Origin of the sequence: Brevundimonas basaltis, assembly GCF_014202075.1 — a bacterium.
In the GTDB taxonomy this organism is placed as follows: Bacteria; Pseudomonadota; Alphaproteobacteria; order Caulobacterales; family Caulobacteraceae; genus Brevundimonas; species Brevundimonas basaltis.
This window is the reverse complement of sequence record NZ_JACHFZ010000002.1, coordinates 440481-496217: the sequence shown is the minus strand read 5'-3', so window position 1 is coordinate 496217 and position 55737 is coordinate 440481. Positions and strand designations below refer to the sequence as shown.

Below are 55737 nucleotides of genomic sequence, written 5' to 3'. Positions count from 1 at the left end.
GCCGCCACAGCGGCACTCCAGGACGAACCCCGTCACAGTGTCGTCGTACCAGTCCGTCTTTTTCTTGCCGACCTCGCAGCCGGCATTGGCGACGAAGGCGGGGGTCAGGTGAGCTTTAGGCATGGTGATTTCCTTCAGGTTTTATGATCGGCGGGCGAGCGCCGTCAGGCCGCCGGGAAGGCGGTCGGTTGGGGTGGGGTCGGCTGGAGCGGGTCAGGCCCGCGTTGCCCCAGAGTTGGCCGCAGGGGCCACGCGTCGGGGGCGGGGATGGTCGGGCCATGGGGGACCCGAAGCGGGCGTCAGGGGGCCGCTTTTGGCGCTACTGGCGTCCGTGGCGGGGCCGCGGAAAACGGGCGAAACAGGTGACCTCTTTCACCCGTTTTTTGCGGGGCCGGTCCGGCGGCGATGGATCGCCGAGCCTTCGGAAACTGCTCAGTCACCGAGAACCCGCCAAGTATTGCGCTGAGAGTTCGGGCCTGACTCGATTCTGAAGCCATTGGCCCAGCAGCCTCGGTGACGCTTGAGGTACCAGCCGAACCTCTTCGTGTTGACGGCAGAGCCATCCATCACTCCGATCTCGTCCAGCGCGTCGGCAAACTTGGCATCTCTGGCGGGATAGGGGACCACCTCACGCACCATCATGGGTTCGTCGCCAAAGAGCCTGAACCAGTGCCTCAAGAACTCGGCGAGCGCATCTTGATCGGTATCGTTCTGAACCTGTTCGATCAGGCTGGTCGCCGGATCAGGCTCACCCAGCCATATGAGCGACTGCCGGCAGGCCATCGACCAGTCTTCATAACTTCCAATCGGAGGGACGTCCTCGACGGGGCGGCCGGCCAGACGGTGGGCTTCGATGATGGTCAGCGCTGCCTGGACGATGTGCTCCCGGCGCTCCCGGATATGGGCGACAGGGTTGAACGAGTACCGCTGCAGCGTGGGCGTCTGGGTCCTCGGAGCGAGGCGGATGGATACTACGCGACGACGCATATCCTGGCCCGGTTCTACGTTGTTGCCCGTGCCGAGGAAGAGCACGTTGGTGCGCGCCGTGGCGGTCCGGCTTCTACTGAGAACACGCTCGGTGATGGTCGCACTGGTCAGTGCCTTGTTCATCGGACCGAGCGACTTCCAGCCCGTCTGCAACTGCATGTCATCGAACAAGACGACAGCGGGCTTCTCCAGCAGCATCGACAGGATGACCTTGGTCGCCTCTTCTGGCGTGGTCGGATAGCTCACGCTGTAGGGCTCGGCCGGAGTGGCGGCCAAAGCGATCAGCCCCGCCAGAAAGCTCTTCCCGCCCCCTGACCGAGGCGCATTGATATTGAACGCCGGCGCGAGCGGAAGGGATGGGCGGACAGCAGCGGTGAGGATTGCGACCAGAGCCGCCGCAAGATCAGCATCTGACGCGAACTGGAATTCTCGCAGAAGCCACTTCAGGTAGTCGAGCTGAAGTTCAGCATCATCCCTTGTAGGGCTGCCGAGGTCGTATTTGGCCTCATCAAAATCCGCGTAGATGCCCGTGGGCTCATCGTAACCAGACTTGGCGACAAGCCGCCCGTCCGCCCCATAGAACGGCTGCCTGGACAGGCCCGTGAGGGGCCGCAGATGGAGCCGATCCTGACCATACCGCAGGCTCTGGACGATGTTCGCAGGCGGATCACATCGCTCCCACTGGTTGCCCTTCGCCTTCCTGAAGAAATCGATCTTCGACGCGAGAAAGGAGCTTAGGGTCTGATCGTTGACGAGTTCGGTCGCTATGCCTTGTCCTGGCGTCTGGATGGTGCGGACGATGGGGCCACCAGCGTTGTAGTACCTCCCGTCCGCCGCCAGAACTCTCTCTGACGCAGCCACCGCCCGATAACTTTCCCCTGTCTGCAGGAGAATGACAGCCTTGGCCCGCGCGATATCCGGCGTGATTCCGAGGTGATCGATCAAACTCTGCGCGTCGCGCTTCTCGGAGTGGTTATGCGCGCACCGGAACTGCCCGATCGGTCTGCCGAAGCACGGCTCAAGGTAGCCCGCCTCAGACGAGACTTCAGGCGGATGCTCCGAGGCCCAAGGGCATGTGACCCTGTGGAAACCGTCGCCTTCGTCCTTCAGGTAGAGGCCGTTGGCGACGAGTGCGTTCACCACCGGGTTCGATCGGGGCGCCGGGGTATAGACGTCGTCGGCGTAGTCCGGCTCCGCCGGCGGCTGGGGCGCCGGCACAGCGTCCGAGCCTGAGGAAAGGGGCGAAACAGGTTCTGGCGTTGAAGCGCCCGTTTCACCGGTTTTCTGGACAGCTATCGTCGAGGGCTCGACCCCCTTCGATTGCTCGTCTGGGGCGGCAGCCGATGCACTGTGTTGCTCGTTGGTTGGGTTAGATTCGGTCACTAGCTCGTCTCCATAATCGTTGCGATGTGAGTGTTTGCGCCGGGATGGCGCGACTTCATCGCGATCACGGGACAGCCGCTGCAGTCGGTGTCGCGTCCTCGCTGGAGACGTTGTGAACCGCTGAAATGCCGCCTGAAAAGGGGCCGGGAGCCCCTCAATTATTCCGAAAATGCAGGCATTAAGGCGGAAGACACCCCCGCTAGGACTTTGCGAAAAAAGAATATTCGGCGGCCGTAGAGCAGGGTAGGTGAGAGCCCGTTCTGGGCCTTCGGCCCGCACAGGAGACGCATTCATGCGAGGCGATAAGACGAAGTTTGGCGGCCTTCGCGTCGTGTGGCTGGAGACATTCGTGAACGTCGCCGAAGGGGCCAAGCGGACGAACACGGCTGACGACCTTGGCCTTAATCAGGGAACGGTTACGAAGCATATCCAGCAACTCGAGCAGTGGCTCGGCGGCAAGATGCTGTTCCACGCCAACGTATCGACAAAGCTCCTCGCTGACGGCGAGACGTTTCTGCCCGTAGCCAAGGAGGTGCTGAGGCTGCTCGATGAAGCCCGAGCGCCCCGGACGCCGCCGGCTCCGCAGTATGGCCCGCCCAACTCGCCGAGAAACATCAAGGTCCCCAGCTTGTGAGAGACGCCTCGGCCCGACCTTCCCTTGGTTTGGGTCAGCCGATTCGGGGCGTCCGTTCTCAAGGGGAGCTCAGCGAAGCCGCTTCTCGCTAAAGCTCGGAGACGGTACCGGCTTTCGCTTCCAGCCCGCCAATACCACCGCCACAGCAACGATGCCCAACACCACAATGAAGAGTGCTGGCCGAGCAGTCGCCAGACCCGTGACGACGAAAACACTCATGAACAGGAGCGTCTCGCGCGGTCTTGTGGCGAAGAAAAAGAGCAACGCCAGAGCCGTGGCGATGGCGAGAGCTATCAGGGCAGCCCTGACAATGGCCAGGACAAGGCAGAGGGTGAAGAAGCCGAGCGCCCACCTCATCCTTGCCGCTCCTCGTCGGCCGGCCAGAAGTGAGCCAGACACAGGGAGTGAATGCCCAGTTCGGTACCCGGGCCGTTCTCCACAAACACACGGGTCAGCCCCCCGTCATCGGATCCATAAGCCACCTCAAAATACAGGCTGTGGTCCTCGATCCAGTCGTAGCTGTGCCCTTCGGCTCGGGCCCCCGTGATGGCGAAGCCGAGGGCGGTGTTGATCACGTCCGGGGTGTCTCCACCCTGGACAACGACAAGCCTGAACCTCGTTCCGATTGGCCGGCCTTGCTCGACGTGAAGCTGCCAAGCGCGGAGGCCGATCAGCGCGCGGAGGTCGAGGTCCAGGGTGGTGTCGGAAAGTGCGCGCGACACCGAAGCGCGATCGGTCAGCGTAAGCATAGGCGGGTATCCTTTCGGGCAAGAAAAAAGCCCTCGCGGCGGTGCCGGGAGAGCTCGGGTCGGATGGAGGTTGGGTTGTGTTGGCTCAGTCGGTCGTCGGGGGACGGTCCGCGAAGCCGAGGCAGTTGAACAGCAGGGTGTGGTTGGTGTCGGGGTGGTCTGGCACGAAGACCAGCATCCCGAAGTCGTCGGTCAGGACATAGGCTAGCTCCCAGTAGGAGCCGTGGTCGTTGAACCACTCCCATCCCGGCTGCTCGGCCTGATCCCAGCAGATCGGGAAGCCGACGGCCTCGTGGATGACCTCGGGAGGGTCGCCCGGCTGGACCACGACGATCTGTAGGATGTCCCTAAGGGGGCGCCGGCGGTCGGTGTCCACCTGCCAGACCCGAAGGCCGATAAGGGCACGTAGGGTGGGGTCGAGGGTTGGGTCGCTGAGGGCGGTCGTAACCGCGTCGCGGTCGGTGAGGGACAGCATGGGCGGAGGTCCTTTCAGGGCATGAAAAAGCCCCCAGCGACGGTGGTCACTGAGGGCTCGGGTTGGGTGGTGGTGTGGGGGGCGCGCGAGGGGCGCTAGTGATCGGCTGGAAAGGCGTTGGTCTTCTTGAGTTTGGCCCGGAGACGCCTTCACTCCGGGGGCAGCGCCGCCCGGGAAGGGTGGACCTCCGCTAGGCCAAGGCTAGTCGATGTAATCCTTGCTTCTTTCCTTATAAGTTACCGCTGCTTACGCGTTTTAACCGCCGAGATTCGTATGACATTCACGGGCGTAACTCCCAAGTCGTGATGCGGGATACTTGCCACCTCAACCCTGACTGGTAGGTTTCGGCTAGGGGGAACCAATGGCTATAAGAAAGCTTCCGCTGAACTCGCTTCTCGTGAACCGCGCCAATGACCGGCACGGCGAGCTGGAGAACGAGACCGCTGCGATCGCCTGGCTCTTCAAAGAGCGCGAAACCCATATGCGGAATCTCGCCAAGGACATCGTGGAGCAGGGGGAGATTTACGAATATCCGCTCGTTTCACCGGAGAAGACAAAGTTCACAGTCTTCGACGGCAACAGACGCGTGACGTGCCTCAAGCTGCTCGATGACCCGCGCCGCGCTCCGACGACCGAGTTGCAGACTTTCTTCCGAGAGCAGCGGGCGCTCTGGAAAGGAGCCTTTCCGAAGGAAATCACCTGTCAGGTCGAGACCGATCGCGAACGCATCGATGAAATCCTTTTCCGCCGCCACACCGGTGTGCAGAAAGGAATAGGCCAGAGCACGTGGGACGACCGGATGACGTCGACCTTCGTCAACCGCACGGGCAAGGGCGGTGGTCCAAGTGTCGCTGACGAGATCGAGAAGCGGTTGGCCGAAGCAAACCTGCTGCCTTCACGTCGTAAGATCCAGCGATCAACACTCAATCGGCTTCTGTCGGCGGAACCTCTCCGTCAGCGTGTCGGGATCAGCATGAAGGGCGGCCGGTTCCACTTCACATCGGATGAGAAAAAATCCCTCGCGGCGCTCGCCCGCATCGCCAAGGATTTGACCGACCGGAAGCTGGTCTTGGGGCACGTCTGGGACACCGACGGAAAGACGAACTACTTAGATAAGCTGGAAGGTGAAGGCATACTGCCCGATCCCGCAAAGCCTGCGTCTCCAGGCGGGTCTAAGCCTTCCGCGAAGCCGGCCAAGGTAAAGCCTAGCGCGAAAGCGACGCCAACGGTCCGCACAACCCTCATCCCGCAGAAGGATTTTGGCCTTGTCTGGCCAGGCCGTCTTCAGCGCCACCATCAGATTTTTGAAGAGCTGCAGTTTCATCTGGATCTTCACAAGCACCCGAACGCAGTCTCAGTCCTGTTGCGTGTGCTGATCGAACTCGCCTTGGAGAACTATATCCAGAGGGCGGGCGTAGCGGTCCAAGAGGGAGACAAGCTCGCAAGCCGGCTGGAAAAAGCCGGACTGCACCTGAAGGCGGCAGGAAAGATCGACGGCAAGCAGGTGGAGGTGCTCAAAAAATTCAAGCAGGGTGACAAGCTGGTCTCTGCGGACACGCTGAACCGATACGTTCATTCTCCCAACTTCGCACCGTCGCCCGAGCACCTGATGTCGATGTGGGACAGCTTGGCAGATGTGGTGGTGGAACTGCTCAAGGCATGACAAGCGTACGGCAAGCCGCCAGCCGACCTTTGGTTATCTCAGGAGCTTTGTGTGCCGGTTCCCAGCTACGAGACCCTCATGTTGCCAGTCTTGCGGTTGATCGCAGGCGGGGCGCAAAATGTAGCTGAATGCGTACCGACGATAAAAGCGGAGTTCGGCATCACCGATGAGGAAGCTGAAGAGATCATTCCTAGCGGGAGCATGACTGTTCTCCAGAGCCGCACACACTGGGCCAGGACGTATTTGGCGAAAGCGGGCCTGCTCGAATCTCCGAAGCGGAACCACCATGTGATCACTGACGCGGGCCGGAGGCTCTTGGCGACTAATCCGACCTCCATCTCCAACAAGACGCTGGACCAGTTTGAAGGCTTCAAGGATTGGCGCAGCCAGAGCTTGACTGGAGGCGACGGGATAGGAGTCAGTGCCGTAGCGCCGGTCATTGATGACAGCCAGACGCCGCAAGATGCGATGGATTCGGCCAACGCGATGCTCACGTCGGCGCTGCGAGACGATCTGCTTGGCCTCCTGCAGGAGATTACACCGCAGCGATTCGAGCGATTGATCCTCGATCTGCTCAGCGCCATGGGTTACGGCGGGGGTGACGTCGCCAATGGCCAAATGACCAAAGCCTCTGGAGATGGCGGGATCGACGGCATCGTCAACGAGGACGCATTGGGTCTGGACGCGGTTTATATTCAGGCCAAAAAGTATGCGCCCGAGAACAAGATCAGCCGCCCGGATATTCAGAAATTCGTGGGTTCTCTAACCGGCGAAGGAGCGACCAAGGGCGTGTTCGTCACCACCTCGGATTTCTCAAAAGAGGCGAGGGAATATCTGAACAAAGTTCAGCACCGTATCGTTCTGATCAATGGTCAAATGCTGGCTCAGCTAATGATCCAGCATGGTGTGGGCGTGCGGACGCGGACAACTTACGTCGTCAAAAGCGTGGATGAGGACTATTTTTCTGATCTGTCGACCAAGGCGATATAGCGAGCAGGTAGTGCGGTAGCGCCCAGCATCGTTCCAAAACCCATCCCTTGCGGAAGGCTACCCAGCTAGGACCCACGCGGCTTCCCAGCGTTAAGGCGCTTCCGCCGCTCGCCTGCCAATGTCCTAGTTAGAGTGGCTTTAGAAAGGTGGTGCCGCTTAGGTGACTCGAACACCTGACCCCCGCATTACGAAGGCTACTCCACCCCCGTCGGGAAAGCCTTATGGACAATGGTTCTGAGCCGAATTTTAGAGACGTTCAGCACCCCAACCCAGGCTCTTCCCAGATTGGCCCGAGGGGTCGGCAGGGCCGCTTCCTAAGTTGCGCGATTTAACGTGGGAACGGACGAAATCCCGACCTGCGCCATACCTGCGGAACTGCCGCTCATGGCGCGACGGGATTACCCGAGCAGCTTCTCACGCATTTTCAAAAACTCTTCTTCGGAAACGAGACCTTCCTCACGCAGAGCAGTCCATTTTCGCAGCTCATCTGCGGTAGATAATCTCCCTCCCGCTAGGGTGGGCTGACGGGGGATGGCCCGTTTGATTTCGCTAGCGGCCCGCGCGATCCGCATCGTGAGCGGTTCCACCCCGGCTTCCCTATCCGCCTCCGCCTTTCGGGCGGCCTCAAATCTGATTCCGCGAGCGAGATACACCACCGCCGCTATCGCAAGGAGTGCAGCGAACAGCACGGCGTAAACACTTAGGGCGTCCAACCACCTCCTCGTGGCGTCGTCGGCTTGAAAAACCTCTCGTCGCAAGGTGTTTCGAGTAGCGAAGCCGGGGTCGCTGCTCGTCATCGATTCATAGTCACTGAACCGGGGAGCTGACGCCTCCGCGTCGACCTGCTTCAATCGCAGCTCTTCGGTAATCTGATGCGACCGAAAAGCGCCGCCCCCCAGGACAAGTCCAACGGCTATGCAGATAGCGAAAAGAACAAGCCAGCCCCGGGATCCTTGATTGTTGGCCATCAGTTTAGCTTGGTCCCTAAAAGCTCAACGCGGCTCGCGCCGTGACCACCCCCGGCCCCCCAGCTAATTTGGAGTGACCGAAGGGGTCAAAGCAACTCTTCGCCGCACTATGGTCAAACACGCGCATGCCGGTTCGATGCCGAGCGGCGGGCGGGTGTCGCGACGGCTCACACACGTCAGTTTTTCTCGATGACGACGGCATTGCCGTTGGCAGTCACCCCGAAGACGTAGGGCAAATACATAGTACCGCCACTCGACGAGGCAGTTTCGGGATCAAGGGTGAGGTAGTCGAAATCAACGCCAACCACGGCGTTGCATCCGAGGTCGTATGCCGCCTCCTTAAGCTCGGCCAGAGCCCGTCGCCTGATGCTCGATAGGGAAGTCATCAGACTCTCCCCTACGTTGGTGGCGGTAGAGAAAAACCCAGAGGTTCCGCGATCGATCTGTACGACATCGTCTCCCGAGATATACCCAGAATACTTCGTGATGGTGTAACCATCGAAATTGAATCCCGAGGTTATGAGCATGCTAGCCAATGCTTTACGTTTATCGTCCGCGGCCTTCTCCGCGGCGACACGTTCTGCGTCTTGCGCCGCACGTTCTTCAGCAGCCCTGCTTTCGCGCTCTGCTACGTGCTCTTCAAAACGCCTGACCGCGACCTCTACATCGGCATCGTTGTCGATCGAAAGACCCCCAATCATGCTCGATTTAAAGGGAACCGACTTCGTCTTCGAGAGCCAGGCGTCGAACTGGCCATGGGCGAGCCCGTACTTCGCCGCGATATCTTTGGTCTTCATTTTCCAAGCCCTATCTTAGATATTTTTGCGCTTCGATATTCGAGGGATCAATGTCTAAGATTAATCCAGCGATTCGTCTTCTATTATGAGGTTCATTCTGACACCTTATGATTAGCGCCTGAATATCGTCATAAACTGATATGACAGATTTAGGTGCCGGAGCATCTACGACCGACGGCGTGAACTTAATCCGACAATATGAACACACAACGTAGTGTTCTTCTTGAAGCAGATCGTTGCTTCCACATTTGGTGCAGTTGATGATTTTCATCTATGCGTTGCCTGTGATCACCAACTCTTCTAGAGCCCGAGCGCTCGGGCCTTTGCAGCGTTGAACTCAGACTGATCAATCAGCCCGGCGTCGAGAGCCCGTTTCAAATTCTCGAGAACCATGACCAGATCCTGGCTGGCCCGACCACTGGATGCGGAGTCCGCTGGGGGGGATTTTTGCATCAGGTCGGACAGCCCCATTGAACCTGCGGCGATGCCCATGCCCAGAAGCCCTCCGGTGCCGGCACTTTCTCCAGCGGAGGCTATGCCCGAGGCAACGGAAGCTTGAAGGTTGGCGTTTCCGCGAGCGCCAGTCAGGGCGTCGGCGCGCTGAACCGTCCTGAGCAAATCTCGCGTTTGCTCATCGTATTCAATCCCGAGAATGGCGACCTTGGCTATGGCAAGCCCACGCGTTCCCAGCCATTGATATCCGTCCTCGACTGCCTGCCCGAGCGAGGCAGCGAAGCCGACCGAATCCTGTTGGATTTTGGTGATGCGGTTCCCTTTGCCGGCATCGTTTGTGTAAATGCTGAAGGCTGCGGCCAGAGAGCCAACCACCTCGGAAAAGAGCTGATTTGCTGCAGCATTTTCACGGTCTGTGAAATCAAAGTAATCCTGCCCCTGCAAATAAGACGCCGGGACGAACTGTTTCGCAAAGAGGATGGGGTCCACAATCCTCAAGCTGTAGGTGCCTCTGGTCGTCGCGCCCACTTGTGCGTTGAGATAGGCGTCGTCCCAATAGATTTCTGATTGGGTCCCGAACTTGTTGTGGGGGAGCTCTTTTAGGCTGACGAAAAGCGCGAGCTGTTGGCCGCTAGGCCGCCCGCCGAACTTGAAACGTTCCCATGACTGTCGCACGAGCGAAGCCGCAATCGTGTCACCTGCAAACAAGGATTGGGACTCGACGTTCTCTGACTCCCAGACGTAGCCGCCGGGGTCGCTTGCAAACCCAGTTAGCTCACCGTCTTGGAGGAGCAGCAGTCCGTAGCCTTCGGGAACTACGAGACGAGAGCCGTTCGTGATGATCGAGCGGGAGGCTTGAACGTTCGACCCGCGCCCGGCGTTGGTGCCGGCAGGGACAGCAGGAAAAAGTGCGGCCGTGGGCGGCAAGTTCGCAGGGATGGTCAGGAAATCTTTCCACTGATCCGCCAGAGAGCCGCCGATCGCTCCGAACGCCGCTCTAACTAGTCCCACGCCAATCCCCTCTGAACTGATAGGGTCAATGCCCCTCTTCGTCAGACACCGAGTCACCGACACCGCACTCACGTGCCGCCGATGCGCCCCCAAGGTCCGAGCTATACATCCGTGGATCGAGAGACAAGTACAACCTAAATTGCTCGTCAGGTGCCTCGATCCAAGTCGATCGACCGATGGCTTTGGAGGCCGCCGATACCGATCCCCGGCGGAGTCTCCCAAGCAGCGCGCAGGAGGTCAGTCCGCGTCGAAGGCGGCATCGCTTAACCCTTGTGGGCGGACGTTACCCCCGGTGACCGAGTGAAGCGTCAGGCGGAGGTGGCTGCTGATAATTTGGTCTCCCTCAACCCTCGTTTCGAACGTCTCGACCCCAGGAAACTGCTGCGCCTGGAAGTCGCCAGCGAAGGCTGCGCATGATGCATCGAGCTGGTCCCCGACCGCGAACGAAATGCGGTATCGACCGTCTGGCAGATCGTTGATCGAGCCCTGCTGAGCGCGGCCGACATAGAGGGTGGCGACGCGCCGTCCGGTATCATTCCGGACCTTCACCAAGGCATTGCCCGATCCGCCATTATCGATCGTGATGCGATGGCCGTCCTCTTTGAAACCGTCACGTTGCAACTCATCGCCGTTCTTGGGCGGGTCCGAACAGACCGGGACTGAGGGCATTGGCTCCGCGGGGAGGTTCGGGGGTGTGACGGCCCTCGAAGGTCTTGGCGTTGTGTAGTCGTAGGGCGAATAGGGCTGCCCCGCCGCTGCACGCGAGCTCCCGCCGCTCGTCATCACAATCGCCAGCAGAATGGCGGCGGGAACGGCTAGCAAGGACGCTCCATGGACCAACCAATGGTCGGCCTTATTTTCCCAGCCGGATTTGAGCGCAGGACCGCTTTTCGGAACCCCGGCGCGCTCCAAATGATCCACCAGCCTGAGGGCGTCCAGGGCCAAGCCTTCGTCCTTCGCGTTGCGTAACTGTCGGGCGATCGCGTGAGCAAGGTTGAGGTGCCCCCGGGACCCAAAGGCAACGGCGTTGTAGTAGGCCAGCCGGTCGTCGAGTTCCGGCTTCCGCTCGCCTCCCATGGAGTTTCGGACGATCTCTTTGACAGTGAGAATTGGACCCCAAGGGACACCCCACCACCCAAACAGGCCAGAAACAATTGATGCCCGAAGCCCAGCCTTTCTCGCGCAGACTGAACAGAATATGCCCTGAACGGGCGTAGTTATCGTGGTGATGACGACGCTGACGACGCTTCTAAAAATGACGTTGCGGGGCTGTGCCGTAGGTTTGCGGCACGACGAGCAATGGATGGGCTCGAGCGGCTCGTCTTCTTGATGGGCAGCGGCCTCTTCATAGACGGCGCTATCGTAGGCCGCCTTCTTGTCGGGATCCCCCAAGACCGCATACGCCTCGCTGCAAGCGGAGAATTTAGAAGCCGCAGTCGGATCAGCATTGCGGTCAGGGTGCAGTTGCTTGGCCAGTCGCCGGTAGGAAGCCTTGATCGCGGTTGCGCTGGCGTCCGTCGGAAGTTCCAAGGACGCGTAATATCCTCGCGGATCGTGGTTCAATGCGTCCTCCCCCAAGGCCTACCGATTTATAGGGCCACGGTTGCGCATCAGCCACCAATAACTCTGCGATCTAACGATGGCCGACATAATGAACTAACCCGGTTCGGTGGGCCTCCGCGGAGAAAGACACGTCCTCACCCGCACCCGGTCAGAAGCACCGCGTGGCGTCGGAACGATCCTCTAGGAAGAACCGCAGGCAACGAGCCTCAGGCGCAGTTGGCGACCCCACTTGGAAGTCGTTGGTTTCACGATTTTCATTGGTCAGTCGGACGAGGCCAACCACTCTGCCTTGGTCGCGGGTCAACAGCAGAGCAACTTCGTTTCCGCCGCAGTTATGGGGCTCGCAGACCCAGCCATACAGATACTCGCTGCCATCCACGCGCACACTTCGCACCTCCGCAGCGGTCCCGCGAAGCGATCTAACCCACGGACGGCCCTCAAGGGGAAGGCTAGCCGTTTGCTGACGCCAGAGGGAGAATGCCGCAGGGTAGTTGGTCGGCACGTCAAAGGTGTGACCTCGCGCCGACGCCAACACCGGACGCGGCTTCGGAGCGGATGGTGCGCTGCTCGCGGGAGAGGGGGCCGAAGAAGCGGGAGAGCGGGCGACGATAACGGTTACTGCGCCGGGGAGGGCCAAGTTTTCTCTGACCTGATAGCTTACCGACGCCTCACCGATCGTTGCTTCGCAACTGACTTGATAAAGAGCGGCATCCCGTCCCGCGAAGGTAATTGAGCCAATCTCGCCTTCATATTCGCCGGTTTCGGACTTGAGCGCCGCCATGGTCGCCGGATGTGAGCACGCCGTCGGGACACCGTCTCGGATCAGGGCTGCTGCAGTCGGAGCTTCTGGCGCTTGCTCGCAGTTTGCAAGGAAAGCGACTACTCCGATGATTAGGTATCGCCGCACTTCGGGACCTCGGGATGGTTCGCGCAAGAACTGGTGGCATAGCTTGTAGCACTGGATCTAACCAACGCCCGCTTCCGACCCTTTGCGCACGTGCGCTCAATGCCCGCTCTGTCAGGGCGGCGACACGACCGATGGCATCCCATAGAGAGCCGGGAAAAGAAACTCCCAGAAGCCGATTTGCCCGCTCAACAGCGCAACCAGGCTGATTGGCCAGAGGAAAGCGCGGAGGATCGCGCCGATACAGTTGATGACGTAAAAGACGATTGTGCCCCAGATCGCGGTTCCTACTTCGCCGCCGCTTTGTTCGTAAAGGCGTCCGGGGACTAAGAATAACGCCAAGTGGGTGCTGATGAAGGCCGATGAAGCGAGGATTGCGCCAACGCCGAGGTATATCTCCCAAACCTTTTTCAACGTGCCTTTCATGGTCGCTCCTCAGATCAGAAACCAATGCTAGCCGTCGCGTGGGGCACCGGTAAAGCCAAGGTTGTTTGTCGAGCTGACCCGAGCGGCCACGGATAGCCGCAAATCCGCATCCCACCCGTTGCAGACGTCCCCCGAGTTGATTCGTGGAATGTCCATTATGCGCGCTGACGCGCACGACCCACCAAGGTGAAAAAAAGAACGGGTCCCCGCCCCGCGAACCAGCCGAAGCCAGCGCGCGAAGCGGGGAAGCAGTTAGGCCGCAGCCTGTTTCGCGGCACCCGCCTCGACGGCGGCGAGCAAGGTGTCGTTGGCGAGGTGCGCATACCGCTGGGTTGACTGGTAACTAGCGTGACCCAGCACCTTGCCGACGGCGAACAGGTCGACACCGCTGTTGACCATGAAGGACGCCGCCGAGTGCCTGAGATCGTGGATTCTCAGACCGGGCAGCTTCGCCACCTTAATCGCCCGCTGCCAGCTGTGCTTGATCGACACGAAGGGCTTCAGGGTGTCAGGGTTCGGTATCAAGAAAGGGCAGTCCTTGAAGCGAGGAAGGGCTTCTATGATCGCGATCGCCGGCGTCGAGAGCGGGACGTGGCGTGGCTTCCCTGTTTTCGAGGTGGGTATCAGCCAAGATCTACGCTCGACGTCCACGTCTGACCATTTCGCGTCCAGGAGCTCGCGAACCCGGGCACCTGTCAGCAGAAGCAGGCCGACGACATGTTGCAGCTGGGTGTTCTGCGACTGCGCGACTGCCTCTCGAAGCCTGATCGATTCTTCCCGACTGAGATATCTCTCCTTCGCGTTCTGAAAGGGCTTCCTGGACACCGCCCTGACCGGATTCTTGTCAGTCCCGGGGACGCCCCATCTAGCGCCGAGCTCGAAGGATCGGCCGAAGATCACCCTGATCTTTTCGACCGTCGCCGGTGCCAGTCCTTCGGCTCGCTTCTCGCCGAGCCACTGGGAGATGGCGCGCGGTTCGATGTCGGTGAGCCGGACCTTTCCCCACCTAGGGATCACATGGATTCTGACATAAGCCTCAGTCGTCGAGTAGGACCGCTGCGTGAGCTTCGCGTCGGCGAGATGCATGGCCGAGAGTTCCTTGTACAGAGGTATGGACTTCGCCTCTGCCTTCTTGGCCCTCGGGTCGCCGCCCATGACGACCTCGGACCTGAGCTGCACCGCGCGCTTCTTTGCGGCTGCAAAGCTGATGTCCGTTTCACCGCCTATTTTATATTGAGCCTGCCGACCGGCGGCATCGGAGAAGCGGAAGTAGTAGGTGCCGCCGCCGCTGGAACGACGCTCGAAGACGAAGCCGGTGACGATCGTGTCGTACCAGTCGGTTTTGGCTTTGCCGGGCTGGCATTGCGCGGTGGACACAAAGGCGTGGTCGAGTTTGGCCTTGGGCATGGGATTAGTCTCCTTGCATGTTTGATGTTCCACGGGCGAGCGCCGTCAGGCGGCCCGGGAAGGCGGTCGATTAGGGTGGGTCGTCTGGAGCGGGTCGGGCCCGCGGTGCCCCAGAGTGGGCCGCAGGGGCCACGCGTCGGGGGCGGGGATGGTGGGGTGATCGGCGGGGGCCGGACGGCCGCCCCGGGACCACGTTTCGGCCCCCTCGGCTCGCCGGAATCCTGCCGCAGCCGAGGCTAGCAACTGCCGGCGGGCGAGTTGGTGGGAGGCGTCCAGGGTGCCCCCGACGGTGCCGCTGGGGGACGCCACCGGGGAGCGGACATCAAGACAATGGAAGAGCCGCAGACGGCGTCGCACGCCGGGCGGCAGCCAGAAGGTGGTGGGGGGGAGGGGCGGGAGATTCGCCGTCTTGATCGGTCTTTCGGACCGATCATCTCAAGCTTTTCTCTACCCCCTCCCCCCACCTCCCGGTGCCCCGGTCCGGGCGCGGTTCAGTACGGTTTCCCCCACGGCTTAGCAGGGTTGGATCCGTCGACGTCGCGGACGGGCACACGCCATTTCATGGTACCGTTGATCTTCTTTGGGTCGCCCAGGAGGTTCCTTAGAGCGGCCCCAGCTTCGCGCGCCATCGGGTTGGTTAGCGGGAAAGCGAGCGCTTCGAGAACCTCGCTGGCCGACATTGCAGCAAGACCTTCTGCGCCGATGCGGTCGATATCGACCATCTCCGCCAGTCGTTCAGCTACGGGGCTGGCGGTGCTGTGACGCGAGTTCAGGTCGTTAAGCAGGGCCTCCTCGTCGTCTGCCAACCACCATGTCTCGCCTTCCTCCACCTCCTGAGCTAGCTGAGCAAACACCTGCTGCATGTCGATCTGGTGTTGCCAGTTCAGGGACGCGACCGGGATGGTCCAGAAGCGTGTGTTCCCGGTGGGGTCCTGTAGGAATTGGTGCTCGTTGACGGTCGCAGCGAACACCGTCCGTCGGGGGTAGCTCGACTCCCGACGATCGTAAGGCCGACGAACCCGGTCAGTGTCATCCGTCAGGAAGCCCTTTAGCCGAGCGATGTCCTTCTTGAACGAACTGTCGAGCTCGCCGATCTCGGTGATCGCGAACCCTATGGCTCCAATAAGGGAGTCCTTATTGGACGGGTCCATGTGGTGACCAAGCTTGATCACGCCATCGGCCAGGTCCGGGTCGGAGATCAAGGCTTTAATCCAGCTGGATTTTCCAGCGCCCTGTGCCCCCTGAAGGGTCAGGACGCCTCGGCTCCGAAAGTTGTTTCGGGTTGCCGCCGCTGAGACACTGCGAAGCCATTTCCGCAGGATGATCTCCTTCAGGCTTTCGGGGTACCCTTCCGCCTGAACGACGGTCCCGTAGACGTCAGGCAGTCGATCTGTGCCGTCCCATGGTCGACTGCGTATCCAGTCCTGGACTGGGTTGTACGCATTCTTGTTGGCGATGGCCTCCACAAAACCCGGGACATTGCCGGTGGGTATGTGGTGCTCAGCAGCCAGACTGATGATGTAGGTGAGGGTGACGTTGTCGACGTTGTCTCTTGATCCCGTTTTGTTGGGGAGCAAGATTTCGTCGCGTTTGCTGACCTCGTTGTAGCGCACCTTGATGCCAGCATGTTCCAGTAGGTGCTCGACGTTGGCGATCGTGGCCGGCGGGCGATCCGACCTTGGGGGCGGACGGTCCGGGAATGGCCCGATCTCTTTTCTTATGTTCATTTCTCCTGTCCTCACAGGTTCTGCCGACGCATCCGCCGGCGGCATCCGAAGCAGACTCACTCGGATCAGAGCGCGACCGTGCCGCCAGACTGGGGAGTGTCGCCGGGCGCATCATGGATGCGGGGTTTGGCTTTTTGATCATTCGGCTTCGGTGACGGGCAGGCGTCATCGTCCGAACGATCGAGATCGTTTGTCATTTGAGTATTTACGATGAGAGGGGAGGACCGGGGGGGTAGGCATCCGCACTTGCGGGAAGAACGAGACCCCCCGCGACGTAGCGGGGGGCGGGCCTGGTCCGGCGAGCCCTTCTCAGCATGTCTTTTCGCCTAGCGGCGGCGCTGGACCTTCTGACAACCACCCGCCGAGAAGGATGTCAAAGGCATAATTCGCCACTTTCGGGAGTTTTGGAGCGATTGCTGAGTTATCGCGCGTAACGGTGGGAAAATAAATCTGTCCTGCGGACGCCTATTACTTGTTACGCCGGCATTTTAAGCTACCGAACGTACCTTCCCGTAGGACTTGAGCTGGCGACCGGCTGAAACCACCTTCTGCCGGTCGCCTTGGATCATTCCCCGTTTGAACGGTGTTTACGGCCGACCCGCTTCGGATTGGTCAGTCGGCGGGGCGCTGAGATTGGTCCCGCAAACCTCGTCCAGACGCCGCAGCATCCTGAGGGTGTCGGTTGGGACCAAGGCGAAACTGACGGTGTGTGTTTCGAAGAGTCGGTCCCGGAGGACCATCCGCGTACTGGTGGCAATTCGCCTTGTGATGCCTTGGATGTCAGTCAGGCCGAAACCACTGCTGTAATCTTGCCGCCCGAATATCCAGGCATCTACCGGCGGGTCTTGGTCGAAGCGGTAGGTCGTGCTTCCCACGGGCCAGCCATACATCCTGGCATCTTGTCCTGTCCGCGGGATGTAGCCTGTCTGACGGAACCGCGTAGTCGATCGCCAGAGAACGACCGTTGAGTCTGGCGAGTTCTGGGCGCACGCGATCGCGAGATTGTCAGCAGGCGTTCCCAGATAGGCTCCGATGGATACTTCATCGGTGATGGCATCGACGCGGGTGCGAACCTCCCAAGCACCGAAACGCTGGGATTGCGGTGGCTCGGCCCGCTGAGCCGGCTGCGGGTTCGACTGGATAAGTAGGATCGTGGCTAATGCGTAGATCAGCATGAGTTTGCTTCCTTGGTGTGAATGTGGGGCGGATGCCAGCCAAAGCGCCGGCTTGAAATTATGGAAAGATTCCATAGTTAAAAACGGAAAAACTGCCTAAGCGAATTTTCCATATACGTGGGTTGCCGGTTTGGAATCGGCGACGCACGGATGCCCAAGACGATCTTCGGCGGCGAGCATCGACACCTCGTCGAGGTGTTGGCGGAGGCTCGGCAAAAGTCCGGCCTAACGCAGGCTCAGCTGGCCGACCGGGTCCAGAAGGATCAGACCTTCATCTCCATCATCGAACGCGGCCAACGCCGAGTGGACGTTCTGGAGTTCGTCGCACTGGCGAGGGCGATGGAGGCAGACCCGGCGCGGCTGTTTGCTGAGGTATTGAAGCGGCTACCCGCTAAGCCTTCGATCTAGGTTCAAGCTCGATCAGAGGCCGTGCCGGATGGGCTTGGGACTGGTTGTCGCCCGTACTCCGTCGCCGGTGGCCGAAGATTAGGGCCGTAACGCAGATGACCGCGACGGCCGCAATGAAGGCTGCAGGCTGAGCACCGGCGAGCCCGGTCACAGTGAGAACGCCAAGGAAAAGCAGCGTCTCTCGTGGCTGTCTGGCGAAGGAGTAGATCAGCGCTAGAGCCAGCCCGATCACGAGAGCGATCACCACGGCCTTCAGGATCGCAAAAGCAACGATCAGAATGGCGAACGTGAGAGCGTGCTTCACCGGCGGCTTCCCTCGCCGTCGAACCAGAAGTGCGACTGACACAGGTAGTGGACCCCCAACTCGGTGCCGGGGCCGTTCTCCACGAAGATGCGGGTGGGCCCCTCGTCGCTCGGGTGGAGAGCGATCTCGAACCACCGGCCGTGATCCTCGATCCAGTCATAGCTAGGCTCTTCAGCCTGATCCCCTGTGATGGGAAAGCCGAGGGCCTCGTTGATGACCTCTGGCGTGTCGCCGCCCTGGACGATGAAGAGCTTGGTGTCGTCGCTGAGGTTCCGAGTGCGCAGGCTGATCAGGACGCGCAGATCGGGGTCGAGGTCGGGATCGTTCAGGGCGCTCGCTGTAGAGGCACAGTCCGTCAGTGAAAGCATCGGGGGTCCTTTCGGGCATGAAAAAGCCCTCGCGACGGGTGTCGGAGGGCGCGGGCGGATGGGTCGGCGGAAGGAGGGGAAAGGGGTTTCAGGCCGGGTCTTTTCGGTCTGCGACGCCTCGGCAGTTGAAGAGGAGGGTGTCGTTGGTGTCGGGATGGTCCGGCACGAGCACCAGCATCCCAAAGTCGTCCGTCAGGACGTAGGCTAGCTCGAACCATGAGCCGTGGTCGTTGAACCACTCCCAGCCGGGCTGCTCCGCCTGATCCCAACAGATCGGGAAGCCCACTGCGTCGTGAATGACCTCAGGAGGATCACCGGGCTGGACGACGACGATCTGGAGGGTCTCGCCGAGGGGCAGCCGGCGATCGGTGTCTACCTGCCAGACTCGAAGACCGATCAGGGCTCGAAGGTCAGGATCCAGGGTGGTGTCTGTGAGGGCGGCGGTGACCGCGTCTCGGTCGGTGAGTGACTTCATGGAGGGTTCCTTTCAAAGCAAAGAAAAAGCCCCCGCGACGGAGGTCACGAGGGCTCGGGTTGGGCGGGTCGAGGGTGCCCGCGAGGGGCGCTAGTGATCGGTTGAAACGCGTTGTTCTTCTTGAGTTTGTCCCGGCGAAGCTTTCACTCCGGGAAGCAGCTTCCAACCAAAAACACGGCTCGGCTAGGCCAGTGCTACTCGATGTGGAGCTTGGTTATCTTCATATAAGATACCGCTGGTTGCGCGTTCGAACGCCGGCCTTGCTCCAGAAGACGACATCACGCGGCGGTCACTCGGTGGAGACGCTCAGCGATCTAGCGCCTCTTGCTCCACCTGCTCTCTCAGAGCTTCGGCGCTGACTGACGCTGGTGCCAGCTTGGCATCTGAGATCTTGGGAGGCTTCGCTTGCCACGCAGTCAGGCTGCTACCCACACCGTTATAAAACTCTGTCGAAGCCTTGATCAGCTCAGTCACAACAATTTTGCGCTGAGCAAACTTGGCTCCCAAGTCCTTCACGAGCAGAACCTCGAATGAAAGAACGCTCATTCCCTCCCGGTCTTGGCTCGCCAACTCCGGTGCGTCCCGCAACTTCGCCAGCGGGAACTGAGTGGCCGCTGCCCTGCCAGGCCATAGGAGTTTGACGTGCACATCGCGCACTTCCGTCTGAGCTAGCTGCCGCAAAAGCCATGACACCCTCGCCTTCGTCGACTGACGATCGGCGGGCGCTTTCAGCCGCATATGAAGGCTGACCGCACGTTTTCGAAGGTCCGCAGAAATCTGGATTGGCGCAGCGGCGGCGGGAACGAGAAGGTGGTTCGTAAGGCAAGCCTCACGCGTAAGGCTTTCGAGCGAGCCCTTCATACGAACGGCTGGATCGCTCGCTTCAGCGCGCGACATTTGCACCTCGACATGATCGTTCAACTGGCGACTGAGCACGGAGGTCACTCGCTCAAGAACTTGATGCCAAGCACCGACAACCTGCTGGGTTTCGATTGCTCTGGCGGTCGGAAGCGCCCCGGCACTAACCTTGGCACAAAGCTCAGCCCAAGCGGCTGGCATCTGATCGAACTCCTTCACTCCCGAGCTTGGGTGGAGCAGAAACCGCTGCAGTTCGCTGAGGAGGAGGAGTTGTTCACGATCAGCAACGTCCCCTGTCTCTCGCAGGACGTGGGCTTGCGTGATCACGTAACCCCAAGACCAGTGGAACAGGTCCACTTTGCGGGTAAGCGCTCCGCTTACAGCCAAGGGATGGTGGGTCGGCAAGGAGGTGAACTGGTTCGATAACGTGATGACGGCGTCAATGCCGTTCAGCTTGGCCAAACTTAGGTAGGCTTCGATTTGCTCGTTGGTCAGCTCAGCAGCGCCGACTTTCGCCTCGACCAAAGCTGTCCACGTTGACTTGCCCGTGCTCACCACGACCAAACCATCAGGTCGATGCTTCGCCCCCGCGATGGTCTTTTGGAGCCCGACTTCCGTGTAGGTTTCGATCCTTGCCCGAACACCCATCCGCTGATCGAGGCTAGCCATCATAGCTCTGCCGAACTCATCGACGTTCTCGAGACAGGCGAGGAAGATCGAGAGCGTCCGGCCCTCTTTTGATGTGTCAGCGAGCACTGGAAAGAGACGAGAAGGCTCGCCCCTGTTAAGGATGGATGGCAACTTCGTCATAGAATCCCCTCCCCTGGATCGGCCCCGTCAAGAACTCGCGATCCGCAAATAACTTGGACGCGGTACTGATCACTCAGCCGTCAAAATGCTCGCGCACATAGGCGGCCACCTGACTCAGCGGAATCTCGGGCGACGATGCTCCGGCGCGAACAATCAATCGGTCCGTCGCTGCGCCCGCACCGTCTGAGATGGCCAGATAGACAGGCTTGCGCGAGCGCTTCACATCTACGCGGCAGACCAGCTTCTCATGGACCGTGGGATAGGAGACCGAGACGCAACCGGCGCGGAAGCTCTCGGAAAACCGGTCCTTGATCAGGTTCGTGAGATGCAGGTCAAACTTATCTCGGCTTCCCCCGAAGGTTGCCAAGTCCGCGTCCAATCCGGGCACGGCACCGTCATCACAGACGCCGATCAGGAGAGTGCCGCCTTTGTAGTTGGTGAAGGCGGCAATAGCCTTCAGGCACTGGTCCTCAAGCCGCTTGTGTAGGGCTTCTTGGCGGACGTCCCACCGGAGAGTTTGCTTGAACTCAAGTTGCTCTCCTTCTCCCTTTGCGACCAAGAGCTCAATCGGAAGCTTCTGAGGTTCTCGCTCCAGCTTCGGGGCATTCGGGCCCACGTCAATCAGGGCATCTCTGCGGGCCAGCGTCCCGCGTTCGATCGCAGAAGTAACCACCTCCGAGATCAAATCTTTGAGCTGCGCTGACGTAGACTTCACGCCGAACCCGCGAGCCACCGCTTGCACCGCTTGATCTTCTGTGGCTCCGAAGTTCCGCGAGACGACGCTCAACAGAGCGGCTTCGATCTCGGTCGGAGGGAGCAACTCAGGTCGGCGCAGGGTAGGCGACAGCGCGCTGCTGCGATCCCTCACGACAATGTCTGCACCGGGTGCGGTGTAGAAGGCGTCGGCCTCCAGGACCCGCCCTTGTCTGACGGACACGTCGAGTGCTCGTTGTACGGCGTCCCGAATTCTAACCCCGGCTCGGGCGAGGCCCCAAGCATCTCGGACCCTCGCTACGATTTCATCGAAATGTACCGGGCCCTCGGTTGCAACCACCTGCTCCGCAAGCTGGGACAAGATGCCAGTGGGCGTATGGTGAATTTCGAGGGACAGGTGGGTCGGCTTGGTCAGGCTTGCTTCGACATACGGGGTCGAGAGGGCGTGAATTTCTTCTACCCCGGCAAGCCCCATCTCTGTGACCGTGTCGCGCTCGACCGAAACAATCTCGTAGGCGGGCAGCCGATCTTTGGCCTGACCTTCTCGAGCTAATTCGGCCTTGGCCGCCTCTATTGCAGCAAAGACTCGATCGAGTTGCTCTTGTGGGCGCTTAAACCAGTCGCCGCTCCAGATGCGATGGACGAACCAACCCTGACCCTCCAAAACGCTGCGGCGCAAACGGTCACGATCCCTTGCGGATCGAGCCTTCTTGTATGAGGGGCCGTCGCACTCAATGGCCAGCAGGTAACGGTCAGGCTGATTAGGATCAGCCACGGCTATGTCAATGAAGAGCCCGGAAACACCGACGTCCCGATGAACTAGATAACCCCGCCCTTGGAGCGCGAGAGCAACTTGCTCCTCAAAAATCCCGTCGGTGTCGCGACCGACCGACTCGGCCAACGACATCCGGCCGGTTCGGGCAAAATGCATGAACAGCTTGAGCGCAAATACGCCCTTCCGGGTCGCTGCGAAGTCTTGATCAATGTCCTCGTCGGTCATGGACGAAAACACCTCGCACCGGCGTTTGGCCCGGCTGATAAGTACGTTTAGCCGCCGTTCTCCGCCCTCTTGGCCAACAGGGCCGAAGCGCATTGGCGGCCTTCCGCCCAGGGTGGTCGGGCCGTAGCCTACGGATATGAAGATCACATCACGTTCGTCGCCTTGAACGTTCTCGAGGTTCTTGACGAAAAAGGGTTCCGATGGGTGGGCTTGGAAGAAGGCTTCGTCCTCTGGCGGAAGTTGCCGACGTAGGAGTTCCAGTTGCTCGAGGATCGCCTTGCGCTGGGCAGACGAGAAGGCAACTGCACCGAGGGATAGCTTTGGCGAGGTCTTGGCGTGGTGGATAATTGCCGCCGCGACAATCTTGGCCTCCACGGGGTTAGTGCGGGTAGTGCCCGTCTCAAAGACGCCGTCCTTAACGTGGTGGAAGCGCAGCCCTAGTCCTGATTGGGACGTGTACGGGCTCGGAATGATGACCAGCTTGTTCTCATAGAACTGCCGGTTGGAGACCGCGATGAGGGATTCGTGCCGGCTGCGGTAGTGCCAACGAAGCATGCGCATGGGCAGCCCGCGCGCTGTGAAAAGGCCAAGGATACTTTCGATGTCGGCGACACGTGCCGGTCCATCGTCTTCGTCGCCGTCGGCCTGACCCGTCATTTTTGCAAAGAAGGAGGTCGGCGGAAGCTGTTGCGGATCACCCACGACAACGACCTGCTTGCACCGAGCGATCGCGCCCAGAGCATCGACAGGCTGAATCTGGCTCGCCTCATCCATGACCAGCAAGTCGAAGGTCAGTGCGCCGGGTGGCAAAAACTGAGCCACGGAAAGCGGGCTCATCATGAAGACCGGCTTAAGCGCTTGGATCGGCTGAGATGCCTTCTGCATAAGTTGGCGGATAGGCATGTGCCCCCGCTTCCTAGCCATCTCGCCCTTCAGGACGCCCAGAGGTCCAACCGCGCCGCCGCTCCTCGGCGGAACGCGGCGATGATGCTCCAGCGCAACTTGCATGGCGGCCGCTTTGATCCGCTGGTGATCGAGGTCGACAAAGTCGCGGACTTTGCGACCATGAAGCTCTCCATCGAAGGTCGCCAATTCTGGTTCCTCTTCGATCTGATACTCAAGTACCGCCTCGAAAAAGGCCTGTTCAAAATCCGGTAGAGCCTGGATGGGAGCAAGACCGCCGCTATGCAAGCGGTCAACCACGTCTTGAAGACCCAACGAGTTGGCTTCATGCGCGCGTGCCCGATAACTCACCCAAGTCGTCAAGGCTTCGCCGCCATTCTGCCAAGCGGTCAGCCGGCTGGAGGTTTCGGAACTCGCCAAGGTCAGTGCGTTTTCGGTAGTGAGTGCTGCTTCCGACGTAGCCTTTAAGTCCGCCAGCGCAGCCGCGAGCAGGTCTCGCCAAGCGTCTCGCGCGACGATGATCGCTTCGCAGCGCGCAGGAACTGCTGACCTCTCCGGTACTCGAGAGGCAAGGACGCGGATATCCCGGTTGCTATCAACCCAATCGACAATGGCCGAGAGCGACTCCCAATCGGACTTGGTCTCGTGCCACTGTTTTCCGAAAGCGCTGTGTCCCATCGCCGCCTGCGCGCGAAGTGCCTTCAATGCCGCTTGGCCGCGCATCAGTTCTGAAAGGTTCTGCCGGCGGGCATCCAACGACGCCTCATCCGCGACAGCCAGCGCCAAGTAGCCGGCATGGGCGCCGGCCAGCCCCGAAGCTGCCTCGCCCGCAGTAGTGAGCACAGTGTCCGACACTGTTTCAACGCCGCCGAACACTAGCGAACGCGCCGTGCCAAGATCCTCCCAGAGGTCCGCCAACTCACTACGGGCCGCCTGCAACTGGGCGGTCAATGTTTTGGCTAGTTCACCGACTCTCGACCGATCAGGCTTGCGTCCGACGATAAGCCGAGGCTCAGCGCCCAGGCCCTTTAGGCTGCGCATCCATTCGACGAGGGCAAGGAGCGGCGCGGACGAGGAGCGTTCCGCTCGCCAGTCGCTACCAAAGGCGGATCGGCCAAACTGGTCATCGTCTCTAATGAGCTTTTGGGCACCTTGGCCGCGCCCCAAGGCGTCGAGCCAACCGAGCCTACGCTGAAGCGGGGCCTTCGGATCGGAGAGATATGAGCGGACAAGCCTGTCTGCTGAACGCCATTCGCTGTTGAAAACGCGGAACAGCGAGGTGCCGTGTGTGGCAAGGCTTCGTCTGGCGTCGGAAAGATCAGCGTTCCACGCTGAATCGCTAAGTGCCGACCCGATTTCTGAACGTGCGTCCTCTAGACCTTTGACGGCATTCGCTAGGTCAGAAGCCCGGTCAACTCCGCCGTCCCAAAGGTCTTGGGCAAATGCGGACGCATCGGCCTCAGGCGCGTCTGCCACTCGGTCGCCGACCTGCGCCAACGTCTCGAGCGCTGATATCGAGGTGGGTGTTTCGCTTCGGCCAAGAGCTTTGGCGAGTCGCACGGCGGTATCGGTGATGGTCGGGCTTCGCTCCGACAGGCTACGAGCTCGCTCGAACGCCTCGACCGGTGTTGATTGGTCGAGAGGTTCAAGGGCCCGGGCAATCTCCTCGACATCCGTATCCCAAGCGGCGGCCGAAATTTTGAAGTCGAGAGATGCACGCAGGGCTTCCAAGTCCGAACCTGCCGTTACCAAAGCTCGGACATCGTCAGGCTTGTCCCAAGCTTCAGAGGCGAGAGCGTCGGGCTCAAGATCCGGAGCTGTCGAGATCCTTGTTGCGAGTTCGAGGACGGCCTCGAGATCCGCCAACGAAGGCGCGTCCTTTTCCAGCATCGTTGCGACCTCACCCTGGTCGAAACGGATGCGCGACAGCTGATCGGCCAAGCCAGAAAGTCGGGCCTCGATCCGCGCGATTTCTGGTGGCAATGCACGGTCGAGATCGATGCCTCGCCATAGGTGCTCGCCCGGGGAACCAAGGTCGAGAACGCGTTCAGCCAACTCCGAAACCAGACGAGAGCGCTTGTCGAAATCCTCGCGTGACCAAGACTCAGGGCCTTCGAGTCTCAAATAGGCAGGCTTCACCCCGGCGTGACGTAGACGCACAAGATGCCCGATTACGTCATACGGCGTGTATTCCGACTGACCGAGCGGGCGGTGCAGTCTTTCAGCGTGTGCATTCAGATGATCTCGGGCATCCGTGAGCCGCGCGTTGAGCACAGCGAGGTTGTCAGCCCGGGGAGCGCCAAGCTCCCACGTCCGGCGAAGCTCCTCCAAGACCGCCCGCTTGTTTGCCTTGTTGCTGTGCAGTTCTAGACAGGCATCGCCAACGCCGGTGCTGTCGAGCCTCCGCTTGACCACCTCAAGCGCCGCCATCTTCTCGGCCACGAATAGGACGGTCTTACCGTCCGCGACGGCCGCTGCGATTATGTTCGCGATCGTCTGCGATTTACCTGTCCCGGGTGGCCCCTGGATAACTAGATCGCGACCCCGCCGCACTTCTTCGACTGCCAGTGTCTGGGAGCTATCACTGTCAACGATATGGACCATCTGTGAGGGCGACACGTGGTCGTCGACGGACTGGTCTTCGGACAGCAGCGGCTCGCCCTCGGCGAAGCCCTCGGTCATCAGGGGCTTCAGGAGAGCATGGTCTGACAGCTTAGCGTTCGCCGGCCATGTCTGCGGGTCCAAGTCCCGATACATCAGAAACTTGGCGAACGAGAAGAAGCCGAGCACGACATCGTCTAGGTCGACCGCCCATCCCGGCTTGGCAGAGACAGCGTCCGCCACTGCGGCTGCGTAGACCACCGGATCAAAGTCGTCCCCAGCTTCAAATGTTGGAAGCTTCACGCCATGAACGCGATCTAGGTAAGCTTCCAGCGAAAGGTTCGCCGCAAAATCTTCTTGGCGGGATTTCAGCTTAAACTTCTCGGCCGCGTTGCCGCGTTCCAGCTCCACCGGGACCAGAATGAGCGGTGCAAACCGGCTCACTGTCGCGTTGTTTGGATCGATCCATTTCAGCGTACCGATCGCAAGGAACAGGATGTTTACCCCCTGCTCCTCTTCGAGTGTGCGAGCGTCGTAATAGAGATCCAGCAGCTTCTTCTGAAGACCTGCCGGCGTCAGTCTCGTTTGCAGGCGGGTATCAGAGTGGCGGTTCGAAACGCCTCGATTGTCTACGCCGTCTTCGTCCGGCTGAACGAGTTCGGCGATCTCATCTTCGCCTTCCTCGACCTCGCCGCGGCCTGCCAAAAAAGTGAAGGCCTTGCCGTCCTTTGAGAGCAGGCGAAACACCTCCGCACCGCGCTCATCCACGATTTCGAGCGTTTTGGCGCTCTTCGCTGAACGCGGAATGTTCAGCAACCGATTGCGGGCCGAGAGGTCCAGCAACTCAGTTCGCGCTCGTTCTAGTTTTGCGTCGATCGGCAGATCGCTTTGGAACACTGACACCGGCTCCGTAGCCGGCACCACTACATCTTCGCTGGACATTTGAACCCTCTCCCGACGCAACCATTGCATGAGAAGATGGCGGACGGTCCACCAAAAATGCTCTGCCGCCGGGACAGCTTCGAAAGCTGAGCAGATTGAACTAGACGCGCTTAACGCCGGCGAGCGACGTTCTGAACCGCCACATCGTGTCATGAGCGGCATTTGACGCACTAGCGTCTGCGGATTTCTGCGCTTGTTTCCTAGCGGTTCCAACTGGGTCCGCTTCTGACTCCGACGCTGCTCAAGGGTATTGCGTTGCTTTTCTCAAGACGGCCGGTTCTGGTACGCCATCGGAGACCAGACTGATTGGGGATGATCGGTCGGACCTACCTGTTTACAAACGAATAGCGAAGCCTCCTCCGAGTGCGCGCGTTCTTTGCGAGAGAGGCGTTCAGCGTGACGGTAGCCGACCGACGAAACCGACGGTGGATCCGCAAACGCGACTTTGAACAGTTCTGCGAATTGATGGCCGAACGCTGGTTCAACCGTTTGGCGGATAGCGACGAACGCCATGCCTATTTCTCGTCCGCCTACAGCTTCTACGTTCAGTGTGGCGGCAGGATGGGCGGTAACGATCGCCGGCAGTTCGACGTGTTTTACGGCAGTCGCCCGGTGGATCAGATTGTCGAACCTGCCCCTTCCGAAGTCGGCCTTCCTGTCAGTCATGTCCGCTTGCTCGTCGAGTCGGGGGCCTCACTGAGTTATCATCGCACGGAGAGAGGGACGGTGCTCTGCATGCTAGCGCCGGCGCGCAGCGAGGGGTTCACCCCGAAGGAGACGATGCTTGTCCTGGAGCACTATCGCTCTCCGAGGTCGTTGCAGGCACCCAGCGTCACGGCGGGCCACTGGCGCGCTATGATGTCGTATTTCGAGTGCACGGCGCTGGACGGCGATCCGCAGTGGACAGACCATCTGCGGGTCTGGTGGCTGCGCTTCACTCGTCCGCTCGTCATCGACGGGGTCGCGCAGACGCCGGAGGTTCTGGTAGGGCTTCGGCAGATCGTCGTGTGGTCGCTCACCGTGGGCCTGAGCGGTGCCATTCTGTTCGCACTTCAATGGCTGATCGGCGCGCCGCCCACTCGTCATTGATCAGGAATGGGTAGCACAACGAGTCAGAAGCGGACCAACGGCACACCCAGCTGGGACCCACGCGCCGACCCAGCGATACGGCACTCCCACCGCTCGCGCGTCGTCTTCCTAGTTAGAGTGGCTCTGGAGTGGTGGTGCCGCTTAGGTGACTCGAACACCTGACCCCCGCATTACGAATGCGATGCTCTACCAGCTGAGCTAAAGCGGCCTTGGCGCGGCGGAGACGTGCACGCCCGCGCGAGAGGCGCTCTTTATACGCGGGGCGCGGGCTTGCCAAGCGCCTCGAACAGGGCCGCTTCGTCCGGGCGGGCGGCGATGCGGGTCTCCAGACCCGCCGAGGCGGTCAGGGGCGCGGCGGCGGCTTCCGAGATGACGACGGCGGTCTGGCCGGCGAACCGGCCGCACGCCGCCACCGCGCGCGCGGCGCGCGGCGAATGGATCAGCAGGGCGTCGAAGGCGGCGGGCGGCGCGGCCCCGGTCTCGACTGCGCGATAGACCGGCAGGGTCCGGACCTCGGCGCGCCCGGCCAGCAGCGCCTGCAGGTCGCCCGAAGGCTCCAGCGCGCCGGGCGCCAGCACCGGGCCCGGGGCCGCCTCCGCCAGCAGCCGGACCAGATCGGCCAGGGCTCCGGCGGCCGAGCGGACGACGGCGAAGCCCGCCGCCCGCGCCGCCCCGGCCGTGGCGTCCCCGACCGTGAACACCGGCAGGGTCCGCTCTCCGGACAGGCGCGCGAAGGCGGCGACGCCATTGCGGCTGGTGAAGGCCAGGGCGTCGACGCCGGTCAGGTCCGGCGCCGGCTGTGGGATCGGCTCGATCCTCAGCAGCGGCGCGACCAACGGCTCGAAGCCGAGACCGGTCAAGCGGTCGGCGGTGCGGGTCGCGCCCGGCTCGGCGCGGGTGACCCAGACGCGGCGGATCGGGATCAGGGCTCGACCCTCTGATCGCCCGCCGTCTCGCGGACCTCGGCGCCGAGCCGCAGGCCGAGCGCCTGGGCCTGCTCCGACCCGCCCGCCTCGATCTCGCCCGCCCGCCGCCAGCGCGCCGAGCCGTCCGGCGCCAGCATCTCGGTGGTCAACCTCAACCGCCCGGCGGCGATCTCCGCATAGGCCCCGATGGCCGTGCGGCACGAGCCCTCCAGCGCGGTCATGGCTCCACGTTCCGCCGCCACGGCCAGCGCCGTCGCGGGATCGTTCAGCGCCGCCACCCAGGCCGCGTCCCGGTCGTCGGCCCGGGTCTGCAGGGCCAGCGCCCCCTGCCCCGGCGCGGGCAGGAAGTCGTCGAGCGCCAGCCGCTCGCGGATCGCGCGTTCGAACCCCAGTCGGTTGAGCCCGGAGACGGCCAGCAGGATGGCGTCGAACTCGCCCTCGGCCAGCTTGCGCAACCGGGTGTCGACATTGCCGCGCAGCATCTCGATCTGCAGGTCAGGGCGCAGAGCCAGCGCCTGCGCCTGGCGCCGCATCGAGGCGGTGCCCAGGCGCGCGCCCGACGGCAAGTCTGCGAACGACGCGAAGGCCTCGCTGACGAAGGCGTCGCGGGCGTCCTCGCGTGGCGGCACGGCGGCGATGCACAGGCCGTCGGGCTGTTCGGCCGGCACGTCCTTCATCGAATGCACCGCCACGTCGACGCGACCGTCGAGCAGGGCTTCCTCGATCTCCTTGGTGAACAGCGCCTTGCCGCCGATCTCCATCAGGCGGCGGTCCTGCACCCGGTCGCCGGTGGTGACGATCTCGACCAGCGGCACGGCCTCGGCCAGATCGGCGTCCGCGACCCCCAGGGCCCGTCCGATGGCGCGCTGCATCATGCCCGACTGGGTCAGGGCCAGTTTCGAGCGGCGCGTGCCGATGCGGACGAGAGCAGCCATGAGAACCGTTGCGCGGGAGGGACGGGGCCGTTACCTCGACCCGATGGACCTGGGCGCGGACTATAGCAGCGAAGCAGGCCGGGCAACCGGACCCCTCGTCGTGCTGGGCCTCGAGACCAGCTGCGACGAGACCGCCGCCTCGGTGGTGCGGCTGACGCCGGACGGGGCGGCCACGGTGCTGTCGTCGGTGGTGCATAGCCAGATCGACGATCATGCGGCCTACGGCGGCGTCGTGCCCGAGATCGCGGCGCGCAGCCATGTCGAAATGATCGCCGGCGTCACGGCGCGGGCCATGGCCGAGGCGGGGGTGGGCTACGACGGACTGGACGGGGTGGCGGCGACGGCGGGGCCGGGACTGGTCGGCGGCGTGATGGTGGGTCTCAGCTTCGGCAAGGCGGTGGCGCTGGCGCGGGATCTGCCGCTGGTCGCGGTCAATCACCTCGAGGGCCATGCGGTGTCGGCGCGGCTGGGCCGGCCGGTGGACTATCCCTTCCTGCTGCTGCTGGTCTCGGGCGGGCATTGCCAGCTGCTGGAGGTGCGGGGCATCGGGGACATGACCCGGCTGGGCACGACCATCGACGACGCGGCGGGCGAGGCCTTCGACAAAATCGCCAAGGCGCTGGGGCTCGGCTATCCGGGCGGACCGGCGCTGGAGCGGCTGGCCGAGGGCGGCGACGGGGGCCGCTTCGACCTGCCGCGCGCCCTGCTCGGCCGCAAGGACTGCGACTTCTCCTTCTCGGGCCTCAAGACCGCGGCCTCGCGGCTGGCCCACGCCTGCGAGACGGACCGGGACCGCGCCGACCTCGCCGACGCGGTGCAGGGCGCCATCGCGCGCCAGCTGGCCGACCGCTCGGACCGGGCCATGAAGGCCTATGCGGAGCGGCACGACCATCGCCTGCTGGTCGTGGCCGGCGGGGTGGCGGCCAACCGCACGGTCCGCGCCACGCTGGAGGCGGCCGCCGCGAGGAACGGCTTCGCCTTCCTCGCCCCGCCCATGGCCTGGTGCACCGACAATGCGGCGATGATCGCCCTGGCGGGAGCGGAACGGCTGCAGAAGGGTTGGATCTCCGACATCGACGCCGCGGCCCGGCCGCGCTGGCCGCTGGACGAGGCGCGGGCCCTGTCTGATCCGGCCCACAAACCCGGCCGCAAGGGCGCGAAAGCATAGGAATGGCCATGGAATTTCGCACGGCGGGGGTGATCGGCGCGGGGGCCTGGGGCACAGCCCTGGCCCAGGTGGCGGGCTGGGCGGGGCTCGACGTCCTGCTGCAGGCGCGCGAGCCGGAGGTGGTCGAGAGCCTGACCGCCCGCCGGGTCAATGAGCTGTTCCTGCCCGACGTGGTGCTCGACAGCCGGGTGTCGGTCACCGCCGTCCTCGCCGATCTGGCCGCCTGCGACCTGATCCTGGCCGTGCCGCCGGCCCAGCACATGCGCTCGACCCTGACCGCCTTCGCGCCGCACCACCGGCCCGGCGTGCCGGTCGTGCTGTGCTCCAAGGGCATCGAGCGCGGCTCGCTGAAGCTGATGACCGAGGTGCTGGCCGAGACCCTCCCCGCCGCCCCGGCCGCCGTGCTGTCGGGCCCCAGCTTCGCCGGCGAGGTGGCGCGCGGCCTGCCCAGCGCGGTCACCCTGGCCTGCGCCGACGCGGCCCTCGGCCAGGCCCTGATGGAGACCCTGTCGGCCCCGACCTTCCGCCCCTACCTGGCCTCCGACCTGATCGGCGCCGAGGTCGGCGGGGCGATCAAGAACGTGCTGGCCATCGCCTGCGGCATCAGCGAGGGCCGGGGGCTGGGGCGCAGCGCCCACGCCGCCCTGATCACCCGCGGTTTCGCCGAGATGACCCGGCTGGGCGTGGCCCTCGGCGGCCAGGCCGGGACCGTGGCCGGCCTGTGCGGCCTCGGCGACCTGGTGCTGACCTGCTCCAGCCCGCAGTCGCGCAATATGAGCCTGGGCCTCGCTCTCGGTCAGGGCCAGACGGTGGAGCAGGCCCTGGCCGGCAAGCGCTCGGTGGCCGAGGGCTATGAATCGGCCCCGGCGGTGCGCGAGCTGGCCGAGAAGACCGGCGTCGACATGCCCATCTCTCTGGCCGTGGCCGATGTGCTGGCCGGGGAGACCACGGTGCCGGAGATGATCGAGGCCCTGCTGTCGCGCCCGCTCAAGGCCGAGCGGAGCTAGTGAGCGAACAACCGGAGCCCCCCGCGCCCGAACCGGAGCGCAAGCGGGTCTGGAAGACCCCGGTCAATGTGCCCCTGTGCCCGGAGACCGAGCTGGCCGATCCGGGCGCGCGGTCCTTCGTGCTGCAGATCGGCGAGGCCTTCTTCCACGGCTTCGTGGTGCGGAAGGACGGGGCGGTGGCCGGCTATGTCGACCGCTGCCCGCATCAGGGCCATCCGCTGGCCATCGAGCTGGACCGCTATCTGACCCCGGACGGGGAGCGCATCCTGTGCGGCTGGCACGGGGCGGTGTTCGAGCCGCTGACCGGCCTGTGCACCGGCGGGCCCTGCGCCGGCGGCCGGCTGACGCCCTGGCCGGTGACGGTCGTGGACGGAATGATCCGGACGGCGTGAGCCTCACCCGGGCGGAACCCAAAAATTCGGTATGGCGGAGTCGGCAGGGTCGACAGGGTCGCGCGGAAATTCGCTGTGGCGGAGTCGGCAGAGTCGACATCCGGGCCGGCAGGGTGAGCCGGGCGCGCCTCGGGCGGCGGGTCGGCGGTGCGATTGTCAAAGACCGGAGCGCAGTATGGACCGGTTCTCCCATGGGTCGGGAAGATCGGGTTTAGATTCGGGCAAGCGGCTGAAAAGGTAGGGGATCGTCTCCACAACCCGACTATATTTTCGCGGATTGTCAGCACAGCGTTCTCCTCCCTGTCGCGCAGCGATGGGGAGGTGGATCGGCGGCGGAGCCGACGAGACGGAGGAGTTCCATCCGCCGCACGATCGGGGCGCCGCCAACCGCCCCTCCACCGCTTCGCGGTCCCCCTCCCCATTCGCAAGCGGCGAACGGGGAGGAGACGCTCCCCCGCCCCGCCTGTGAACAAACCGCGAACATCCCCTTGCCTCCGGCCCCTCCGCGAGTCTAACTGGCCCCCGGGTCGGTCGTCAGTTCTGGAGTGTTTCCCATGCCGCAAGCCGACCCCGCCCGCCCCGACCCCGCCGTCCGCCTCCTCGCCGCCCTGCAGGGGCTGGACCTGACCAGCGCCGACGGCCGCGCCGGCATCCGCACCCTGCTGGCCGAGATCGACCGCCTGTCCCCCGACGCCATCCTGCGCCAGGCCGCCGCCATCGAGCTGCGGCGGGTGGGGTGGGGGCGGGACGTACTGCGTCCATAACGCCCAAACCCCGTCATTCCGGGGCCGCGCAGCGGAACCCGGAACCCAGGACGGCCCACCCGGTCGCCCGGCGGCCGTCATCGCGGCCGATCCCCTGGGTTCCGGGTTCCGCCCCGGGCTCGCGCCCGTCCCGGCCCCGGAATGACGGTGAGATTTGAGGCTGGCCACGGAGCCATGAACCGACCGCCCTGACGAACACCACCCCGCGCTCAAGCAGCGAGGCCCCGCGGGCCGATCGTTAGCGCCCTCTCTTCACAAAGATGACCCGCCGCAACCCCGACCGCTACACCCCCGAAGACTGGAAGATGGCCGGCCGCACCGTCGGCGCCATCCTGTCCAACCGCTGGCTGGTCTATACCGAGTGCGAGCTGTGCGAGCTGCGCATCCGGGCCGACCTCAAACGCATCGCCCGGGCGCGCGGGACCCACTTCGTCCTGTGGGGGCGCAGCACGACCTGCCGGCGCATGGGCTGCCCGGGACGGGTCACCTTCTGGGTGCGGCCGCATGGGGCGAGGGGGGATGTGGCGATGACGTGAGGGGGGTGGTAGCCAGACACATGGCAAAACGGCTCAGCAACCCCCGTAAACGCGCGAAGGTCGCTCCGGCACCGTCGATTCCTCCGATCACCGGTCTTACCAACTTCATCGATGCCGTAACGCGCTTTGCCGAGCAGGATGCTAAGTTCAAGTGCTATCGAGGGCAGCGCGACACCAGCTGGGAGAACGTTCCAGGACTGTTTCGTCCCGACCTGATCGAGTTCCAGAAGAACGAGAAAAGAGCTGTGCGCGACTTGGTGTCTGTGCACCCTCACGAGTTTTCGGCGGACCAGACCATGTTTGACCGGCTGGTCCGGATGCAGCATTTCGGACTGCCAACCCGCCTAATGGATGTCTCGCGTAATCCATTGGTCGCGCTCTATTTCGCGACCCAACCGGACCCTGCGGGCAAGGAAGCCGACGGCTTGGTAACCGGGTTCTCGGTCCCGGAGGAGCGCGAAAAGTATTACGACAGCGATTCGATCAGCTGCATCGCGAATCTGGCGAACATGACAAGCTCTGAGAAGCAATCTATAGTCGAACTTAGAAGTCAGAGAGCAAAAAGCGCCAGCAGGAAAGAAGAGATCGATCGCCTGAATGCAGAGTCGGTTTTCCAAAGACTTCACCAATTCATTCGAGTGGAGAAACCTCACTTCCTTCCCATTATCGATCCAATCGATCTGTTTAAGCCATATTACGTACACCCAAAAATGAGCAACAGGCGAATACTTTCCCAAGCTGGCGGCTTCATAATCAGCGGACTTGTTCCCAAAACCCGAATTAATTTCGCCCACCAGATTACGGAGACTCGCTTCGTTGTGCCTCAAGCTCTTAAGGGTCCGCTGAGACAGGCGCTTGAACGCCTCGGCATTGAGGAGAGCACACTATTCCCCGAGTTGGACAGAGCGGCCAAGCGCATCACGGCAAGTTATCCAGTCCGGTAAGGCGGAGCGACCGGTCAGGTCCGTTGCTCCTAGAGCCCCAACTCTCGACGGAAGTCGACGATGTCGATCTTAACCAACTCGTCACCCCTGTAGCCTTTGCGGGCAAGCACCACGATCTCCGCCCGCCGTTGTGCTGCGGCGGTGTAAGCGTTCTCTTGTTGTTCGAACCGGGGATCCGAAACCTTTGCCATTAGATAGCCGTCTCGTTCGGGGTTTTCTATGCTCAACCCACTAGTGTGGAACCGGAAACCATCAGTCTTGAGCTGCACCTCCTGAAGATCCGTCCAGCTAACCTCCCCTGACGCTCTAATGGCGTCGGCGTCCTCGAGATTTACGCTGACTGAGCGCGCGCCAGCAGGCGCAAACGTTGCGGAAGTAACCGAGCGACCTACCGGCGCGACAAACTGCTCAAGCGGCTTTTGCTGTTGGGCTAGGGTTTGGCGGATGGCATCGAGATATCCCATCCGCTCTTCGTGCATCCTCGCCTCAGCGGCATCCCTGGCTGCCAAGTGGTCGCGGTTGAGATCAACGAGTGCTTGCATCGCGGCCTCCGCCAGATCGGGGCGGCCGCTGAAGTAGGCCTTTACAGCAGCAAGCCATTCGCTGATGTGCGTGCCAACTACCTGCTGAGCGACCGGCAACCCGAGCGGTAGCAGCCAAGCGTAGTCCTGCAAGGCTCCGATCAGATCGTAGGAACCCGGCGCGGGCTCTCGGACCTTGGCGATAACGGGTGCCCGTTCCCCTCGGCGTGGAGGGCGACTGTGGACCAGAAGGATCAGACCATCCGAGATGATCTTGTCGGCGCCCTGCAGCGAGGCACCGAGAAGGCGCATGTCGATGACGTGGTGATCTGCATCGCCACCGTCGTATGTCAGCCGAAAAAGCGGCTCCGTCATGTCTCAAGCCCCCAACCCCGTGAAGTTGTGGCGGCAAAACCATAGGTCGTCGAGTCATGTTCGGGCGCACTGACAGACGCTATCATGAGGGGGCGTCATTATCGGTCGCAGCCCCTCAGCGCGCCTCATCCCGCCAACATGTGGGTTCTGCCCCCCGTTACCGAGTGTGTCTTCCGGACAGGCCGCATCCGCAGTGCAGCCGGAACAGCCGACGGGCTACCCCTGCACAGTGATCGTGATTGCCCCGGGATCGACCCCAAACGTCAGGGCCAACCTCCGCTTGGCTTCTGCAATCGTCAGCCCCTCTTCGCTCACCGGGGACTTGATTAGAGCCGGTTTCGGGTCGGCCGGCTCGATGGAAGCGGCCTTGAGCACATTGTATACAAATTGATAGCGGACACCGAGTTCGCGAGCGATGTCGCTCCGACTTATGCCCTCGGCCGCCAACTGGCGTATCCGCTCGGACTTGGTCACTTCGGTCACTGGACACCTCCGTCGTACTTCTTGGCGAAGGCGAACGTCTCGCGCTGCTGCTCCTCGAGAAATACCTGGCGATCACTGTCTCCGACCTCGTAGCCGAGCCTCCGTGCGCAGGACACGAAACCACTGAGAGACTGCTCTTCAAGCTTGCCCGATCCAATATTCTGCTTGTTCACGACATTTGCGGTGATGAGCGGCCAACCTTGAGCGTCGGCCTTGGCGAGGATCATGTCCAAGTGCTTGGGCATCAGATGGTTCATCGTGAAAGACCATTCGAAGCCGTTGGCTTTCGCAACATCACCATAGGAGATGAACTCTCCTTGGCGCGCCGCTTCCAGGATCGCTGCGACGGATCGATCGATGTTGAGAATGGTCATGGGCGGCTCCGACTGATTGATAGGTCTATCTATCATTTTTTGGAGAGCAGTATCAAGTACTATCTATCAATGCGCCTCGTCCCAGTTCCCCGCCGCCCGCGCCTCGACCACCAGCGGCACGGTCAGCGCCACGGCCGGTTCCGCCGCGCCTTCCATCACCCGCTTGATCACCGGAATGGCGCGCCAGGCCTCGGCCTCCGGGGCCTCGAAGACCAGTTCGTCGTGGACCTGGAGCAGCATGCGCGTTGACAGGCCGGCGGCCTCCAGGGCCCCCGGCATGCGCACCATGGCGCGGCGGATGATGTCGGCGGCGGCGCCCTGGATGGGGGCGTTGATGGCGGCGCGTTCGCCGAACTGGCGCTCGGCCCCCGATTTGGAATGGATGGCCGGGATGTGGATGCGGCGGCCGAACACGGTGTGGACCATGCCGGTCTCGCGCACCTGCACCTTGGTCGCGTCCATGTAGCTGCGGATGCCGGGGAAGCGTTCGAAATAGGTCTTGATATAGTCGCCGGCCTCGCCCTGGGGGATGTTCAGCTGGGCGGCCAGGCCGAAGGCGCTGATGCCGTAGACGATGCCGAAATTGATCGCCTTGGCGCGGCGGCGGGTCTCGGGATCCATCTGGTCGACGGGGACGCCGAACATCTCGCTGGCCGTGGCGGTGTGGATGTCGATGCCGGCGGCGAAGGCGCGTTTCAGCTCGGGGATGTCGCCGATGTGGGCCAGCAGGCGCAGCTCGATCTGGCTGTAGTCGGCGCTGATCAGCACATGGCCGGGGGCGGCGATGAAGGCCTGGCGGATCTGGCGGCCGGTCTCGGTGCGGATCGGGATGTTCTGGAGGTTGGGGTCGCTGGAGGCGAGGCGGCCGGTGGTGGCGGCGGCCAGCTGGTAGGAGGTGTGGACGCGGTCGGTGGCCGGGTCGGCGGCCTCGATCAGGGCGTCGGTGTAGGTGCCCTTGAGCTTGGAGAGCTGGCGCCATTCCAGCAGCAGGCGCGGCAGGTCATGGGTCAGGGCCAGTTCTTCCAGCACCGAGGCCTCGGTGCCCCACTGGCCGGAGGCGGTCTTGCGGCCGCCGGGCAGGGCCATCTCGCCGAACAGGATGTCGCCGATCTGGCGCGGCGAGCCGACGTTGAACGGGCGGCCGGCCAGGTCGTGCGCCTGCTGCTCCAGCTCGGCCATGCGCAGGCCGAACTCGGAGGACAGCCGCTTGAGGCGGTCGGGGTCGACGCGGATGCCGGCCCGCTCCATGTCGGCCAGCACGGCCGGCAGGGGGCGTTCGAGGGTTTCATAGACGGTGGTCAGCCGGGCCTCGGCCAGCCGCGGCTTGAGGAGGCGCCACAGCCTGAGCGTCACGTCCGCATCCTCGGCCGCGTAGCAGGTCGCCGGTTTCAGCTCGACATGCTTGAACGACTTCTGGGCCTTGCCCGTCCCCGCCACGCTCTTGAACGTGATCGGCTCATGGCCGAGGTGGAGCCGGGCCAGCTCGTCCATGCCGTGGCCGTGGAGGCCGCCTTCGAGGACGTAGGAGATCAGCATGGTGTCGTCGATCGGGGCGACGCGGATGCCCCTTTGGGCCATCACCGCCAGGTCATATTTTCCATTTTGAACAATCTTCAGGACCGCCGGGTTCTCCAGCAGCACCTTGAGCCGCTTCAGGGCCTCGGGCTTGTCGATCTGGGTCAGGGGCTCGCGGGCATCCGTCTCGCCGCCGAAGTCGAGGCCGCCGGCGTCGGCCGCGGGCGGGTGCTCATGCGTCAGGGGGATGTAGCAGGCGTCGTTCGGGCCGATGGCCAGCGACACGCCGCACAGCCCGGCATGCGTCGCCGACAGCGCGTCCGTCTCACAATCGAACCCCACGACCCCCGCTTCGGTCGCTCGGGCGATCCATTGGTCGAGCTCTTCCAGCGTCTGGACGCAGGCATAGGCTTCGGTGTCGACGGTCTGGACCTCGGCCGGGCCCTCGGCGACCTGGCCGTAGCGGGGCGTGGCCACGGGGGCGGAGGGGGCTTTCGGCCGGGCCACGAAGGCGGTGCCGTTGGTCGCCGGCGCCTTGCCGTCGCCGACGCGGGTGCGCAAGCTACGGAACTCCATCCTGTCGAGGAAGGCGGCCAGGGCCTCGGGGTCCGGGTCGCGGACGGCGAAGTCGTCGATCGGCTCGGGCGCCGGGGCGTTGCAGTCGAGGGTGACCAGCTCGCGCGACAGGCGGATCTGGTCGGCGAATTCGATCAGGGTCTCGCGGCGCTTGGGCTGTTTGATCTCGCCGGCGCGGGCCAGCAGGGTGTCGAGGTCGCCGTATTCGCCGATCAGCTGGGCCGCGGTCTTGGGGCCGATGCCGGGGGCGCCGGGGACGTTGTCGACGCTGTCGCCGATCAGGGCCTGGACCTCGACCACCTTGTCGGGCGCGACCCCGAACTTCTCGAACACGGCCTCCTCGGCGAGGCGGCGTTCCTTCATCGGATCCCACATGACCACCGAGGGGCCGATCAGCTGCATCAGGTCCTTGTCGGAGGAGACGATGACCGCCTCGCCGCCGGCGTCGCGGGCCTTGCAGGCGTAGGTGGCGATCAGATCGTCGGCCTCGTAGCCGGGCAGTTCGACGCAGTGCACGCCGAAGGCGGCGGTGGCCTCGCGGACCAGCGGGAACTGGGGGATCAGGTCCTCGGGCGGGGCCGAGCGGTTGGCCTTGTACTGGTCGTACATGTCATTGCGGAAGGTCTTTTCCGAATGGTCGAAGATGGCCACCAGATGGGTCGGGCCGTCGTCGCCCTTCATATCGCGGATCAGCTTCCACAGCATGTTGCAGTAGCCCTGCACCGCCCCGACCGGCAGGCCGTCGGACTTGCGCGTCAGGGGCGGCAGGGCGTGATAGGCGCGGAAGATGTAGGCCGAGGCGTCGATCATCCACAGGCGGATGGCGGGACCGTCCTGGGTGAGGGGGCGGTCTGTGGTCTCGGGAGCGGCGCTGTCGGTCATGGCCGGAACATAGGCAGGCGCGGGGCCGCCGTCACCGGCTGAGCGCTACGACACCCAGGTGTTGCGGCAGCCAATCGCCGTCCAGCCGTTGAAGCCCGAGGCGACCCGGCACTGATAGCCCATGCCGGCGAGGGGACCGTGCATGATCGAGGTCTCGATCACCGCCCCGAGGCCGTCGTAGGTCGGGCGGGCGAAGCTGACCCAGCGCGTCCGCCGGCGCGGACCGCCGGGCGCGTCAGGGTCGTACGCCTCGAAGACCAGGCCGTGGCGGGGCCAGTCGCAGCTTGGGGCGTAGTCGCCGTCGAAACGGATCGGCGGCGGGCGGTTGTCGGTAGTGTCGAAGCGGTAATGGTCCCTCGCCACGGCGGCGATGACGGCGCAGTCGTCGCCCAGTTCGCCGGCGGGGACGACATACACGTCCGGGTCGGCGGCCGGCCTGACGGGGTTGACCGGACCGGGCGCGGCGAAGGCGCCGAGCAGCAGGGACGAAGCGGCGAGACCGGAAACGACGCGCATGGCGGCTCCTATCTTGAACGCAGGCCGGAGATGGTCCGGCCGGGCGCGATATCCTCGGCCGAGGTGATCAGGTGAACAATGGCGGGGCGGCCGGCGTTCCGGGCGGCGGCGAGGGCGGCGGGGAAGTCCTCGGTGCGCTCGCAGCGAATGCCGAAGGCGCCAAAGGCCTCGGCGTACTGGACGAAATCGGGGTTCTTCAGGTCGGTGGCGATGGTCCGCGGGGCGCCCGGATAGTGCATCTCCTGATGCATGCGGATGGTGCCGTAGGTTCCGTTGTCGACGACCACGACCACGGCGTTGATGCCGTACTGGACCGCCGTGGCGATCTCCTGCCCGGTCATCAGATAGTCGCCGTCGCCGGCGATGCAGACGACCTCGCGGTCGGGGTGGACGCTCTTCGCCGCGATGGCGGCGGGATAGCCGTAGCCCATGGCGCCCGAGGTCGGAGCCAGCTGGGTGCGGCAGGCGCGGTGGCGGTAGAAGCGGTGCAGCCAGGCGGCGAAATTGCCCGCGCCATTGGTGATGATGGCGGTCGGCGGCAGGGCCTCCGCCAGATGGGCCATGCACTCGCTCATGTTGACCGCGCCGGTCACCGGCACGGGGGTCGAGAAGGCCAGATAGTCGTCGTGCGCCGCGCGGGCCTCGGCCTCCCACGTCCGGCCGGGCTCCAGGGTGGCGAGGGCCCGCGCCGCCAGACTGTTGTCCGCTACGCCGGCGACCAGCGTCGGCCAGACCCGGCCCAGCTCCTCCGCTCCGGGATGCAGGTGCACCAGCACCTGTGCCGTGTGCGCCCGGTCGAACAGGGTGTAGCCCTGGGTCGGATTTTCGCCCAGCCGGGCGCCGATGGCGATGATCAGGTCGGCCGCGCGGGCCCGGGCGACCAGTTTCGGATTGCAGCCCAGGCCGAGGTCGCCGGCGTAGTTGCGGCGGTCGTTGCCGACGATGTCCTTGCGCCGGAACGAGCCCGAGATCGGGATCATGCAGCGCTCGGCCCAGTCGGCCAGGGCGGCGGCGGCCGCGTCGGTCCAGCCCGAGCCGCCGACCACGATCAGCGGCCGCTCGGCCTTCGCCAGCCGCGCGCCGATATCCGCCAGCACATCGGGGGCCAGCGCCGCCTTCGCGGGCGTCACCGGCCGGATCGGGGCGGGGCCGCCGTCGGCGTGCAGGATGTCCTCGGGCAGGGCGATGACCGCCGGGCCCATGCGGCCCTGCAGGGCGGTGGCAAAGGCGCGTTCGACCACCTCGACGGTGCGCTCCGGGCTCTCGATCTCGGTGGCCCATTTGGCCAGGCCGCCGAACACCTCGCGATAGTCGACCTCCTGAAAGGCGCCGCGGCCGCGGTCGGTCAGGGCGATCTGGCCGACGAACAGGATCATCGGGGTCGAGTCCTGATGCGCCGTGTGCACCCCGATGGAGGCGTGGGTCGCGCCGGGTCCGCGCGTGACCATGCAGACGCCGGGCCGTCCCGTCAGCTTGCCATAGGCCTCGGCCATGTTGGCGGCCCCGGCCTCGTGGCGGCAGGCGATGACCTGAATTTTGTCGCGCACGTCGGCGAGGGCGTCGAGCACGGCCAGATAGCTTTCGCCCGGCACGCAGAAGACCCGGTCGATCCCGTTGATGATCAGGGTTTCGACGAGGCGGCGGGCGGCGGTGTTCGCGGGCTGGGTCATGCCCTGAGCGGTTAGCAGACGGCTGAAACCTTGGCCATGCAACCCACGGCCACGCTTGGCGTTTGCGCCTGAGATTTCGACCTTGAACGGGACCTGACATGAAGACGATCATCACCCTCGGCCTCGTCGCCGCCGCCCTCGCGGTCTCGGCCTGCAACACCGTCGCCGGCGTCGGCCGCGACGTCCGCGCCGCCGGCGACGCGGTCACCTCGGGCGCCGAGAGCGCCAAGCGGTAGGGCCTGTCATCCCGGATGCCGCGAAAGCGGCGAGCCGGGACCGAACGGGCTTCCATGAGGGCCCCCCGGAAAGTTCCGCACGATTGTCCGGGAGACGACGATTTCACGCCCGAACGTCCCCGATCTCCGCTTCGCGTCGTCGGGGATGACAAGGGGCCGAACGGCAGACGTTCCGAACCGCCGCTAGGGGTGGAAAGCGGACCCATGCGGACTGCGTGTTCGCCGGAGAGTAGTACGCCGGTTCAACTTCGGGCATGGTTTCATCGGCAACTGCGGGGGTGAAAATGCGTGTGAAAATGACCGGGCTAGAGTTCCGGCGGTTCATGGATGGGTTTGGCTTGGCGATCCTGATGCTGGGCTTTCTCGTTTGTGCTGTTCTGCTGGTCGTTGCGGTGATGCCCCTGTTCGGAGTTCGACCAACTCCGACGCCCCCGTTGGCTTTCCAAGGCTTGGTGCTGATCGCGCTAGGAGGCTGCCTTCGGCTGCTCGTTCGGATTGATAAAAGGCTTGAAAGAAGAAGTTCCGATCCAGAGGCGAACGTCGGCTAAGGGGCGGGAGCGGACTGTCGCCTAAGGGCGGGAAGCGGACTTCGTTTCGGACAGCCGAGGCAATCGACGGAATACTTCCTCAGCCAGGAGCAAGCCCAAGCCGCTGCAGAGCAGCAGTATGACCCATCCTGGTCCGCTTACCCCCATCCCATCGACGAAGAACAGCAACCCGACGGTGATAGCCACCCCCGCCAGAAAGGTCGCGAGAGATCGTTTCATGGTGCCCCCCTGCTACGCGGATCAACTCAACGATAAGTGATGTTGGGCGAGCCGGCGAGTGTCCGCAACGGGTCGAGAGCGGCCATTGGCATCCACCCGAACACCGGACTTACCCGCCCCTCCCCGTCATCCTCGGGCTTGACCCGAGGATCAGATCGTCCGGCGCTCGGTGACGGCGCTTGCGGTCACAGGCGTCGGGCCGTCCCCGTCGCACAGCCCGGTCCCACGCCTGATCCTCGGGTCAAGCCCGAGGATGACGGTGGAGGTATGAGCGTCAGTAGCTGACCCCGGTCAGATAGAGCCCGTCCGACGGCGCGACCGGCCCGCACGCCGCGCGGTCCTTCGCCGCCAGCGCCGCCGCCACTTCGTCCACCGCCCAGCGCCCTTGGCCGACCTCCGCGAGGGTCCCGGTCATGGAACGGACCTGGCGGTGCAGGAACGATCGCGCCTCGAACACCAGATGGACCTCCTCGCCAACACGGGAAACGCCCGCCACGTCGAGGGTCTTCTCAGGCGATTTCGACTGGCAGTTCACATCGCGGAAGGTGGTGAAGTCGTGCAGGCCGACGAGGGCCTGGGCCGCCGCGTGCATGGCGTCGGCGTCGAGCGGTTTCTTCAGGTGCCAGACCCGGCCGCGGTCCAGCGCCGGGCGGCCGGGCCGGTTGAGGATGCGGTAGAGGTAGCGCCGCCCGGTCGCCGAGAAGCGCGCGTGCCACTCCGGGTCGGCCTCGACGCAGTCCAGCACCGACACCGCCTCCCCGACCATATGGGCGTTGAGGGCGTTCATCACCGTCTTGGCCGGCCAGGGCTTGTCCAGATCGACGCCGATCACCTGACCCGTGGCGTGGACCCCGGTGTCGGTGCGCCCGGCGGCGGCGATGCGCACCGTCTCGCCGCAGAAGGCGGTGATGGCCCGCTCGATCGCGCCCTGCACCGTCGGCTGGTCGGTCTGGGCCTGGAAGCCGTTGTAGCCCCAGCCGTCGTACTCGAGGGTGAGGCGATACCTAGGCATTTCCTTGTCTCCCTACCGCTCGCCCCGCGGGGGCTCGCTACTTGAGGGAGGCAGCACCGTTCCGGCCGGGATGGCGAAGCCGCGGAGCATCTCGTCGGCGGGCTGGGCCGCCTTGCCGGGGCGCTGGACCGTCAGCAACCGGACGACGCCGTCGCCGCAGGCCACGCGCAGGCCCCCGTCCCGGCCAGCGTCCAGCACCTCGCCGAGCTCGCCCTCGCCGGGGCCGGAGACGCGCGACATCAGCGCCTTGATGCGGACCGGGCCGTCGTGGCCGGGGGCCTCGAACCATGCGCCCGGGAAGGGCGACAGGCCGCGGATGTGGGCGTCGATCTCCGCCGCCGGACGGGTCCAGTCGATGCGGGCTTGAGCCGGGGTGATCTTGCGGGCGTAGGTCGGTTCGCCGGTCTGGGGCGTCCCTTCGACGGCGCCGCGCTCGATGGCGGCGAGGGCGCGCGGCCACAGGCTGGCGCCGGTGTGGGACATGCGGTCGGACAGGGTCGCGGCGGTGTCGTCGGGGCGGATGTCCATCACCTCCGACAGCAGGATGGGACCCTCGTCGAGGCCCTCGGACATGCGCATGATCTGGACGCCGGTCTGGCGGTCGCCGGCCATGATGGCGCGCTGGATCGGGGCGGCGCCGCGCCAGCGCGGCAGCAGGGAGCCGTGCAGGTTGAAACAGCCCAGCCGGGGCGCGTCGAGCACCTCGGCCTTGAGGATCTGGCCGTAGGCGACGACGCAGGCGGCGTCGACCTGAAGGCTGCGGAAGGTCTCGATGGCCTCGGCGGACTTCATCGAGTCGGGGGTGAAGACCGGCAGGCCCATGGTCTCGGCGAAGGCGTGCACCGGCGAGGGGGTCAGCTTCTGGCCCCGGCCGCGCGGCTTCGGCGGCTGGCTGTAGACGGCCACGACCTCGTGGCCGCTGGCGATCAGCTCGGCCAGCGAGGGCACGGCGAAGTCGGGGGTTCCCATGAAGGCGAGGCGCATGGGCAGGCTTTGCCTCAGGCGAAGCCGAGGAACAAGGCGAGGGCGCGATTGACGGCCGTCAGCTGCTGCGGCGACAGTTCACCGATGACCTCCCTGATCCGGTCGCGCCGCACCGTCTGCACCCGGTCGCCAAGCACCTGGGATGTATCTCGCAACCCGTTCGTGGGATCGGGTTCGATGGTGATGCGGATGTCGTCGAGTTCGGTCAGCGTCGTCGTCATCATGGCGACGGTCACGGACGTATGATCGGCATAGATGTCGCTCTGAACGACAACGGCCGGACGGACCTTGCCGTAATCGCCCTTCGTGACCGCGATCACGACATCGCCGCGTTTCAATCGAAATCACCCCAGTCGGCGAATTCGTCCAGTTCCTCGAGCAGACGCGCTTCGCGCGGATCGGTTCGCAAGGCCTCCAGCTGACACCGGACCCGCTCGGCGTAGCCGGGCGCGCGCGTATCTGGCACCCACATTTGCACGGGACGAAGGCCTTGCGCCCTCAGGGCGGACCGGTGATCGGCGACACGGCGGGCTGAACTCGTCATGCGTTACATGTAACACACGGAAGGGGCGTTCACCAACCTCAGTCGAAGCGCGTGAAGACGCCGCCGCCCTCGTCCCATTCGCCGCCAGCATCCAGCGCGTCGTCGAAGCTGAGCAGGCGGTCGATCAGCAGGCCGGCGACCACGCCGACGGCGGCGACGGCGACCAGGGAGACGACGCTGGCCACGCCGACCTTTTCGTTGCGGGTCAGACGGCGGCGGCCGGAGGGGTCGACGATGCGGTCGCGGTTGCGCTTGAGGCGGGCCATCAGGCGGCCATCCTCGCGGCCTTCCTGACCTTGGCCACGGCGCGTTCGCGCTTAAGCCGGGACAGGTGGTCGATGAACAGCACCCCCTCTAGGTGGTCCATCTCGTGCTGGATGCAGACGGCGTAGAGGCCGTCGCACTCTTCCTCGACCGGCTCTCCGGCGTAGTTCATGTATTTAATGCGGACACGGGCCGGGCGTTCGACGGCGTCGTAGACGTCGGGCACCGACAGGCAGCCTTCCTCGTACTGGAACAGTTCGTCCGAGCTCCAGACGATTTCGGGATTGACGAAATAGCGCGGATTGCGGCGGGCCTCCTCGAAGGCGGCGCGGGCCTCGTCCGTGGCGTCCTCGCCCGGCTCCTCGACACCCTCGCGGTCGCCCAGGTCCATGACGATGACCCGGCGGGTGTCGCCGACCTGCACGGCGGCGAGGCCGATGCCGGGGGCGTCGTACATGGTTTCGAGCATGTCATCCATCAGGGCGCGCAGCTCGTCCGTCACCGACCCTTCGACCGGGCGGGAGACCTGCTTCAGCACCGCCACGTCGGCGGCGTTGTCGATGGTGAGGATGCGACGGATGGCCATGGCCGGGAGGTAGGCGGCGCGGGCCCGAACGTCAAGATATCCGAGCGCTGTGCTCGGTTATGCCGCGGCGCCGGGCAGCACCCCGGGCAGCGCTCTTGGCTTCTTGTCGTCGCCGATGGCCACATAGGTGAATACGCCCTCGGTGACGCGCATGACCTCGGCGTGGGCCACGTTGCGCGACCGCTTCCAGGCCTCGACGTGGACCCGGATGGAGCTTCGCCCCGCCTTCACCACGGCCGCGTAGATCGACACCTCGTCCCCGACCGCCACGGGCTGGTGGAACACCATGGCGTCGAGCGCCACCGTCACGCAGCGGCCCTGGGCCAGTTCGAAGGCCGGGGTAGCGCCGGCCAGGTCCATATGGGCCAGCAGCCAGCCGCCGAAGATGTCGCCCTCGGGGTTGGTGTCCGCCGGCATGGCGATGACCCGGCCGACGAGCCGGCCCTGCGGTTGGCTCATCAGAAGGCGCTTTCGCCGGTGATGGCACGGCCCAGGATCAGGGCGTGGACGTCGTGGGCGCCCTCATAGGTGTTGACCGTCTCGAGGTTCATGGCGTGGCGCATGACGTGCATCTCGCCGGTGATGCCGGCCCCGCCGTGCATGTCGCGGGCCTCGCGGGCGATGGCCAGGGCCTTGCCGCAGTTGTTGCGCTTCATCATCGAGATGGCCTCGGGGACCCAGGCGCCCTGATCGAGCAGCCGGCCGAGGGCCAGCGCCCCCTCGAAGCCGAGGAAGATCTCGGTCTGCATGTCGGCCAGCTTCTTCTGCACCAGCTGGCGGGACGACAGCGGGCGGCCGAACAGCATGCGCTCGCCGACATAGTCGCGGGTGGCGTGCAGGCAGAATTCGGCCGCGCCCATGGCCCCCCAGGCGATGCCGTAGCGGGCCTTGTTGAGGCAGGAGAACGGGCCGCGCAGACCTTTCACGCCGGGCAGCAGGTTCGCATCCGGCACGAAGACGTCGTTCAGGCCGATGTCGCCGGTGATCGAGGCGCGCAGGCTCAGCTTGTCGCCGATCTTGTCGGTGGTGAAACCGTCCATGCCGCGCTCGACGACGAAGCCGCGGATCACGTCGTCGAGCTTGGCCCAGACCACGGCGAGGTCGCTGATGGGACTGTTGGTGATCCAGTATTTGGCGCCGTTCAGGCGGTAGCCGCCGTCGACCTTGACCGCCCTGGTCTTCATCGAAGCGGGGTCGGAGCCGCCGTCGGCCTCGGTCAGGCCGAAACAGCCGATCACTTCGCCGGCCGCCATCTTCGGCAGGAACCGCATCTTCTGCTCTTCCGAGCCGAAGGCGAAGATGGGGTACATCGCCAGCGACGACTGCACGCTCATGGCCGAGCGATAGCCGCTGTCGACCGCCTCGATCTCGCGCGCGATCAGGCCGTAGGCGACGTGGCTGACCGACGAGCCGCCGTACTGTTCCGGCAGCATGGCGCCGAGGAAGCCCATCTCGCCCAGCTCGGTCATGATCGACTTGTCGAACACCTCGTCGCGGAAGGCCTCGATGACGCGCGGCAGCAGCTTCTCGCGGGCGTAGGACCGCGCCGCGTCCTGGATCATCCGCTCGTCGTCGGTCAGCCGGCCCGACAGGTCCAGCGGGTCATCCCAGCGGAAGGTCTTGGCGGGAGAAGCGGAGCCGTCGGCCATGGGATGGTCTTTCCTTGAGCGGGCGCGGATTTCGGCGGTCGCGATGCCGACCCCCTGTTCTGCGGCGCGGTTTAGGCCAGAATGGCGGCCGCGGGTAGAGGGAGCGCCCGCGACACGCTAGGCTGCCGGGATGATTCAGACCTTCAATCGACTGTTTGTGGACCACCCTCGCGAGGTGAAGGAGAGCTATCTCCACCACATGGCGGCCTCGTCGCGGTTCGGGTTGCGCCTCCTCAAGCTGGCCGGTTGCGCGTTTCTGCATGCGCTGGTGCCGGGAGTGCACAAGGCCACGGTGTCCAAGGCCGTCTGCTGCATGGCCGAGGAGATGGACGGCCGGGCCCGCGAGGCCCAGGAATGCCGCATGCGCAACGCCGGGGTCTGGGACCCGGGACTCTGAGCGTGACGCAGGGACCGCTGGCCGGCGTTCGCGTCCTCGACCTCAGCCGCGTGCTGGCCGGGCCGTGGGCGACGCAGACCCTGGCGGACCTGGGGGCCGAGGTGATCAAGATCGAGCGGCCGGGGGCCGGCGACGACACCCGCCACTGGGGGCCGCCGTTCACGACGAAGGCCGACGGCTCGAAGGGCGACGCGGCCTATTTCCTGTGCGCCAACCGGGGCAAGAAATCAGTCGAGCTGGACATCGCCACGCCCGAGGGGGCCGGGATCGTCCGTGAGCTGACGAAGACGTGCGACGTGCTGGTCGAGAATTTCAAGACCGGGGGGCTGAAGAAGTACGGCCTCGACTTCGCGGCCCTGTCGGCGATCAATCCGAAACTGGTCTATTGCTCGATCACCGGCTTCGGCCAGGACGGGCCGGACGCGCATCGCGCCGGTTACGACTACATGATCCAGGCCATGGGCGGGCTGATGTCGGTGACCGGCCAGCCGGACGGCGCGCCGGGGGCCGAGCCGATGAAGGTGGGCGTCGCCGTGGCCGACCTGTTCACCGGCCTCTACGCCTCCAACGCCATCCTCGCCGCCCTGCTGCACGCCCGCGCGACGGGACAGGGCCAGCATATCGACATCGCCCTGTTCGACGTCCAGGCCGCCATGCTGGCCAATCAGGCGACCAACTTTTTCGTCTCCGGCAAGACCCCGACGCGGATGGGCAACGCCCACCCCAACCTGGCCCCCTACCAGCCCTTTCCTTGCACGGACGGCATGGTCGTCATCGCCGTCGGCAACGACGGCCAGTTCCGCGCGCTGGCGAGCGCCCTGGGCGCGCCGGGCCTCGGCGCCGACCCCCGGTTCACGACCAACGCCCTGCGCATCGAGCACCGCGCGGTGATGACCGCCGAACTGTCCGCCCTGACCGCCGGCCACAGCATGCAGACGCTGATGACGGTGCTCGAGGCGGCCGGGGTGCCCTGCGGCCCGGTCAATACGGTGGATCAGGTGTTCGACGAGCCGCAGGCCAGGCACCGCGGACTGGAGGTGACCCAGGCCCGCCCCGACCTGTCCGCCACGGTCCGCACCGTCGCCTCGCCGATCCGCCTGTCGGCCACGCCCGTCGCCTACGACCGCCCGCCGCCCGCGTTGGGCGAGCATACGGAGGAGGTGCTGCGACAGCTGGCCTCCGATCGCCGATAGGGAAGGCGTCAGCGCCCGACGAGGAAGCCCAGCCCGATGACGGTCAGGATGGCCACAAGTCCCGCCTTTCGGGCGGGTCTCGGCGAAACAGGATCGGCATCCTCGATCCGCTCGGCGCCGCCCCGAAGCGCCTCCAGCAAGGCTCGGGCCGCGTCGGCCTGACTGTCGGGCACTGACAGGTTCACGCCACCGAGCGCCTGCAGGACGAGGAAGTTGACCTTCGCGTGCTCGGCCCCGCCCAGCACGGCGTCATAGCCCTCGGCTCTCAGCCGGGACGCCACGATCTCGGCTTCATAGACATCGGCGAAGCGGGCTATCTCGATCATTCCGCCGCCTTCCCGTCCAGCCAGGCCATGATGCCGGAAACAGCTTGCCCTACAGGTCCAGCAGCGCCCGCGCCGGGTCCTCGAGCAGTTCCTTGATCCGGACGAGGAAGGTCACCGCCTCCTTGCCGTCGACGATGCGGTGGTCGTAGCTCAGGGCCAGGTACATCATCGGCCGGATCTTGACCTCGCCGTTCACGGCCATCGGGCGCTGGACGATGTTGTGCATGCCGAGGATGCCCGACTGCGGCGCGTTGAGGATCGGCGTCGACATCAGCGAGCCGTAGGTGCCGCCGTTGGTGATGGTGAAGGTGCCGCCCTGCAGCTGGTCGAGGGTCAGGTCGCCGTCGCGGGCCGCCTTGCCCAGCGCCGCGATGCCCTTCTCGATGCCCGCCAGCGACAGCGCGTCGGCGTCGCGCAGGACCGGCACGACGAGGCCCTTCTCGGTGCCGACAGCGATGCCGATGTCGTAGTGGTTCTTGTAGATGATGTCCGTGCCGTCGATCTCGGCGTTGACCGCCGGGATTTCGTGCAGGGCCTGCACCACGGCGCGGGTGAAGAAGCTCATGAAGCCGAGCTTGACCCCGTGGCGCTTCTCGAAGGCGTCCTTGTACTGGCTGCGCAGGGCCATGACCTCGGTCATGTCCACCTCGTTGAAGGTGGTCAGCTGGGCGGCGGTGTTCTGGGATTCCTTCAGGCGGCGGGCGATGGTCTGGCGCAGGCGGGTCATCTTGACCCGCTCCTCGCGCGGCTGATCGGCGCGCGGGGCGGCCGGAGCAGCGGCGGCCGGGGCCGGGGCGGCCTTCGGCGCGGCGCCCATGGCGGCGAGAGCGTCGCCCTTGGTGATGTTGCCCTTGGGTCCGGTGGCCTCGATGGCCTTCGGGTCGAGGTTGTTCTCACTGACCACGCGCTGCACGGAGGGCGACAGATGGGGGGCGTCGCCCTTCGCCGGGGCCTTGGCCGGCGCCGGTGCGGCGGCGGACGGCGCGGGAGCGGCTCCGGCCTCCGAGGCCGCGATGCTGCCGATCTGCTGACCGGGAGTCACGGTCGCGCCGGAGTCCGCCTCGATGGTCAGGACGCCGGCGGCGGGGGCCGACACCTCGACGGCGACCTTGTCGGTCTCGATCTCGACCAGCAGTTCGTCCTTCGCGACGGTGTCGCCGGACTTCTTCAGCCAGGTTCCCATCGAGCCCTCGGCGACGCTCTCGCCCATGGTCGGGGTCATGATCGGCACCGTCTGGCTCGCGGCGGCGGCGGCCGGCGCCGACTCCGCAGGTTCCGCCTTCGGCGCCTCGGCTTTCGGGGCCTCCGCCTTCGGGGCCGCCGGCGCGGCGGCCGCGCCCTCGCTGACCACGCCCAGCACGGCGCCCGGGATCACCGTCTCGCCGTCGGCGGCCCTGATCTCGGCCAGGGTCCCGTCGGCGGGCGACACCACCTCGAGCGAGACCTTGTCGGTCTCCAGCTCGACGAGGACCTCGTCCTTCTTCACCGGATCGCCGGCCTTCTTCGTCCACTTGCCGATGGTGGCTTCGGTGACGGATTCGCCGAGGGCGGGGGTGAGGATGTCGGCCATGGAGAGGGCTCTTTCAGGTTCGTTCGTGTGTCATCCCGGAAACGGCGCCGCCGTCGCCCGGGACGCTTATCAGGCGAAGGCGTCGGTCAGGAAGGCGTCGAGTTCTTTCAGGTGCCGGCTCATCAGACCCGCGGCGGTCGAGGCCGAGGCCGGGCGCCCGACATAGCGGGCCCGTTTGGCCTTCACGTCCATCTTGTCGAGCGTCAGTTCGAGCCACGGATCGACGAAGGTCCAGCCGCCCATGTTCTTGGGCTCTTCCTGGCACCAGACCAGTTCGGCGTTGGGGAAACGGGCCAGTTCGGTCATCAGCGACTTCATCGGCCACGGATAGAACTGCTCCAGCCGCATCAGATAGACGTCGTCGCCGCCCTTGCCCTCGGCCACGTCCTTCTCGCGGCGCTCCAGCAGGTCGTAATAGACCTTGCCCGAGCACAGCACGACGCGGCGGATCTCCGTATCGCCCTTCAGCGTGACCCCCGCGACGGCGGGCCGCGTCTGGGCGTCGTCGTGCAGGACGCGGTGGAACGAGCTGCCCTCGGCCATGTCGGCGAGGGTCGAGACCGCCTTCTTGTGCCGCAGCAGCGACTTGGGGGTCATGATGATCAGCGGCTTGCGGAACGGCCGGTGCATCTGGCGGCGCAATATGTGGAAATAGTTGGCCGGGGTGGTGCAGTTGGCGACCTGGATATTGTCCTCGGCGCACTGCTGCAGGAAGCGCTCGAGCCGGGCCGACGAATGCTCGGGTCCCTGCCCCTCGTAACCGTGCGGCAGCAGCATGGTCAGCCCGCACATGCGCAGCCATTTGCGCTCGCCCGAGGTGATGAACTGGTCGATCACGACCTGGGCGCCGTTCACGAAGTCGCCGAACTGGGCCTCCCACATCACCAGGGTGTTGGGGTCGGTCAGGGCGTAGCCGTATTCGAAGCCCAGCACGGCCTCTTCCGACAGGGCCGAGTCGATCACCTCGAACTCGGCCTGACCCTCGCGCAGGTTGTTGAGCGGGACGTAGCGGGCTTCGGTGGTCTGGTCGACGATGCCCGAATGGCGCTGGCTGAAGGTGCCGCGCACCGAGTCCTGGCCCGACAGGCGCACCGGGAAACCCTCGTCCAGCAGGGCGGCGAAGGCCAGGCTCTCGGCGGTGGCCCAGTCGATGTTCTCGCCGCTCGAGATCATCTCGCGCCGGCCGTCCATGACGCGCTTCAGCGTCTTGTGCACGTCGACGTCGTTGGGGAGCGTTGTCAGCCGATGGCCGAGCTCGGACAGCTTCGCCGCCGGCACGGCGGTCTCGCCGCGGCGCTCCTCGCCGTCGGGCTGCCCGATGCCGGTCCACTGGCCGTCCATCCAGTCGGCCTTGTGCGCCTTGAAGGTCTTGCCGGCCTCGAACTCGGCGTCGAGGAAGGCCTCGAACCGCTCGATCTCGGCATCGACCTCGGCCTGGGTGATCACACCCTCGGCGATCAGCCGGTCGGCGTAGATCTCGCGCGTCGACGGCAGGGCGCGGATCTTCGAATACATCACCGGCTGGGTGAAGGTCGGGTCGTCGCCCTCGTTGTGGCCGAAGCGGCGGTAGCAGAACATGTCCACCACCACGTCCTTGTGGAATTTCTGGCGGAACTCGGTGGCCACCTTGGCGGCGAAGACCACCGCCTCGGGGTCGTCGCCGTTGACGTGGAAGATCGGCGCCTGGACCATCAGGGCCACGTCCGAGGGATAGGGCGAAGAGCGGCTGTTGCGCGGGCTGGTGGTGAAGCCGATCTGGTTGTTGACGACGAAATGCATCGTCCCGCCGGTGCGGTAGCCCTTCAGCCCCATCAGGGCGAAACATTCGGCGACCACGCCCTGGCCGGCGAAGGCGGCGTCGCCGTGGATCAGCAGCGGGGCGACCTTGGACCGGTCCAGCGCCCACTGCGCCTCCGGCTTGCCGGCGTTGGCGGCGCGGATGTCGAAGGCCTGTTTCGCCCGCGCCTTGCCCAGCACCACCGGATTGACGATCTCGAGGTGGGACGGGTTGGCGGTCAGCGACAGGTGGACCTTGTTGCCGTCGAACTCGCGGTCCGAGCTGGCCCCCATATGGTATTTGACGTCGCCCGAGCCCTCGATGTCGGACGGGACGGTCGAGCCGCCCTGGAACTCGTGGAAGATGGCGCGGTAGGGCTTGCCCATCACCGCCGCCAGGGTGTTCAGCCGGCCGCGGTGGGCCATGCCGAGCACGATCTCGTCGACGCCCAGGGCCCCGCCGCGCTTGATGATCTGCTCCAGAGCCGGGACCATGGCCTCGCCGCCGTCCAGACCGAACCGCTTGGTGCCCGGGAAGCGCTTGTGCAGGAAGCGCTCGAACCCTTCGGCCTCTATCAGCTTGTAGAGGATGGCCAGCTTGCCTTCCCGGGTGAAGGCGTTCTGCTCGAATTTGTCGGCGCCCTCGAAGCGCGCCTGCAGCCACGACTTCTCCTCCGGCTCGGCGATATGCATGAACTGGATGCCGATATTGCCGCAGTAGGTGCGCTTCAGCAGGGCCAGAACCTCGCGGATGGTGCCGGTCTCGATACCCAGCACGCCGTCGAGGAAGATCGGCCGGTCCATGTCGGCCTCGGAGAAGCCGTAGAACTCCGGCGTCAGCTCGGGGTTCTCGGTCGGCTGTTCGATGCCCAGAGGGTCCAGCGTCGCCTGTAGATGGCCGCGCACGCGATAGCTGCGGATCAGCATCAGGGCGCGGATCGAATCGTGGGCGGCGGCGCGGATGGCCTCGGCCGAGACGTCCGCGGCCGGGGCGGCCTGACCCTTGGCGGCGGCGCCGGCCTTTTTCGGATCAGGCTTCGGCCCCATCCTGGACTCCGGCCAGCGGCCGTCGAACACGGCGGCTTCCTCGGTCGGCTCGGCCGCGCCCGAACGGCCCCAGCCCCCGGCGGCGCTGGCGGCCTTCACCGTCTCGGCGTTGTCCCTGAGCTGGTCGAAGAAGGCGCGCCACTCGCCCGACACAGAGGCCGGATCGGTCGCCCACTTGTCGTGCAGGTCCTCGATGAACGAGGCGTTCGAGCCATACAGGAAGCTGGTCTCGGCAAAGACCTGGTTCAGCCGACCGGCATCGTCCGCCATTGTTCTCGTCACGTCCCTTGGGCGGTCCGCGCACGTCCGCGCGAAGCCGGCGCCGCTGGTATAGGCGCTGTTTCCTTATGGGTCATGACCGAATGGGGGCGAAAGGGGGGAATTTCTCCCGAATCCCCCGAAATTCACCCGATTTTTGTCCCGCTATCGGGACAGACAATCAGCCCTTGAGCACCTCAACGAGGGTCGATCCCAGCCGCGCCGGGGACGGCGAGACACGGATGCCGGCGGCTTCCATGGCCGCGATCTTGGACTCGGCGTCGCCCTTGCCGCCCGAGACCACGGCCCCGGCGTGGCCCATGGTCCGGCCCTTGGGCGCGGTGCGTCCGGCGATGAAGCCGACCATCGGCTTCTTGCGGCCCTTCTTCGCCTCGTCGATCAGGAACTGGGCCGCGTCCTCCTCGGCCGCGCCGCCGATCTCGCCGATCATGACGATCGACCGGGTCTCGTCGTCGGCGAGGAACAGTTCCAGCACGTCGATGAATTCGGTGCCCTTGACCGGGTCGCCGCCGATGCCGACGGCCGTGGTCTGGCCGAGACCCTCGTTGGTGGTCTGGAATACCGCTTCATAGGTCAGAGTGCCCGAGCGAGAGACGATGCCAACATTGCCCTTTTTGAAGATCGAGCCCGGCATGATGCCGATCTTGCACTCTTCCGGGGTCAGGATGCCCGGGCAGTTCGGGCCGAGCAGTCGCGACTTCGAGCGGTCCAGCCGGGCCTTGACCCGCACCATATCCAGCACCGGGATGCCCTCGGTGATGCAGGTGATGAAAGGCACTTCGGCGTCGATGGCCTCGATGATGGCGTCGGCGGCGCCCGCCGGCGGCACATAGATCACCGTCGCGTCGGCGCCGGTGGCCTCCTTCGCTTCCGCCACGGTCGCATAGATCGGCAGGGTCTCGCCCTCCGACCCGTGCCAGTTCTCGCCGCCCTTCTTCGGGTGCACCCCGGCGACCATCTGCGTGCCGTAGTAGCGAAGCGCCTGCTCGGTGTGGAAGGTCCCGGTCTTGCCGGTCAGGCCCTGGACGATGACCTTGGTGTTCTTGTCGACGAGGATGGACATGCGGATTTCCGGTGTTTGCTGAGGCGTGACGGTCGAACTGGACGTCAGTTCGCCGGACGGGTTCGGGCCAGTTCGTAGCGGAAACTGGTCGGCTTGCTGGTGGTGACGATGGCGTAGCTGGCGGCGGTAGGGGCGTCGGGTTCGCGGGCGACCTTGCGGCCGTTCCGCACCTCCCAGCTCCACATCCGCGACGCCCCCTCAACGCGCTGCGGGGGCAGGCCGACCCACTGTTCGATCTCCGGCGACGCGTCCCGGGTCGGGGTCTGGCGGAAGCCGAAGAGGTTGCAGACCTCGGTGGCGAAGGCCGCATCGCTGTCGGCGGAGAGGCCGGTCATCAGAACGAGAATGCCGGCGGGCGTAGCCCCGATCCGTCCGCGCGCGCCGACGACCGAGGTCGAGTCAGCCAACTCCTGCAGCCGTTCGGGCGGAATCTCGCCCCAGCCGGCCGCGTCGGCGACCGCCTCGGCCCGGGCGGCGTCGGCGTCGGTGTCGAGGCACATCGCCCTGAACAGGACGAAGTACTCGTCGGCCGCCGCCGGGGCGGCGGCAAGGCCGAGGGCCGCCGCCAGCGCGAGGGCGAAGACCGGCCCGCGGCGCATCGGCCGGTTGGCGCCGAAGCCTTTGCTGGTCCTGTCGTCGAGAATGGACATGGGCGGCTCGTTTTCCATCAGGCAGG

The 55737-nt window shown here is 64.6% G+C and carries 56 protein-coding genes and 1 tRNA gene (2 of these 57 running past the window's edge); 15 read left to right on the top strand and 42 right to left on the bottom strand.

Annotation, left to right across the window (positions count from 1 at the left end; all coding sequences use genetic code 11):
- A protein-coding gene (locus tag HNQ67_RS06910; RefSeq protein WP_183253701.1) for a site-specific integrase crosses the window boundary here: on the bottom strand, positions 1–123 show its 5' portion. Its footprint begins 1032 nt before the window's first position; the window shows 123 of its 1155 coding nt (coding positions 1–123); it begins with the start codon at positions 121–123; its stop codon lies off the left edge, out of view.
- 309 nt (positions 124–432) lie between these two features.
- Positions 433–2370, bottom strand: coding sequence for a hypothetical protein (locus HNQ67_RS06905; protein WP_183253699.1), 1938 nt, complete (start codon positions 2368–2370; stop codon positions 433–435).
- A gap of 292 nt (positions 2371–2662) precedes the next feature.
- Here HNQ67_RS06905 and HNQ67_RS06900 point away from each other — a divergent pair, with 292 nt between their 5' ends.
- Positions 2663–3004 (top strand): LysR family transcriptional regulator, encoded by a 342-nt coding sequence (locus tag HNQ67_RS06900; RefSeq protein ID WP_183253697.1) that lies wholly within the window; start codon positions 2663–2665, stop codon positions 3002–3004.
- A 69-nt stretch (positions 3005–3073) separates the two neighbouring features.
- Here the strand turns inward: HNQ67_RS06900 and HNQ67_RS06895 are convergent, their stop codons facing one another.
- From HNQ67_RS06895 to HNQ67_RS06885, 3 genes are all read right to left on the bottom strand, one after another.
- Positions 3074–3361, bottom strand: a complete 288-nt coding sequence (locus HNQ67_RS06895) for a hypothetical protein (RefSeq protein WP_183253696.1) — start codon at positions 3359–3361, stop codon at positions 3074–3076.
- Positions 3358–3753, bottom strand: a complete 396-nt coding sequence (locus HNQ67_RS06890) for a hypothetical protein (RefSeq protein ID WP_183253694.1) — start codon at positions 3751–3753, stop codon at positions 3358–3360. Before HNQ67_RS06890 ends, HNQ67_RS06895 begins: the two co-directional genes overlap by 4 nt.
- 85 nt (positions 3754–3838) lie before the next feature.
- Entirely contained in the window at positions 3839–4228 is a 390-nt protein-coding gene (locus tag HNQ67_RS06885; protein WP_183253692.1) for a hypothetical protein, read from the bottom strand.
- 397 nt (positions 4229–4625) lie between these two features.
- Between HNQ67_RS06885 and HNQ67_RS06880 the strand changes: the two genes are divergently transcribed.
- Both HNQ67_RS06880 and HNQ67_RS06875 read left to right on the top strand, forming a co-directional pair.
- Positions 4626–5891 carry a hypothetical protein gene (locus HNQ67_RS06880; RefSeq protein WP_221247770.1) on the top strand — a complete coding sequence of 422 codons (1266 nt, stop codon included), beginning with the start codon at positions 4626–4628 and terminating at the stop codon, positions 5889–5891.
- Positions 5892–5942: 51 nt separating this feature from the next.
- Positions 5943–6881, top strand: coding sequence for a restriction endonuclease (locus HNQ67_RS06875; protein ID WP_183253688.1), 939 nt, complete (start codon positions 5943–5945; stop codon positions 6879–6881).
- Between the two features lie 398 nt (positions 6882–7279).
- Here the strand turns inward: HNQ67_RS06875 and HNQ67_RS06870 are convergent, their stop codons facing one another.
- The 9 genes from HNQ67_RS06870 to HNQ67_RS06830 form a co-directional block, all read right to left on the bottom strand.
- Positions 7280–7732, bottom strand: a complete 453-nt coding sequence (locus tag HNQ67_RS06870) for a hypothetical protein (protein ID WP_183253686.1) — start codon at positions 7730–7732, stop codon at positions 7280–7282.
- A gap of 293 nt (positions 7733–8025) precedes the next feature.
- Positions 8026–8646, bottom strand: a complete 621-nt coding sequence (locus tag HNQ67_RS06865; protein WP_183253683.1) for a heavy metal-binding domain-containing protein — start codon at positions 8644–8646, stop codon at positions 8026–8028.
- Positions 8647–8946: 300 nt separating this feature from the next.
- The gene (locus HNQ67_RS06860) at positions 8947–10110 is read right to left on the bottom strand and encodes an SPFH domain-containing protein (RefSeq protein ID WP_183253680.1); all 1164 of its coding nucleotides are present in this window, start codon (positions 10108–10110) and stop codon (positions 8947–8949) included.
- A 237-nt stretch (positions 10111–10347) separates the two neighbouring features.
- Positions 10348–11640: a J domain-containing protein gene (locus tag HNQ67_RS13735; RefSeq protein ID WP_183253678.1), complete on the bottom strand. Its 1293-nt coding sequence runs from the start codon at positions 11638–11640 to the stop codon at positions 10348–10350.
- Between the two features lie 181 nt (positions 11641–11821).
- Entirely contained in the window at positions 11822–12454 is a 633-nt protein-coding gene (locus tag HNQ67_RS06850; RefSeq protein ID WP_183253676.1) for an Ivy family c-type lysozyme inhibitor, read from the bottom strand.
- A gap of 237 nt (positions 12455–12691) precedes the next feature.
- Positions 12692–13003 (bottom strand): hypothetical protein, encoded by a 312-nt coding sequence (locus HNQ67_RS06845; RefSeq protein ID WP_183253674.1) that lies wholly within the window; start codon positions 13001–13003, stop codon positions 12692–12694.
- 252 nt (positions 13004–13255) lie between these two features.
- Positions 13256–14410 (bottom strand): tyrosine-type recombinase/integrase, encoded by a 1155-nt coding sequence (locus HNQ67_RS06840; RefSeq protein WP_183253672.1) that lies wholly within the window; start codon positions 14408–14410, stop codon positions 13256–13258.
- A gap of 491 nt (positions 14411–14901) precedes the next feature.
- A complete protein-coding gene (locus HNQ67_RS06835) occupies positions 14902–16137 on the bottom strand; it encodes a VapE domain-containing protein (RefSeq protein ID WP_183253670.1) in 1236 nt (411 codons plus the stop codon).
- 587 nt (positions 16138–16724) lie between these two features.
- Complete coding sequence (locus HNQ67_RS06830) at positions 16725–17312, bottom strand: hypothetical protein (RefSeq protein ID WP_183253668.1); 588 nt, start codon at positions 17310–17312, stop codon at positions 16725–16727.
- Between the two features lie 150 nt (positions 17313–17462).
- Between HNQ67_RS06830 and HNQ67_RS06825 the strand changes: the two genes are divergently transcribed.
- Complete coding sequence (locus tag HNQ67_RS06825) at positions 17463–17720, top strand: helix-turn-helix domain-containing protein (RefSeq protein ID WP_183253666.1); 258 nt, start codon at positions 17463–17465, stop codon at positions 17718–17720.
- Here HNQ67_RS06825 and HNQ67_RS06820 read toward each other — a convergent pair.
- The 5 genes from HNQ67_RS06820 to HNQ67_RS06800 form a co-directional block, all read right to left on the bottom strand.
- On the bottom strand, positions 17704–18024 hold the full coding sequence (locus HNQ67_RS06820; protein WP_183253664.1) for a hypothetical protein: 321 nt from the start codon (positions 18022–18024) through the stop codon (positions 17704–17706). The genes HNQ67_RS06825 and HNQ67_RS06820 overlap by 17 nt on opposite strands.
- The gene (locus tag HNQ67_RS06815) at positions 18021–18392 is read right to left on the bottom strand and encodes a hypothetical protein (protein ID WP_183253662.1); all 372 of its coding nucleotides are present in this window, start codon (positions 18390–18392) and stop codon (positions 18021–18023) included. Before HNQ67_RS06815 ends, HNQ67_RS06820 begins: the two co-directional genes overlap by 4 nt.
- Positions 18393–18480: 88 nt before the next feature.
- Complete coding sequence (locus HNQ67_RS06810; RefSeq protein WP_183253660.1) at positions 18481–18867, bottom strand: hypothetical protein; 387 nt, start codon at positions 18865–18867, stop codon at positions 18481–18483.
- A 306-nt stretch (positions 18868–19173) separates the two neighbouring features.
- Positions 19174–20535 carry a hypothetical protein gene (locus HNQ67_RS06805; protein WP_183253657.1) on the bottom strand — a complete coding sequence of 454 codons (1362 nt, stop codon included), beginning with the start codon at positions 20533–20535 and terminating at the stop codon, positions 19174–19176.
- 73 nt (positions 20536–20608) lie between these two features.
- Positions 20609–26695 (bottom strand): DUF3320 domain-containing protein, encoded by a 6087-nt coding sequence (locus tag HNQ67_RS06800; protein WP_183253655.1) that lies wholly within the window; start codon positions 26693–26695, stop codon positions 20609–20611.
- Between the two features lie 396 nt (positions 26696–27091).
- Between HNQ67_RS06800 and HNQ67_RS06795 the strand changes: the two genes are divergently transcribed.
- Positions 27092–27784 (top strand): hypothetical protein, encoded by a 693-nt coding sequence (locus HNQ67_RS06795; protein ID WP_183253653.1) that lies wholly within the window; start codon positions 27092–27094, stop codon positions 27782–27784.
- A 132-nt stretch (positions 27785–27916) separates the two neighbouring features.
- On the opposite strand, the gene HNQ67_RS06790 is transcribed toward HNQ67_RS06795, so the two are convergent.
- The 3 genes from HNQ67_RS06790 to hemC form a co-directional block, all read right to left on the bottom strand.
- Positions 27917–27992, bottom strand: a tRNA-Thr gene (locus tag HNQ67_RS06790).
- Between the two features lie 43 nt (positions 27993–28035).
- Positions 28036–28644 (bottom strand): uroporphyrinogen-III synthase, encoded by a 609-nt coding sequence (locus HNQ67_RS06785; protein ID WP_246347474.1) that lies wholly within the window; start codon positions 28642–28644, stop codon positions 28036–28038.
- A gap of 62 nt (positions 28645–28706) precedes the next feature.
- Positions 28707–29645 (bottom strand): hydroxymethylbilane synthase, encoded by a 939-nt coding sequence (hemC, locus tag HNQ67_RS06780; RefSeq protein WP_183253651.1) that lies wholly within the window; start codon positions 29643–29645, stop codon positions 28707–28709.
- A 43-nt stretch (positions 29646–29688) separates the two neighbouring features.
- Between hemC and tsaD the strand changes: the two genes are divergently transcribed.
- The 6 genes from tsaD to HNQ67_RS06750 all read left to right on the top strand — a co-directional run bounded on the left by tsaD (position 29689) and on the right by HNQ67_RS06750 (position 34456).
- A complete protein-coding gene (gene tsaD / locus HNQ67_RS06775) occupies positions 29689–30813 on the top strand; it encodes a tRNA (adenosine(37)-N6)-threonylcarbamoyltransferase complex transferase subunit TsaD (protein ID WP_183254026.1) in 1125 nt (374 codons plus the stop codon).
- A gap of 8 nt (positions 30814–30821) precedes the next feature.
- The gene (locus HNQ67_RS06770) at positions 30822–31820 is read left to right on the top strand and encodes an NAD(P)H-dependent glycerol-3-phosphate dehydrogenase (RefSeq protein WP_183253649.1); all 999 of its coding nucleotides are present in this window, start codon (positions 30822–30824) and stop codon (positions 31818–31820) included.
- Complete coding sequence (locus tag HNQ67_RS06765) at positions 31820–32212, top strand: Rieske 2Fe-2S domain-containing protein (RefSeq protein WP_183253646.1); 393 nt, start codon at positions 31820–31822, stop codon at positions 32210–32212. The genes HNQ67_RS06770 and HNQ67_RS06765 overlap by 1 nt, the downstream gene beginning before the upstream one ends.
- 554 nt (positions 32213–32766) lie before the next feature.
- The gene (locus tag HNQ67_RS06760) at positions 32767–32976 is read left to right on the top strand and encodes a hypothetical protein (protein WP_183253644.1); all 210 of its coding nucleotides are present in this window, start codon (positions 32767–32769) and stop codon (positions 32974–32976) included.
- A 260-nt stretch (positions 32977–33236) separates the two neighbouring features.
- Positions 33237–33512, top strand: coding sequence for a hypothetical protein (locus tag HNQ67_RS06755; RefSeq protein ID WP_183253642.1), 276 nt, complete (start codon positions 33237–33239; stop codon positions 33510–33512).
- Between the two features lie 20 nt (positions 33513–33532).
- Positions 33533–34456, top strand: coding sequence for an FRG domain-containing protein (locus HNQ67_RS06750; RefSeq protein WP_183253640.1), 924 nt, complete (start codon positions 33533–33535; stop codon positions 34454–34456).
- A 29-nt stretch (positions 34457–34485) separates the two neighbouring features.
- Here HNQ67_RS06750 and HNQ67_RS06745 read toward each other — a convergent pair whose 3' ends face one another.
- From HNQ67_RS06745 to HNQ67_RS06720, 6 genes are all read right to left on the bottom strand, one after another.
- Positions 34486–35352 (bottom strand): DUF7946 domain-containing protein, encoded by an 867-nt coding sequence (locus HNQ67_RS06745; protein WP_183253638.1) that lies wholly within the window; start codon positions 35350–35352, stop codon positions 34486–34488.
- Between the two features lie 216 nt (positions 35353–35568).
- Positions 35569–35835 carry a hypothetical protein gene (locus HNQ67_RS06740; protein WP_183253636.1) on the bottom strand — a complete coding sequence of 89 codons (267 nt, stop codon included), beginning with the start codon at positions 35833–35835 and terminating at the stop codon, positions 35569–35571.
- On the bottom strand, positions 35832–36209 hold the full coding sequence (locus tag HNQ67_RS06735) for a hypothetical protein (protein ID WP_183253634.1): 378 nt from the start codon (positions 36207–36209) through the stop codon (positions 35832–35834). The genes HNQ67_RS06740 and HNQ67_RS06735 overlap by 4 nt, the downstream gene beginning before the upstream one ends.
- 66 nt (positions 36210–36275) lie before the next feature.
- On the bottom strand, positions 36276–39182 hold the full coding sequence (gene polA, locus HNQ67_RS06730) for a DNA polymerase I (protein WP_183253632.1): 2907 nt from the start codon (positions 39180–39182) through the stop codon (positions 36276–36278).
- A 45-nt stretch (positions 39183–39227) separates the two neighbouring features.
- Positions 39228–39698, bottom strand: coding sequence for a hypothetical protein (locus HNQ67_RS06725; protein ID WP_183253630.1), 471 nt, complete (start codon positions 39696–39698; stop codon positions 39228–39230).
- 8 nt (positions 39699–39706) lie between these two features.
- A complete protein-coding gene (locus HNQ67_RS06720; RefSeq protein WP_183253628.1) occupies positions 39707–41368 on the bottom strand; it encodes a thiamine pyrophosphate-binding protein in 1662 nt (553 codons plus the stop codon).
- 98 nt (positions 41369–41466) lie between these two features.
- Here HNQ67_RS06720 and HNQ67_RS06715 point away from each other — a divergent pair, with 98 nt between their 5' ends.
- Both HNQ67_RS06715 and HNQ67_RS06710 read left to right on the top strand, forming a co-directional pair.
- On the top strand, positions 41467–41604 hold the full coding sequence (locus tag HNQ67_RS06715; RefSeq protein ID WP_183253626.1) for an entericidin A/B family lipoprotein: 138 nt from the start codon (positions 41467–41469) through the stop codon (positions 41602–41604).
- A 254-nt stretch (positions 41605–41858) separates the two neighbouring features.
- A complete protein-coding gene (locus HNQ67_RS06710) occupies positions 41859–42152 on the top strand; it encodes a hypothetical protein (protein ID WP_183253624.1) in 294 nt (97 codons plus the stop codon).
- 493 nt (positions 42153–42645) lie between these two features.
- Here the strand turns inward: HNQ67_RS06710 and truA are convergent, their stop codons facing one another.
- From truA to HNQ67_RS06670, 8 genes are read right to left on the bottom strand one after another with little or no spacing between them, the layout of a single operon-like run.
- Entirely contained in the window at positions 42646–43383 is a 738-nt protein-coding gene (gene truA / locus HNQ67_RS06705; RefSeq protein WP_183253622.1) for a tRNA pseudouridine(38-40) synthase TruA, read from the bottom strand.
- A 12-nt stretch (positions 43384–43395) separates the two neighbouring features.
- Positions 43396–44367 carry a methionyl-tRNA formyltransferase gene (gene fmt, locus HNQ67_RS06700; RefSeq protein ID WP_183253620.1) on the bottom strand — a complete coding sequence of 324 codons (972 nt, stop codon included), beginning with the start codon at positions 44365–44367 and terminating at the stop codon, positions 43396–43398.
- 14 nt (positions 44368–44381) lie between these two features.
- On the bottom strand, positions 44382–44705 hold the full coding sequence (locus HNQ67_RS06695; RefSeq protein ID WP_183253618.1) for a type II toxin-antitoxin system PemK/MazF family toxin: 324 nt from the start codon (positions 44703–44705) through the stop codon (positions 44382–44384).
- Positions 44702–44911: an antitoxin MazE family protein gene (locus HNQ67_RS06690; protein WP_183253615.1), complete on the bottom strand. Its 210-nt coding sequence runs from the start codon at positions 44909–44911 to the stop codon at positions 44702–44704. The genes HNQ67_RS06695 and HNQ67_RS06690 overlap by 4 nt, the downstream gene beginning before the upstream one ends.
- Before the next feature lie 38 nt (positions 44912–44949).
- Positions 44950–45177 (bottom strand): hypothetical protein, encoded by a 228-nt coding sequence (locus HNQ67_RS06685; protein WP_183253613.1) that lies wholly within the window; start codon positions 45175–45177, stop codon positions 44950–44952.
- Positions 45177–45761, bottom strand: a complete 585-nt coding sequence (gene def, locus HNQ67_RS06680; protein ID WP_183253611.1) for a peptide deformylase — start codon at positions 45759–45761, stop codon at positions 45177–45179. Before def ends, HNQ67_RS06685 begins: the two co-directional genes overlap by 1 nt.
- Before the next feature lie 57 nt (positions 45762–45818).
- Positions 45819–46220, bottom strand: coding sequence for an acyl-CoA thioesterase (locus tag HNQ67_RS06675; protein WP_183253609.1), 402 nt, complete (start codon positions 46218–46220; stop codon positions 45819–45821).
- A complete protein-coding gene (locus tag HNQ67_RS06670) occupies positions 46220–47410 on the bottom strand; it encodes an acyl-CoA dehydrogenase (RefSeq protein ID WP_183253607.1) in 1191 nt (396 codons plus the stop codon). Before HNQ67_RS06670 ends, HNQ67_RS06675 begins: the two co-directional genes overlap by 1 nt.
- 130 nt (positions 47411–47540) lie before the next feature.
- Here HNQ67_RS06670 and HNQ67_RS06665 point away from each other — a divergent pair, with 130 nt between their 5' ends.
- A complete protein-coding gene (locus tag HNQ67_RS06665) occupies positions 47541–47807 on the top strand; it encodes a DUF6356 family protein (protein WP_183253605.1) in 267 nt (88 codons plus the stop codon).
- Between the two features lie 2 nt (positions 47808–47809).
- A complete protein-coding gene (locus HNQ67_RS06660) occupies positions 47810–49000 on the top strand; it encodes a CaiB/BaiF CoA transferase family protein (RefSeq protein WP_343054839.1) in 1191 nt (396 codons plus the stop codon).
- An 8-nt stretch (positions 49001–49008) separates the two neighbouring features.
- Here HNQ67_RS06660 and HNQ67_RS06655 read toward each other — a convergent pair whose 3' ends face one another.
- The 6 genes from HNQ67_RS06655 to HNQ67_RS06630 form a co-directional block, all read right to left on the bottom strand.
- Entirely contained in the window at positions 49009–49326 is a 318-nt protein-coding gene (locus HNQ67_RS06655) for a putative signal transducing protein (RefSeq protein WP_183253600.1), read from the bottom strand.
- Positions 49327–49375: 49 nt separating this feature from the next.
- Positions 49376–50896 carry a 2-oxoglutarate dehydrogenase complex dihydrolipoyllysine-residue succinyltransferase gene (gene odhB, locus HNQ67_RS06650; protein WP_183253598.1) on the bottom strand — a complete coding sequence of 507 codons (1521 nt, stop codon included), beginning with the start codon at positions 50894–50896 and terminating at the stop codon, positions 49376–49378.
- A gap of 69 nt (positions 50897–50965) precedes the next feature.
- Positions 50966–53989 (bottom strand): 2-oxoglutarate dehydrogenase E1 component, encoded by a 3024-nt coding sequence (locus tag HNQ67_RS06645; protein ID WP_183253596.1) that lies wholly within the window; start codon positions 53987–53989, stop codon positions 50966–50968.
- A gap of 169 nt (positions 53990–54158) precedes the next feature.
- Positions 54159–55061, bottom strand: coding sequence for a succinate--CoA ligase subunit alpha (gene sucD / locus HNQ67_RS06640; RefSeq protein WP_183253595.1), 903 nt, complete (start codon positions 55059–55061; stop codon positions 54159–54161).
- Between the two features lie 44 nt (positions 55062–55105).
- Positions 55106–55711, bottom strand: a complete 606-nt coding sequence (locus HNQ67_RS06635; RefSeq protein ID WP_183253593.1) for a hypothetical protein — start codon at positions 55709–55711, stop codon at positions 55106–55108.
- A 17-nt stretch (positions 55712–55728) separates the two neighbouring features.
- Positions 55729–55737: the 3' portion of a PIN domain-containing protein gene (locus HNQ67_RS06630; protein ID WP_183253591.1), read on the bottom strand. It continues 417 nt past the right edge of the window; only the last 9 of its 426 coding nucleotides appear in the window; its start codon lies beyond the right edge, outside the window — the gene reads right to left on this strand; the stop codon is at positions 55729–55731.

Excerpts from the sequence above, each read along its gene's own strand:
- polA (WP_183253632.1), bottom strand. The coding sequence starts at position 39,182 with ATGACCGACAGCGCCGCTCCCGAGACCACAGACCGCCCCCTCACCCAG.
- HNQ67_RS06725 (WP_183253630.1), bottom strand. The coding sequence starts at position 39,698 with ATGCGCGTCGTTTCCGGTCTCGCCGCTTCGTCCCTGCTGCTCGGCGCC.
- truA (WP_183253622.1), bottom strand. The coding sequence starts at position 43,383 with ATGCCTAGGTATCGCCTCACCCTCGAGTACGACGGCTGGGGCTACAAC.
- HNQ67_RS06760 (WP_183253644.1), top strand. The coding sequence starts at position 32,767 with ATGCCGCAAGCCGACCCCGCCCGCCCCGACCCCGCCGTCCGCCTCCTC.
- HNQ67_RS06895 (WP_183253696.1), bottom strand. The coding sequence starts at position 3,361 with ATGAGGTGGGCGCTCGGCTTCTTCACCCTCTGCCTTGTCCTGGCCATT.
- def (WP_183253611.1), bottom strand. The coding sequence starts at position 45,761 with ATGGCCATCCGTCGCATCCTCACCATCGACAACGCCGCCGACGTGGCG.
- HNQ67_RS06635 (WP_183253593.1), bottom strand. The coding sequence starts at position 55,711 with ATGTCCATTCTCGACGACAGGACCAGCAAAGGCTTCGGCGCCAACCGG.
- HNQ67_RS06835 (WP_183253670.1), bottom strand. The coding sequence starts at position 16,137 with ATGAACATAAGAAAAGAGATCGGGCCATTCCCGGACCGTCCGCCCCCA.
- sucD (WP_183253595.1), bottom strand. The coding sequence starts at position 55,061 with ATGTCCATCCTCGTCGACAAGAACACCAAGGTCATCGTCCAGGGCCTG.
- HNQ67_RS06845 (WP_183253674.1), bottom strand. The coding sequence starts at position 13,003 with ATGAAAGGCACGTTGAAAAAGGTTTGGGAGATATACCTCGGCGTTGGC.
- HNQ67_RS06885 (WP_183253692.1), bottom strand. The coding sequence starts at position 4,228 with ATGCTGTCCCTCACCGACCGCGACGCGGTTACGACCGCCCTCAGCGAC.
- HNQ67_RS06805 (WP_183253657.1), bottom strand. The coding sequence starts at position 20,535 with ATGACGAAGTTGCCATCCATCCTTAACAGGGGCGAGCCTTCTCGTCTC.
- HNQ67_RS06770 (WP_183253649.1), top strand. The coding sequence starts at position 30,822 with ATGGAATTTCGCACGGCGGGGGTGATCGGCGCGGGGGCCTGGGGCACA.
- HNQ67_RS06720 (WP_183253628.1), bottom strand. The coding sequence starts at position 41,368 with ATGACCCAGCCCGCGAACACCGCCGCCCGCCGCCTCGTCGAAACCCTG.
- HNQ67_RS06810 (WP_183253660.1), bottom strand. The coding sequence starts at position 18,867 with ATGAAGTCACTCACCGACCGAGACGCGGTCACCGCCGCCCTCACAGAC.
- HNQ67_RS06715 (WP_183253626.1), top strand. The coding sequence starts at position 41,467 with ATGAAGACGATCATCACCCTCGGCCTCGTCGCCGCCGCCCTCGCGGTC.
- odhB (WP_183253598.1), bottom strand. The coding sequence starts at position 50,896 with ATGGCCGACATCCTCACCCCCGCCCTCGGCGAATCCGTCACCGAAGCC.
- HNQ67_RS06645 (WP_183253596.1), bottom strand. The coding sequence starts at position 53,989 with ATGGCGGACGATGCCGGTCGGCTGAACCAGGTCTTTGCCGAGACCAGC.
- HNQ67_RS06710 (WP_183253624.1), top strand. The coding sequence starts at position 41,859 with ATGGTTTCATCGGCAACTGCGGGGGTGAAAATGCGTGTGAAAATGACC.
- HNQ67_RS06735 (WP_183253634.1), bottom strand. The coding sequence starts at position 36,209 with ATGACCATTCTCAACATCGATCGATCCGTCGCAGCGATCCTGGAAGCG.
- HNQ67_RS06815 (WP_183253662.1), bottom strand. The coding sequence starts at position 18,392 with ATGCTTTCACTGACGGACTGTGCCTCTACAGCGAGCGCCCTGAACGAT.
- HNQ67_RS06670 (WP_183253607.1), bottom strand. The coding sequence starts at position 47,410 with ATGGCCGACGGCTCCGCTTCTCCCGCCAAGACCTTCCGCTGGGATGAC.
- HNQ67_RS06690 (WP_183253615.1), bottom strand. The coding sequence starts at position 44,911 with ATGACGAGTTCAGCCCGCCGTGTCGCCGATCACCGGTCCGCCCTGAGG.
- HNQ67_RS06865 (WP_183253683.1), bottom strand. The coding sequence starts at position 8,646 with ATGAAGACCAAAGATATCGCGGCGAAGTACGGGCTCGCCCATGGCCAG.
- HNQ67_RS06745 (WP_183253638.1), bottom strand. The coding sequence starts at position 35,352 with ATGACGGAGCCGCTTTTTCGGCTGACATACGACGGTGGCGATGCAGAT.
- HNQ67_RS06900 (WP_183253697.1), top strand. The coding sequence starts at position 2,663 with ATGCGAGGCGATAAGACGAAGTTTGGCGGCCTTCGCGTCGTGTGGCTG.
- HNQ67_RS06840 (WP_183253672.1), bottom strand. The coding sequence starts at position 14,410 with ATGCCCAAGGCCAAACTCGACCACGCCTTTGTGTCCACCGCGCAATGC.
- HNQ67_RS06655 (WP_183253600.1), bottom strand. The coding sequence starts at position 49,326 with ATGATCGAGATAGCCCGCTTCGCCGATGTCTATGAAGCCGAGATCGTG.
- HNQ67_RS06800 (WP_183253655.1), bottom strand. The coding sequence starts at position 26,695 with ATGTCCAGCGAAGATGTAGTGGTGCCGGCTACGGAGCCGGTGTCAGTG.
- HNQ67_RS06675 (WP_183253609.1), bottom strand. The coding sequence starts at position 46,220 with ATGAGCCAACCGCAGGGCCGGCTCGTCGGCCGGGTCATCGCCATGCCG.
- HNQ67_RS06825 (WP_183253666.1), top strand. The coding sequence starts at position 17,463 with ATGCCCAAGACGATCTTCGGCGGCGAGCATCGACACCTCGTCGAGGTG.
- HNQ67_RS06850 (WP_183253676.1), bottom strand. The coding sequence starts at position 12,454 with ATGGCGGCGCTCAAGTCCGAAACCGGCGAATATGAAGGCGAGATTGGC.
- HNQ67_RS06890 (WP_183253694.1), bottom strand. The coding sequence starts at position 3,753 with ATGCTTACGCTGACCGATCGCGCTTCGGTGTCGCGCGCACTTTCCGAC.
- fmt (WP_183253620.1), bottom strand. The coding sequence starts at position 44,367 with ATGCGCCTCGCCTTCATGGGAACCCCCGACTTCGCCGTGCCCTCGCTG.
- HNQ67_RS06830 (WP_183253668.1), bottom strand. The coding sequence starts at position 17,312 with ATGCTGATCTACGCATTAGCCACGATCCTACTTATCCAGTCGAACCCG.
- hemC (WP_183253651.1), bottom strand. The coding sequence starts at position 29,645 with ATGGCTGCTCTCGTCCGCATCGGCACGCGCCGCTCGAAACTGGCCCTG.
- HNQ67_RS06755 (WP_183253642.1), top strand. The coding sequence starts at position 33,237 with ATGACCCGCCGCAACCCCGACCGCTACACCCCCGAAGACTGGAAGATG.
- HNQ67_RS06685 (WP_183253613.1), bottom strand. The coding sequence starts at position 45,177 with ATGGCCCGCCTCAAGCGCAACCGCGACCGCATCGTCGACCCCTCCGGC.
- HNQ67_RS06750 (WP_183253640.1), top strand. The coding sequence starts at position 33,533 with ATGGCAAAACGGCTCAGCAACCCCCGTAAACGCGCGAAGGTCGCTCCG.
- HNQ67_RS06665 (WP_183253605.1), top strand. The coding sequence starts at position 47,541 with ATGATTCAGACCTTCAATCGACTGTTTGTGGACCACCCTCGCGAGGTG.
- tsaD (WP_183254026.1), top strand. The coding sequence starts at position 29,689 with ATGGACCTGGGCGCGGACTATAGCAGCGAAGCAGGCCGGGCAACCGGA.